This is a genomic window from Corallococcus sp. CA041A, from assembly GCF_003612075.1.
GTDB classification, from domain to species: domain Bacteria; phylum Myxococcota; class Myxococcia; order Myxococcales; family Myxococcaceae; genus Corallococcus; species Corallococcus exiguus.
The window spans coordinates 1-57279 of record NZ_RAWF01000002.1; the positions used below are offsets into that span (position 1 = coordinate 1).

Below are 57279 nucleotides of genomic sequence, written 5' to 3' on the forward strand. Positions count from 1 at the left end.
GCCCACGCCTCCAGCGCCGCCTCCGCCCCCGGCGGTGCAGCTCTCCGGCACCGACGCTCGCGTGAGGGAGCAGTTGAAGGGACTCTCCAGCGACGCGGACTACGCGCGCTGGCTGTCCTCCGAGGACCTGGCCCGCCGCTTCGCCGCGTCCGTGAACCTGGTCGCCGAAGGCCAGAGCCCGCGCATGCCGCTGTCCTTCATGGCGCCCACCGGGACCTTCCTCGTGACAAAGCGTCATGGCCACACGGTGGCGGCGCCGGAAAGCCATACCCGTTACGACGGCGTGGCCCGCGTCATCACCTCGCTGGACGCGAAGAAGGCGGGACAGGTGTATCAGGAGCTCAAGCCGCTGCTGGACGCCGCCCACGCGGAGCTGGCCCCGCCGGGCCGGAGCCTGGATGCGACCCTGTCGCAGGCCATCGGGCGTCTCACCCGGGTCTCCGTCCCCAAGACGCCTCCGGAGCTCACGCCGAAGGGCGCGCTCTACGTCTACGCGGATCCGAACCTGGAAGCGCTGGGTGCGGCGGAGAAGCACCTGCTGCGCATGGGCCCGGAGAACATGCGCAAGGTGCAGGCGAAGCTCACCGAACTGGCGACCGCCCTGGGCCTGCCGTCGCAAGAGCAGGCCCGCAGGCCGTAGCCGTCGCCGGACAAAGGCGAAGGCGGCCTGGCCAGGACGGAAACGGATGAACGGCTGCATGCCCGCGTCAGCGAGGCGGGTGACCTGCCTTCGCACGGCCTGGTTGCTTCGCCGACTGGCAGGAGACGCACCCACGGCACAGCTTTTGGATTGCCATGGACGTCCCCGCCTCGCTGCTCGACTTCTCGCTGGTCCAGGGAACATCACTCGACCGGCGGCACCGCTTCCCCCGTCTCGACCGGGTCTCGATGCCCGTGCGCGTCGCCAGCCTGATGCTGGTGAGCTGGCTGCCGCTCCTCGTCCTGTCTCTCCTGGAGGGCGGGCCGCTGGCACACGCCTTCCTGCGCAACGTGGCGACCCATGTCGAGTTCCTGGTGTCCCTGCCGCTGCTCATCGCGGCCGATGGATACATCGACAGGCGCCTCGCGGCGGCCGTGCGCCATTTCGTCATCGCGGAGCTGATTGATGCGAAGCACCTGCCCCGCTACGAGGCCATTGCTCGCGACGCGGCGCGGGGGCGGCGAAGCGGCGTCATCGAGGCCGGGTTGCTGGTCGTCTCCTTCGCCCCGTCCTTCTTGCACGTGCCCTACCTGCCGAACCGTCCGGACTGGCTCCATGCGGAGCCCGGGGGCCCGCTCACCCCGGCCGGGTGGTGGTACCTCGCGGTGAGCATGCCGATCATCCGGTTCGTGCTCCTTCGCTGGCTGTGGCGGGGGATCCTGTGGGCGATCTTCCTGTTCAAGGTCTCCAGGCTGCCGCTCTCTCTCGTGCCCACCCATCCGGACTCGGCGGGCGGAATGGGCTTCCTGGGCACCTGCCAGGCAAGCTTCTCGGTCATCGTCCTCGCGTTGTCCGCCACGCTCACCGCGCAGCGTCTGGCGCACGCCTCCACCGCGAACTTCACCGGCTACGCCATTCACCTGGCCGCCTTCTCGATCATCTGCCTTACCGTCGTCTTCTCGCCGCTGATGTTCTTCTTCCGTCAGCTCCTGCTGGCGAAGCGAAGGGGGGACCATGCCTACTCGGGCGTGGCGGCCTGGCACTCGCGGCGTTTCGAGCAGCGGTGGTTCCACCGCGAGCTACCGGAGGGGCTGAACCCGCTGGGCGCGCCCGAGTTCTCCTCACAAACAGACCTGAATACGTCCTTCACCACGGCGCGCGGCATGCGCTGGTTCCCGGTGGACATCCGCGCCGCGCTGGCCGTCGTCGCCGCGGCCATGGCCCCCATGGTGCCCCTGCTCCTCGCCGACCGGCGCTTCATCGAGGTGATGCTGGAGCTCGGTAAGAGCATTCTCTGACGCCGCGACGCACCGTCGTCAGAGCAGGATGTCGGTGCCCACCGAGAGGGTCGGCCCCGTCTGCCCAGCGGTATAGAAGCCGAAGCTGGACCCGGTGGGGCTGCGCTGGACGTAGATGAAGTGCAGGTTCAACCGCCAACTGCGCGCGGCCATGGGAAACACGCTGACGCCGCCCGACAGCTCCCAGGGCCTGCGGTCGAACTCATCGAACACCAGCGAGCCGGAGGAGTACACGCCCACGTATTTCGGGACGACCATGTACATGGCCTGGGCGAAGAAGCCCTGGTCGAAGATGGAGTCCTGCGGCAATGGCCCGGTGGCCAGGAAGTTCGAGAGCCGCCGGAAGAAGTACTCCCCCTGGAACGTGAAGCCCCGGTACTTCGCCCCGACGTCGAAAGCCAGCACCTGGTAGTTGAGCTTCTGGACCGTCACGCCATCCGCGAGCGCGCCCTCCTCGAAAGCCAGCAGCCCATCGGAGAGGCGGATCTGCGTCTCGTTGGGAGGTGAGCCCAGCTGGTTCGCCCGGTCCTCCCGCGCATGCGCGGCGGAGATTCCGAAGCGCGTCGCCACCCGCGGGTGCTCCTCGAAGTCCGCCAGGCCCCCCCGCAGGCCATACTCGCCGGTGGTGGGCATCCACGAAATGGAAGCGCTGTAGGCCAGGTCGCGCGAGTCATTGGTGGCGGTGATGCCCAGCTGGCTCAGGTTCGTGTTCAAGGAGACCGTGTAGAAGAACCGTGAGAGGGGCTCGCCCTTCAGCCACACCGCGGAGGAGAACCCGCCGCGAAAGAACTCCTCGCCCATCTGCCGGTCGCTGGAAGCCCAGAACGGATGGGAGCCCTGCATCGAACGCGAGGTGAGCGTGGGGCCGATTCCGGCGCCCAGCGTGAGGGCCTTGTTGAACTTGAACTGCAGGTTGCCGAAGGCCAGCGTCTGCTGCGTGGTGGGCAGCGACCAGACGGTCACCGTGTAGCTCAGGCGCGGATGCAGCGCGAAGCCCGAGAACCAGATCATCGTGCGGTGCCAGTTGATGTCGTTGCGGGTCTTGACCTCGTGCTCGCGTCCCAGATGGTCGATGAAGATCTGATTCCCCGGGAGTTGATTCACATAGCGCACCAACCCATAGAGGCTGATGTTCAGGCTGCCCCAGTCGGTCTTCAGCAGTTGAAAGCCCCGGGCCGGCGTGAACTCGCCAGCGACGGTGTTCTCCGCGGGCTCCAGGTCCTGGTCATCCACGGGGGTCGTGTCCGCCGGAGGAGTGACCGCGGCATCATCCTGGGCCATGGCGCGCAAGGGAAGGAGTGCCAGCGCACCGGCGAGCAGCGCCAGCAGGGTCGCGAGACAGCGTCGACGGAAGTGCGGGGACATGGCGCGCTCAGGGAGAAGCAGCGGGGGGTCGTTGAGAGCGCTCCCACGCGCGGACCTTGAGCCGGGCCGCGTCGAAGAGCCGCGCGAAGTTGCCCTGGAGCAGCTTCGCGCGGGCCTCCGGGGTCAGCATCTCCAGCATGGGCGCATACTGCGTGTAGACGCGCAGGTACTTGGACTGGGTCCCGGGCGAGACCTCATCGGTGCCGAAGAGGAAGCGCTCCGGATACCGGTTGATCGTCTCCGCCACCCTTCGTGCGGTCTCCGGAGTGGCCACCGCGTACTTGGCGACCTCGGACCAGGAGATGTCCATGGACACGTGCCGAAGGTCCGGGTCCGCCAGGATCCCCTCTATCAACTCGATGTGGTGTTCCACCGGACGCACCACCCGGCCGACACCGACGTGCGCCCAGATGATGGTCGTCTTCGGATGCCGCTTGAACAGGGCCTTGATCTGCTCCAGGTGGACCGGCGTCGACCCCTCTTCCGCGAAGGGAGCGTCCAGGTCGTTGTGCAGGAGCACCACCAGGCCCACCTCACCGGCGAAGTCCAGGAGGCGGTCGAGAGCAGGGTCGGTCAGGCTGGCGACCTCGCCCGCGACCTTCGAGGAGACGAACTCCTTGTGGATGGTGAACTCGCCAATGCCGCTGAACACGCCGGGATAGACCGTGAGCACCCGCCGGATGTGATCCGCCGCGTACATGTCCGTCGGGTTGAAGCCGGTGATCATCGGCTCGAAGCGCGCGCGCTGTTCCTTCGGCAGGGACAGGTACGCGTTCGCGATGAACGCATCCGTGAAGGAGTAGTAGTAGAGCGGCGCATCGGTCTGCAGGTAGTAGGTGGGCGCGGCGCTCCCTGACACGCGGTAGGACCACTGCTGCTGCAAGGGGATGCCGAACAGCGTGGCCCGTCCGACCTTGTCTCCCATCACGCGCAGCATGTGGCGGATGTCGCAGCCCTCCTGGACATAGTTGGTCAGGTGCACGTGGGAGTCATTGAAGAGGAAGGACCGCTTGGGGGTCTGCGCCACGGCGTCCGAAGCCAGGAGCAGGCCGAGCGCGAACCACGGACACCATCGAGCCATCGCCAGCCTCCGGGCAGGGAGCCGCACGCTATGCATGCCCATCCCTCCAGGGAGAGCCGCCCCCGGGTGCATGAGCGATGTCTGACGGGCGGAGGGGCGCCCGTGAAGCCCCCTCCCCCAAGGCTGTCCTACCGTCGATGGAGAACTACGTTCCGCCGTGAAAGGCATTCACAACGGGAGGAGCCCCCATGCTCGCAGGCAACCAGGGTCGCTGGAGTGTTCTCCTGGCGGCGATCGCCGCCATCACGATCACGACGAGCGCTTCGGCACAAAAGGCCGCGACCGGGCTCCCCACCGACGCGGAGTTCCAGTCCGCCATGCAGCGGGCCTATTCAGCGAACAAGGCAGTCACCGAAGGCAAGAACGCCGACTACATCCCGGCGCTCGCCAAGGTCGATCCGAAGCTGTTCGGCATCGCCATCCTCACCGTGGACGGGAAGGTCTACTCCGTTGGAGACACCGACCACGCGTTCTCCATCCAATCCATCTCCAAGCCCTTCACGGCGGCCAGGCTGATGTCGGAGATGGGAGTCCAGAAGATGGAGGACAAGCTGGGGGTGAACGCCACCGGCCTCCCCTTCAACTCCATCGAGGCGATTGAGCGGAACAAGCAGCAGGAGGAACCTCCCACCGGCAATCCCCTGGTGAACGCGGGCGCCATCGCCACGGTGGGGAACCTGAAGGCCGCCAACGCGGACGCGCGCTGGAACAGCGTCATCAACAACCTCAGCGCGTTCGCGGGACGCAACCTCTCCGTGGACCAGCAGATCTACAAGTCCGAGGCGGAGACCAACACCCGCAACCGCTCCATCGCGGACCTGCTCAAGGCGTATGAAGTGATTCCCGGCAGTCCGGCGGAGGCGCTCGACGTCTACACGCGGCAGTGCTCGGTGGCGGTGAACGTGAAGGACCTGGCCGCGATGGGCGCCACGCTCGCCACGGGCGGCACCAATCCGCTCACCGGCAAGGCGGTGGTGAGTCCGGACGTCGCCGCGCACACGCTCGCGGTGATGATGACCGCCGGCCTCTACGAGGACTCCGGCACGTGGGCCTACGACGTGGGCGTGCCCGCCAAGAGCGGCGTGGGAGGCGGCATCGTCGCGGTGGTACCCGGCAAGTACGCGGTGGCCGCGTTCGCTCCTCCCCTGGACGAGGCGGGCAACAGCGTGCGCTCGCAGCGGGCCATCGAGTCCATCGTGAAGGACCTGGGCGGCAACGTCTTCCACGTCGCGAAGCGGCCCGCGGCCCGGCCCTCCCCGCGGTAGGCGTCACTTCTCCTTCTTGAACGTGTGGTCGAACGAGTACTGCATCGAGAACTGCAGCCGGAAGTCATCGTAGATGTAGCCGCCCCGGAAGTTGCGGCGTTGTCCCCACGAGAACTCCGGACCGAAGAAGAGGTCCTCCGTCGGATGGACCAGCACGTTCGCCAGGGCGTAATTGCCAGCGCTGAACGCAGTGTCGCCCTGGCCATTCGAGTTCACGACGTTGACGAACGAATGGCCAATCGTGCTGGTGAACAGCTCGCTCCAGGTCAAATCCAGGAAGGCGACCGTGCTCAACATCTTCAGGCCCACGCCCTCGACCGGCTTCGCGGAGCCGGCCGGGTTCAGCTGGACGGCGACGTCCGCGCCGGCGTCGTTCATGTAGTTCTCAATGGCCTTGCCATAGACGACCTGGAGCCGGAGCACGGCCTTCTTCCAGGGGAGCTTCAGGTTCGAGCTCAAGGCGACGCCCGCCCCCACGGTGTCCCCGGCCAGGTCGATGGCATCGCCGTTCAGGTCATCCCACCGGAGGTACCGCACGATGCCCGCGAGTTGCACGTGACCGAAGCCGCCGCTGTACCGGTAGTGGGCCACCACGTCGGGCGCGGGGAAGCGTGAGGTGACGCCCTCCAGTTCGATGCGCTGGGAGTAGTTGTCGACGTCCGCCGAGCCGCCCGGACTTTCGAGGGACAGGTGCAACTCGTGCGCGGGCCCCTGGAGCGGGCGCCAGCGGATCTGGGCGTTGCGGAAGAACACCATGCCGTTGGGTCCCCAGTACTCGATGGAGTTGGGGAAGACGTCCGGGTCCATGAACCCGCTCCACGTCTGGCCGGCGCCGAACTGGCCGAGCTCACCGAAAGCGTGTCTCAACCGGAACGTCGTCTGGCCCGCTTCGTCACCGACCCCGAACAACTCCGCTTCCAGGTGGACCTTCAGGTCGCCCAGTTTGGTGGGAAGGAAGCTCTTGATGCCGAGCCGGCTCTGCCGGACGCCGAAGAACACGCGTCCCTCGCCGCCGAACTCACCGTCGAACGAGGGCAGCTTCGTGGGCCGCAAGACGTCAAACCAATCCTGGTTGATGGTCCCGAAGTTGTAGCCCGAGTCGGTCATCGCGAAGCCGAAGACCTCCAGCTGCGGACCGGTGGGCTTCTCCTCCTCTTGAGCCATGGCTGGGAGCGCGCAGAAGCAAGACGCCCACAGCCCTCCCACCATCCATCTTCCCAGCCGCATGAGAGCCCCCTCCCCCGGAGGCTCGAAGCTGGAAGCAGGCGCATGCCGATTCAACCGTGCGCGCGGACAGCAGGAATGGGGCCGCGTTCACAGCCCGGTCGTACGGAGGGGCGTTAGCGGGCCACCGGGCGCGAGGGGGATTCCTCCCGGACGATGAGCAGCCCATCCATGACCGTTGCCCAGGGGGCCTTCATCCAGGCGTAGTTCAGGGGACGCGCCACCCTGGGCCCGAACTCACGGAGCTGGCGCCCATCCAGATATCGGGTGTCCCCGGTGTGGTTCGCGAACGCCTCGGCCTCCAGCGAATCGGGGGTCGCGGGGGCGAGGACAAACGTTCGGGCACTCGCGCCGAGGGAATGGCTCCCGGAGCTCGCGGAGAACCCCAGCACGAAGGACTGCTCCCCGAACCGCTCACGGACAAAGGACCCGAAGGGAATCCTCTGCCGGTCGTCCGTCTCCAGGCTCGACATGTCCTTCGCGGCATGAACGGTGGCAGTCCAGACAATGGCTTTCCGGGGCTGGGGGGACTGGGACAGGAGCCATTCCAGGTTCATGAACATGGAGCGATCTCGCGCGATGTCATGACCCCAGTCCCAGGGCCCATCAGGCTGAGCCTGCTTCCGGGCCCGCGCGGCGGCCTCACGGGTGAAGTTCCTCACCAGATTGCGGGCGATCTGCGACTGCGCGGGTGTCGCTGGCGCTTCGGGCCTGGAGAGCGCCGACTCCAGCTCCTTCGCGCAGCCCAGGAGGTCCTTCGCGGTCTCCGCCGTGTACGGGTGGGTTTCGTCATACCGCCAGGCCAGGTGCCGATCGAGCGCCGCTCCGCACTCCGCCTGCCGCGGGCCGGTGAACAAGGGGCTGAGCTCACGCGCCATCTCTTTCGTCGCCCAGGTGCCCCGGTTGATCTGATCATCAATCCCACCGACCGCGAGGGTTCCCGCCCGGAGCCGCTCGGCTAGAAAAGGAATCAGGGGCGCCATCTCCGGACTGGCCCACATCCCGCCAATGGCAGCCGCGAGCGTGTCATCGCTGACGGGCTGGCCCGCTTTCAGCAGCGTCTGGATGCGGAGGAAGTCATAGGTGCCCGTCTCGATGAAGAAGGCGTCGTACTGGCATTCCTCCACCAGCCTGCGGGTCAACTCCACCTTGAAGGCCACGGTCCTGGCGCTGCCGTGGTGGGATTCCTCCCCCAGCAGCGCCATCTGTTTGCCGCAAAGCTCCCGGACGATCCGGTCGGCGTCTGAAACCCGAGGGGCTTCACTTCGGGGTGACGAGGCACAGCTCGAAAGCAAGGGAATCAGGAGCAGCAGGTATCTCATTCGGGGTCTCCAGGAAGGAGCATGCTCCGAGGCGCTCTCCCAGTGAAACAGTGGGCAAGCCGCCGGCCTTGTGGGTCTACCCAGCCCCTGTCTGCCCGGCCGCCCATCTCCTCTATACTTTCGCCATGCACGCAGGGCAGCGACGTCAGGCGACAGGCGTCACCAAGACGGACCCCATCACGAACGGTGGAGGCGAGGAGCGGGTCGCGGGGTACGCGCAGCGGATCGCCGTGGTCGTCCACCACGAGCATGGCGCCGAGCTGGGGTTGCTGACGCCCGACGTTCCCTTGACCCTCGGCCGTGACGAGCCCTCCGGCCTGCGCATCCACGACCGGCGGCTCTCGCGCGTCCATGCGCGCCTGCTGCTCTCCGACCAGCGCATCACCGTGGAGGATCTCGACTCGACCAATGGCACCTGGGTCGCCGGCAGGCGCATCCAGACGGCCTCGCTCGAAGTCGGTGATGAGTTCCGGCTCGGCGGGCTGCCCGCGCGGATCCACGCGCTGGGCCGTTCGGGGCAGTCGCTCCGACTGGAGGGAGATGCGCTCTTCCGGCAGGCCGTGGACGACGAGGCGGCACGGGCGCGGCAGTTCCACCGCCCCTTCGCCCTGCTCGTGGTGCGCGCCGCGCGGGCCCGGGGCCAGGGTGCGCCGCCTTCGATTGATGAGCACGTCCACCGTTGGTTGGAGCACGTGCACGGCCTGCTGCGCCCGGTGGACCGGATGGCGCCCTACGGCAGCGACGCCGTGCAGTTCCTGCTCCCGGAGACCGGCCCCGAGGACGCGACGCGCCTCGCGCACGCCATCGCCGCCCTTCCGCGCGACTCCAGCCCCCAGCTCGTGGTGGGCGTAGCGCTCTTCCCGGGAGCGGCCGGCACGGTGGAGGAGCTCATCGAGCTGGCGCGCGCGGCCGCCAACCGGGCCGGGCCTGAGAAGCCCGTGGAGCTGACCTCGACGGCGCCGTGGTTCGACAGCGGCACCGTGGCCCAGGGCGACCTCGTCGCGGGCGCTGCCATGCACGGGCTGCTGGAGACCGCGCGCCAGGTCTCGGCCTCTCGCGTCCCGGTCATCCTCCATGGGGAAACAGGCACGGGGAAGGAGGTGCTGGCGCGCTTGCTTCACGAGCAGGGCCCCCGGCGCTCCCAGCGGATGGTGCGCGTCAACTGCGGCGCCATTCCCAAGGAGCTCGTCGAAAGCACGCTCTTCGGTCACGAGCGCGGGGCCTTCACCGGCGCGGGGACCTTGAAGCAAGGCGTCTTCGAGGAGGCCCACGGCGGCACGGTCTTCCTCGATGAGATTGGCGAGATGCCGCTCGCGGCGCAGGTGGCGCTGCTGCGCGTGCTGGAGACCGGCGCCTTCTCACGGGTGGGGGCCAGCAAGGAGCTCACCGTCGACGTCCGCGTCGTCGCGGCGACGCACCGGGACCTCGAGAGCATGGTGGCCGCCGGGAGCTTCCGGGAGGACCTCTACTACCGGCTCAACGCCATCATCCTGGCCATTCCCCCGCTGCGAGAGCGGCAGGATGAAATCGAACCGCTCGTGCACCGCTTCCTGCGGCTCGCCAACGAGAGCAACGGCCGCGCGGTCCAGGGCTTCGAGCCCGCGACGCTGGAGCTGCTGCGGGCCTACTCCTGGCCCGGGAACGTGCGCGAGCTGAAGAACGCCATCGAACGCGCCGTCGTGGTCGCACGGGGTGCGCTGCTCACCCCCAGCGACCTGCCAGCGCGAGTGCAGGCAGCGGGCGCACCGCGGCCTCCCGCCGCGCCACCCGTGCCCGGGCCCGGGCAAGAAGCCCCGGACCCGGCTCGCGAGCGGGTGCGGGACTACGAGGCGCGGCTCGTCCAGGAGGCACTCATCGCGACGGGCTGGAACCGGACCGAGGCGGCGAAGCGTCTGGGCATCCCGGTGCGGACGCTGTCCTATCGGATGAAGGTCCTGGGTCTCAAGAAGCCGTAGCGCGCTCCCAATGACTCTCATCTCAAGGCCGGGTGAGCCGGTCATGCTCGGGGACTATCGCGTCACCCGCATCCTGGGCCAGGGCGGGATGGGGGTCGTGTACCGGGCCGAGCACCGCGAGCACGCGGTGCCGGTGGCCCTCAAGACGGTCCGCGCGTCCTCGGAAGCCTTGCTCGCGGGCATCCGCCGGGAGATCCACGCGCTCCGGCGTCTGGCTCATCCGGGCATCGCGCGCATCCTCGACGAAGGTTTCTCGGAGGGCCTGCCCTACTACGTGATGGAGCTCTTCGAGGGGGGAACCCTGCGAAGCCACCTCGGGTCCGCCGCTGGGGACATGTCCGGGGCGGGGCTGCCCACGTCCACGGAAACCGCCGTGACGGGCGAGCTGGCGGAAACCCTCCCCGCGCAAGCGACGCCCATCGAACGCGCCAGAGTGGACCTGCCCGCGCTCCGTGCGCGGCTGTCCGTGATTCGAAGGCTCTGCGCGCCACTCGCGCACCTGCACGGTGAGGGCTTCGTCCACCGGGACCTCAAGCCGGAGAACATCTTCATCCGGGAGGACGGACGGCCCGTGCTCGTGGACCTGGGCATCGCCGCGTCGTTCAGCGGCGCCGCGAGCCGCGAGGAGCTGGCCGCCGAAGGGCGCGTCGTGGGCAGCGTGGCCTACATGGCGCCCGAGCAACTGCGGGGCGAACTGGTGGATGCGCGCGCGGACCTCTACGCGCTGGGCTGCATCCTCTATGAGTGCCTCGTGGGCCGCCCGCCGTTCACCGGCTCGTGGGCCGGATCCATCGTGTTCCAGCACCTGAACGAGCCGCCCGCGCCCCCCTCGCGCTACATCGAAGGCCTCCCGGAAGAGCTCGAATGGCTCGTGCTGCGGCTCCTCGAGAAGCGCCCCGAGGCCCGGCTCGGCTACGCCGAGGACGTGGCCCACGTGCTCGACACGTTGGGTGTCGAAGGCGACGAGCGCGAGGGCACGCCACGGCCCAGGAGCTATCTGTATCGCCCCGGGCTCGAAGGCCGCGCGGGCCCGCTGGCGGACCTGGGAAGCGCGTTGGATCAACTGCGCCAGGAGCGGCGCGGACAGCTCATCCTCCTGGAGGGTGAGAGCGGCGTGGGCAAGACGCGGCTCGCCATGGAGGTGGCCCTGCTCGCCTCCCAGCGTCAGGTGAGGACGCTGACCGGGCAGTGCGCCCTGTTGGACATGTCATCCCTGGAGCAGGGACGGATCGCCGTGGCGCTCCATCCCTTCCGCCCGTTCCTGCAATGGGCCGCGGACCGCTGCCGCGAGCGGGGCGACACGGAGGCGGAGCGGTTGCTGGGCACCGGCGCCAGGTGGCTCGCGCTCTATGAGCCCGCGCTGGCGGAGCTTCCCTGGGTGCGGCGCCTGCCGGAGCTCCCGGTGCTGCCGCCGGCCGCGGCGCAGCCACGCATCCTGGAGGCGTTGCGCAAGGCGTTCGCGGCGCTCACGGAGGAGCAGCCCGTGCTGCTCGTCCTCGACGACCTGCAATGGGCCGACGAGCTCTCCCTCGCGTTCCTGAAGACGCTGGCCGACCGGGGCGGGGAACCCGGGCTGCTCATCCTGGGCACCTGCCGCCTGGGGGAGACCGGCGCCGAGCTCACCGCGCTCCTGGGTTCGCCGGGGATCCGGCGGATTGCGCTCGGCCGGCTCGACACGGTGAGCGTGGGGACGCTGGTGGCCGGGATGCTGGCCTTGCGCGAGTCACCGGCGGAGCTGGTGGACTTCCTGGCGGACAGCGCCTCCGGCAATCCCTTCTTCGTCGCGGAGTACCTGCGCGCGGCCATCGACGAAGGACTGCTGGTGCGGGACAGGAACGGAGCCTGGAAGCTCCGCTGGCCTGGAGCCGCGACGGACAGACTGGCCCGCCACCTGCTCCTGCCGCACACGCTGTCCGCGCTCATCGAGCGCCGCCTGTCCCTCGTGGGCGACGCCGAGCGGGCGCTGGTGGAGCACGCCTCGGTCCTGGGGCGCGAGTTCGACAGCGCGCTGCTGCCCACCCTGGCCGGGCTCGCGGAGGCGGAGGTGCTCGACGGGCTCGGGGAGCTGCGCAGGCGCCAGCTCATCGAGGAGACCGCCTCCGGACGGCTGCGCTTCGTCCACGACAGGTTCCGGGAGATCGCCTACGGGCGCATGGCGCTGGAGCGGCGGCGCGAGCTCCACCTGGGCGCGGCGCACCTGCTGGAGTCGCGCTTCCGCGACGTCCCCGACCTCTTCCCGGAGCTCGGGCACCACTTCTCGCAGGCGGGCCTCCACGACAAGGCGATCCTCTACCTGGGCCACGCGGCGGAGCGGGCGCGGGCCACGTACGCCAACGGGGAGGCCATCCGCCTCTACCAGGCCGTGCTCCACGAGATGCATCAGGCCGGAGAGCAGCTCCGGGCCGTGCTGCTCCACGAGGCGCTCGGGGACGTGCTCGCCCTCGTGGGACGGCACGGCGAGGCGCGGGCTTCCTATGCCCAGGCCCTGGAGGGCACCGAGCCCGGGCACCTCCTGGACCTTGCGCGCCTGCATCGCAAGACGGGCAAGGCCTGGGAGACGGAGCACGCGCATGAAGCGGCGCTCTCCGCCTACCTCACCGCGGAGCAGGTCCTGGGTGAAACCCCTTCCGAAGCCGCGGAGGCGTGGTGGAGCGAGTGGCTTCAGGCGCGGCTGGATCAGCTCGCGGTGCACTACTGGACGGCGCGGCTGGACGTGATGGAGGAGCTGTCCCAGCGCATCCAGCCCGCCGTCGAGCGCCACGGCACCCCCCTTCAGCGAGCCCGCTTCTTCCAGGTGCGCGTCCAGCGCAACCTCCGCGCGGAGCGCTACCTGGTCTCCGAGGAGACCGTGCGCTTCGCCCGGGACTACCTGCGGGCCAGCGAGGCCGCGAACAGCCTCGCGGAGCGAGCCGAGGCGGAGTGCGTGCTCGCATGCGTGCTGCTGTGGCACGGCGCACTGGAGGAGGCCGCGACCCGCATGGCCCTGACGGTGGAACAGGCCCGGCGCACGGGGGACGTGGCCATGGAGGCGTATGGGCTCGCCTACCTGCCGCAGATCCACCGGCGGCGGGGCGCCATCGAAGCGACGAGGGAAGCCGCGACGCGGAGTCTGCGGGCCGCCGAGGCCGGGAACATGACGAGCTATGTCGGCGCGGCCCGGGCCAACCTTGGTTGGGTGGCATTGCGCGAGGGCAGAACCGATGAGGCAAGGAGGGAGTGCGAGGCGGCACTCCAGCTCTGGGCCACGACCTCCCGCGTCTACCCTTTCGAATGGATGGCCCTGCTTCCCCTGCTCCAGCTGAACGTGAGCGAGGCACGCATGGCGGAGGCCGCGCGGCAGATGGAACGGCTGCTGCAAACGACTCAGCAGCGCCTGCCCGAACCGCTCACCTCCGCCATCCGCGAAGCCCAGGAGGAGCGGATGGATCTCCAACACGTTCTCAAGGCAGCACAGCGCGCTGGCTATCTGTAGCCCCCTCACAACCCCAGACACAAGGAAGCATGCCCCCGATGCCACATCACGGAAAATTGGCCATTCAGTTCAAGGTGCTCACCTCGCCTGATCACGACCCGCTCGGCAACCCCCGGAGGAAGACCGCTGGCGGCAGGCATCACGTGGAGGTGGGCAGCACCGCGCAACTGAAGGTGCTCCATGCCGATCCCGAGGCGAAGATCCAGTGGTCCTACTCACCGCCCAAGCTCGTGAACAGCCGCACTCCTCCGACCAAGCTCGTGAACAGCCGCACTCCGCCGAAAGAATCGTCCAACAACCAGATTATCGAAGTTGACGGCGTGGCCTTCGGTCAAATCGATGTCACGGCGCAGGACATGAAGTCGGGCCAGACCGCGCATCTGACCTTCTTCTGTGGCTCGGTGGTCATCGTCGGCGCGGATAACAGGTATTGGCATATGTTCGCGGATGGAAGCGGCGGCAGCGTGAACCCCAATCACCTCCTCCAGCCCATGATTGAAAACAATGTCATCGTGGCGGACATGACGGGCGCGAAGGAAGCCCAGCAAAAGCTCAAGCAGGTGGCCGAACCGGAGCCGTACGTCACCTGCTACCTGTTGAATCTCGCGAGCTTCAAGCTCGACCGTTGATGACGACTCCCAAGGGCTTCCACGCGGGCACGCACCGGCTCCACGCACCGGAGGCGACGGTCGAACGCGTGCGGAGCCTGCTGCCCGTGATGGGCATCACCCGTGTCGCCAACGTCACGGGCCTGGACACCATCGGCATCCCGGTGGTGATGGTCATCCGTCCCAATGCGCGCTCGCTGTCCGTCTCCCAGGGCAAGGGCGCCACGCTCGCCGCAGCCCGGGCATCCGGGCTGATGGAGGCCATCGAGCTGTATCACGCCGAGCACCTCACCCTGCCCCTCAAGCTCGCCAGCTTCAACGAGCTGCGGTTCACCCACCGGATGGTGGACGTCATGGGGCTGCCAGCGCTGTCCGTGAGCCGGTTCGACGGTCACTTCCGCACGCTCTGGACGGAGGGCCGGAACCTCTTCGACGGGGCCCCCACCTGGGTGCCCTACGAGATGGTCCATATGGACTTCACGCTCCCGCTGCCCTCGGGGAGCGGCTCGTTCCTGATGAGCTCCAGCGGCCTGGCCTCGGGCAATCACCCGCTCGAGGCGATGAACCATGCGCTCTGCGAGCTCATCGAGCGGGACGCGGCCACCCTCTTCCGCTGCGCCAGCCAGGAGGCCCGGGACCGCCGCCGGGTGGACTTGAGCACCGTGGATGACCCGGGCTGCCAGGCCCTGCTCGGGCAATACGCACGGGCCGGGGTGGAGGTCGGCGTCTGGGACATCACCTCCGACGTCGGCGTGGCGGCGTTCTCCTGCACCATCGTGGATGCGGATCCCTCTCCCCAGCGGCCCATTGGGCCCATGGGGGGCATGGGCTGCCATCCCTGCCGGGGCGTGGCCCTCTCCCGCGCGCTCACCGAGGCGGCCCAGAGCCGCCTCACCCTCATCACGGGCTCGCGCGAGGACGTGCGCCACCTGACGCCCTACGGGCCGGACGCGGAGTTCGAGGCCGCCCTGCGGATGCGGGACCGGCTTCGCGCCGAACCGGCGGGCCAGGGCTTTCACGCTGCCCCCGACGTGCTGACCGACACGCTGGAGGAGGACCTGGCCTTCCTGCTCGAACGCCTGCGGGCGGCGGGGCTCCGGGAGGCCATCGCGGTGGACCTGACCCGGCCGCCCTTCGGCATCCCGGTGGTGCGGGTCATCGTGCCGGGGCTCGAACCGCTCAATGACATCCCCGGCTACGTGCCAGGGGCCCGGGCCCGGCGCCGCCTGTCGGAGGACACGCCATGAACGTCGTCATCTTCGCGGGACCCACGCTCTCCGCCGTTGAAGGCGCCCGCGTGCTCGACGCCACCTATCTCCCGCCAGCGGCGCAGGGGGACCTCTACCGGGCGGCGCTCGGCAAGCCCGTGGCCATCGGGCTCATCGACGGCTACTTCGAGCGGGTGCCCTCGGTGTCCCACAAGGAGATCCTCTGGGCCATGAAGCAGGGAGTGCACGTCTTCGGTGCCGCGAGCATGGGCGCGCTGCGTGCCGCGGAGCTGTCTGCCTTTGGCATGGAGGGCGTGGGGGAGGTCTTCAAGGCCTTCGCGAGCGGAGCGCTGGATGACGATGACGAGGTCGCGGTGGTGCACGCCGCCGCCGAGGACGGCTACCGGCCGTTCTCCGAGGCCATGGTCAACCTCCGCGCGACGCTTCAGGCCGCACGGGCCGCAGGCGTGCTGGACGAGGACACACAGCGCACGCTGGAGTCCTTCGCCAAGGGCCTCTTCCACGCGGACCGGAGCTGGCCCGCGCTCTTCCAGAAGGCCCGGGAGACAGGGCTCGATGGGGCCGGGATCGAGGCCTTCCTCCGCTTCGTGGCGGAGCGTCGCGTCGACCAGAAGCGGCTCGACGCGCTCGCGCTGCTCAACATCCTGCGCGCACGGCTGGAGGCGGGCCTTCCTCCGAAGGAGACCCGCTACGCCTTTTCCCATACGGACGCGTGGGAGCACGTTCGCCAGAAGGTGGAGCGCTAACGGGTCACCGGGCGCGGAGGCGCTTCCTTCCGGAAGTTCAGCAGCCCATCCACGACCGTTGCCCAGGGGGCTGCGTGTTCCGGGGCACACCCACGCTGCGCTTCTCGCGCAGTCCTTTGAGCTGCGCCGCGGGGCCAATGCGGGCTCCGCGCATCCAGTCCAGCAACTGCCGTTCGGTCGGCCCCGATGTGCCCTGGATGTCAATCACCCACTCACGGTCCAGCCAGTCCGCGTCCACCAGGCGCGAGAAGTGGTCCTGGGTCTGCTTTAGGGGAATGGGCCAGCGTGACAGGCGAGAAGGAACCTGCCCTTTCCGGGGAGGGCACCTCCACGGGACGGCAAGAAGTTGCCGGAGAGGGCTTGCCCGCCAAGGTCCGTCGACAAGAAGTTGTCGGCGGACCTCGAACCCGAGTCGTCCTCAAGTCATCGAGGCGAATGGGTGGCGGCGTACCTGACGTGGCCATGCGGATGCGTCAAGCGGCCGCACGGCCTCTCTACCGGTCCGGTGCACAGCCCGAGCGGCATCCCTCCGCGACCACTCTGCATCAGCCCACCAGCCTCAACAGCGCCCCTATCCGTCCTATGTCCTCAGAGGGATAGAGGAGACGCAGACTCCGGCAAGAAGTTGCAGGGCGGAGTTGCCCGACAAGTCTTCCTCGCAAGAGCTTGTCGCTGCGCAAGACTCCTCGCTCGTCCCCATCTCTGACAGTGATTGACATGCCACGTGCTAGTCCCTCTCGCGGGGCCCATTGGCAGAAGAGGGCAGCCCCAAACCAGATACGTACCCGTGAATGGGTATGCGTCCCGTTGTCTGCGCTGGTACTCCGGGTGTCCCCGGCATTCATCACCTTCTCTCTGCATCATTCAAAAGGAGCCACTCTTGTCTGCCCCCGCTGCTCACCTGATTTCCGCAGAGAATCTCTACGCGATGGTCATCAGAGACTTCGGCGACCGCGCAAAGGGCTCCGGAACCAACACCACCGCATATGGCTACTTGAAGCAGGAGGACAAGTTCTTCGTGGCTAAGCAGGGCGGCCCGGTGAACTACCCAATACTCGTACCGGGCCCGGATCCCATGAAGCTGCGCGTCATCAAAAAACCGAAGGATGCACGAGTCTACTGCAAAACCTACCGGAACATGGGCGAGTGGACGGGCTATCACGCCGAGATGATTATTGTCTCGGGGATGCTGGGATTCCTCTCGACTGACGCGAGAACATGCGAAATCGACCAGGCGAAGAGACTGCTCACAGGGAGCATCATCTGCGCCAACGCGTCATGCTGTATGCACTGCGGCAACATGCTCGACGAGCTCGGAATCGCGTACCACGAACCGAAGGGCGCCGCCGGCCTGACGGCCTGGTGGAATCCGCTCACCGATAAGCGCGTCGAGAATGGGACCCCCGAATTCAAAGTTCCCATTCCCGGGAACAGGCCGCTCTAGGGACCGGGCAGCTCGCGCATGGAAGGGCTCGGCATCATCCGCCTCGGGGAGGCGCACCGGAGTGCGGTGCGGGCGCGGCTGCTGCGCGCCCCCCTCCTCCACCTGCACCTGCTGCGGTTGCTGGAGGCCCACCCACTTGAGCTCCTGGGGTGGTACGGCCTCGCGGAGGGAGCCGACGTCGAGGCGCTCGTGCTGGTGGCGCCAGCGCTCTTCGCCGTCCCCGGCGGGGCTCCTATCCCGGCCGCGGAGCGGCTCGGCGCCCACCTGCGCGCGCTGTACCGGCGCTGCAGGATCTCCGGGCCCCGGGACGCTTGCGATGCGCTGTGGCGGGAATGGGCCCCGGGCGTGGCTCCCGCGCACGCGGTCCGCCAGCAGATGATGGTGCTGCGCGAGCCCCCGGCAGAGTTCCCTTGCATGGGACTGCGGCGGGCGCGGCGCTCCGAGTGGCGTGCGGTGGGGGAGAACCTGTCGCGGATGTGGCGGGAAGAGCACGGCCAGTCCCTGGACGTGGCCCAGGTCTGGGTGGAGGAGAAGCTGCGGCTCGGACACACGTGGGTGCTCGAGCGCGAGGGGCAGCTCGTCTTCCAGGCGGATGTGAGCCTCCGCACCCGCTGGGGTTGCCAAGTGGAGGGCGTGTATACCTCGCCCGAGCACCGCAGCCGGGGCTACGCGACCGCAGGGGTGAGCGCGCTGGCAAGGCGGCTGCTACGCAAGTCCTCGGCAGTGACGCTCGTGGTGAATGAGGACAATGCCGCGGCGCTGCGCCTCTACGCGCGGTGCGGCTTCACGCCGCTGGCGGCCTGGCGGAACATCACTCCATAGGCGCTGCGGAACGCATAGCGCATTGGAGGGACGAGAGCCCTGTTAAGGAAGAGGGCTGAAGCCGAGGAGCCGAAGAAGGCGGCTGACGGGGCCCGCAGACTGGGCGCCAAGCCTGTGAGGAGGCCGTGCAGGCGCCTCTGGGCACACGCCGGCCCAGGCGACGTCCAAAACGAACGTCCGGCGCAGCAGCCGGCCCAATCCAGTCGCGACATGCGCTCATTCTTCGGTTCCGCCTTCGCCGCTGTCTCAGTTCGAGGTCCGTCGGCAACTTCTTGCCGGCAGACCTTGCCGGGCAACCCATCCCCGGCAACTTCTTGCCGACGCGTGAGTGCCTCTCCCCTGCGGTGACGCTGGCCCGCGCCTTGCTCCTGCCAGGAAGTGTCCGGGACCGCACTCACCTCCCCGGCCCCTGAGAAAAGACAGACACCATGAACCGCCGGCTTCAGCGCCGGCCGCTGGCCATCTGCGTCCTGGCCCTCTCCCTGACGAGCTGTGTCTCGTCTGGCACCGGGCTGAAGGTCCAGATCCGCCTGCGGCCGGACGCCAATGACAACAGTCCCGTCCCGCTCTCCCTGCTCCTCGTCTACGACCCCGCCGTGCTGGAACAATTGCTCGCCGTCGGCGCGACGCAGTGGTTCGTCGGGCGCGAGCAGTTCCTGCGCGACCACGCCGCGGACGTCCACGAGGAGTTCTACGAGCTGGTCCCCGACCAGTCGCTCCCGGAGTTCCGGCGCTACGTCCCCGCCCACACCGCCGGCGGCCTCGTCTTCGTCGGCTACAGCGCGGAGGGCGAGCACCGCTACCGGTTCGACCCCAAGCGGGCCCTCCAGCTGGAAGTCCGCGCGAACCACCTCTGCCTGACCCAGCCCGAGCTCCAGGGGGACTGCCATGAGCCATGACGACACGATTCCGCCGCCCATCCACTGGTCGGACGGAATGCTGCTCATGCCGCAGCACTTCCAGCAGCAGGCCCACCATCACGAGGAATCCCTCCGCTACCACCTGCGCCTGCTCAATCCCTTCCACTGGGGCGTGCGGCGTCTGTCCTTCGATGCGCAGGCCCTCGCGGAGGGCGCCTTTCGCGTCCAGGAGCTGGAGGCCGTTTTCGAGGACGGCCTCACGGTGCGCTACCCGCCGCCCAAGACGGACGCCGGAAGGAAATCCGCGGGCCTGACGCTGGACCTCGGCGCGCTCCGGGAGCGCGCCAGCCAACAGCCCGTGACCCTCTTCCTGGCGGTCAGCGCCGACAAGCGCTCGGGGACGAGCGGCCTCTACGCCCGCTTCGAAGCCCAGCCCACCGGCCAGGTGCGCGATGAGCACACGGGCGATGGGGATGCCCACCTCACCGTGCTCCATCCCCGCCTCCTGCTCCAGGCCGGCGAGGCCACCCCGGGCTACAGCCGGCTGCCGCTGGTCGCCATCGAGTGCGTCCAGAACAAGTTCCGCGTGGTGAACGGCGACGTAGCCCCTCGCCTCTCCACGGACGCGAGCACGCTCCTTGGGATGAGGTGCGCACAGCTGGCGAAGGACCTCCACGGCCGCGCCGCCAGTTTGGACGACAGCATCCGCACCGCCAGCGCCGACACCGAGCGCGCCCTCGTCCACGAGCGCGAGCGGCTGCTCCACCACCTGGTGGCGGGACTCCCCGCCTTCGAGGTGCTGCTCGCCACCGAGCCCCATCCCTTCACGCTCTACCTCGGGCTCTGTTCGCTCGCCGGGCAGCTGGCCGCCATCGGCCACAGCCGGATTCCTCCTCGCTTCGAGCGGTACGAGCACGCGTCGCCAGGTGCCGCCTTCGACGCGGTCATCGACTTCATCCGCGTGAGCCTCGATCAGGGCGTCTCCGACCTCTTCACCGCCATCCCCCTGCGGCAATCGCAGGACCGCTTCTCCACGCAGGTGGAAGCGGACTGGTTGGACCGCGAGTGGGTGATTGGCATCCAGGGCACGCCGGGGACGACCGAGCGGCAGCTGCTGGACTGGATGCGCGGCGCGCGCATCGGCCCTGAAACCCAGCTCAAGGGCCTGCGCGAGAAGCGCAGCGTGGGCGTGCCCCGCGTGCAGGTGAACCAGTGCCGGGGATTGCTCGCGCCGCGCGGCACGCTCCTGTTCTCGCTCACCCCCGAGCCCGGCCTGCTCGAGTCCCGGCAACCGCTGGCGGTGGAGAACCCGCGCGATCCCGAGCACCCGCGTCCGCTCGCGCCTCCCGCCCAGCTCACCCTCTTCGTCGGTCCCCGCACCAAGCCCTCCTGACGTCACCGCCCAGGCCATGTCCTCCTCCCTTCCCACCGAGTACCAGCCGCACCGCGCGCCCCTGCTCGAGCAGGCCCGGGAGTTCCTCAGCGAGCTGCTGCGGCTCAAGCAGACACTCGTGGAGGCCCCGGAGCCCGACCCCGACAACGACGAGCCCGCGCCCGAGGACGACACCTTCGCGAGGCTTCGCACGGCGCTGGTGGAGAAGCTGGAGCGCCTGGGCTCCCACCGCTCCCGTGGGAAGGAGGACGCCCAGGAGATCCGACCGGAGGAGGTCCGCTACGTCCTGGCCGCCTTCACCGACGAGGTGCTGATCCAACACGCCTGGCCGGGGCGGGACGCGTGGAGCAGCGCCCTGCTGGAAGAGGAGCTCTTCGGCACCCACGTCGCGGGGGACCAGCTCTTCACCGACATCGAAGTCCTGCTCCGGGAGGCAGACGCGGCCCGGGTGGAGATGGCCGCGGTGTACCTGCTGGTGCTGTCGCTCGGCTTCCAGGGACGCTTCCGGGACAGGGACGTGAGCACCCAGCTCCGCAAGGTGCGGCGGCGGCTCTTCGCGTTCGTCTTCCGGCGGGAGCCGGGCTCGCGCGAACCCGCCCACCGGCTGCTGCCCCAGGCCTACGCGCACACGTTGGACGGCAAGCACGAGCGGCGCCTTGCGTCCCTGCGGCCCTGGGCGTGCGCGCTGGCCGCGGTCGTGGGGCTCGGCGTCGTGGCCGGGAACGTCATCGTGCGGCGCGAGACGCGCGGCCTGCGGGCCTCCCTGGACCGCATCCTCGCGCACGGCGAGGTGCCGCGATGAGCGCGCTCGAATCCTTCCTCGCGGGCTGCGTCCCGGTCGTGCTCGCCGCGCTCGGTCAGGGCGTGCGGCTCTGGATGAAGAGCCAGGCGGAGCAGGCGGCGGCGCGGCTCATGACGGCCGCCCCCACCCCGCTCCCACCGCGGACGCCCGCGCCCGTCGCCGAGCCCGCTCCGGAAGTCCCCACGACTCCCGAGGACACCGGGAAGCCGGCACCGGGCCTGCTGGAGCGGTGGTCGCGGCTCCTCGCGCCCAAGAAGGGCGGCGCCACCTACGCGGTGCCCCACTGCGTGCTGGTGGGCACGCCCGACGCGGACAGCGCCACGCTCCTCAAGAGCGTCGAACTCCCCCTGCCCTTCGGCAAGCCTGAGCGTCCCCAGGACCCCACCCGCCCCACCGCGTGGATCTTCAACGAGGGTCAGGTCATCGACCTGCCGGGGCTGACGAAGTCCGCCGAGCCGTCCTTCCGCTCCGCGCTGAAGTCGCTTCGCGGCGCCCGGCCCCTGCGCCCCATCGACGCGGCGGTGCTCGCCCTCCCGGCCGCGTTGCTGCTGGGGACGGACCGCGCCTCCCGCGAGAAGGCCCGCGCGCAGGCGGACGCGGTGGCGAAGGGCCTGCGCACGCTCCAGGACGAGCTGGGCGTCTGCTTCCCCATCTACGTGCTGTTCACGCAGGCCGAGGTCCTCCCCGGGTTCGCCAGCTTCTGCCGCGCGCTGCCCTCGGACATGTGGAACGAGATGTTCGGCTGGTCCAACCCGCATCCGTTCGAAGCGGCGTGGCGCGCCGAATGGATCCCCGAGGCCTTCGAGCGCCTCCACGGGACGCTCACCCGCGTGCAGCTCGAGCTGCTCGCCAGCGAGGAAGGACAGAACGCGCAGGAGCGCGACGCGGCCTTCACCTTCCCCTCCGCGCTGCGGGGGCTGACCGAGCCGGCGCGCGCCCTGCTGGATCCCATCTTCCGGGCCAGCGTCCACCACGAGGCCCTGCCGTTGCGCGGCGTGTACTTCAACGGGGACCTCAGCGCGAACGAGCGGCTCACGGAGCGAACCCTCGGAGCGCCCGCGCCCGGGCCGCACCCCATCTTCCTCACGCATCTGCTCGACCAGAAGGTCTTCCCTGAAAGCAGCCTGGCCCGTCCGTCCGCTTCGGAGAAGCGCCGCAACCAGCGGGCGCTGATGGCGCTGCGGTGGTCGCTGGCCGTGAGCGTGGTGCTGATGCCCGTCGGCCTGTGGACGCTCGAACAGCGCCTGCGCGGTGACACGCGGCCCGTGGCCGAGGGCATGGCCGGTCTGGCCCGCCTGAGCACGGAGCGAGCCCAGGGAGCGCCGGACGCGGAGGCTGAACGCCGCCGCGCGGCGACGGTCCTCCAGGAGCTGGCGAAGCTGCCCGGCACGCCCGCGTCGACCCTGGCCGGACAGCTCCAGGACGCGCTCCGCGTCAGCTTCGAGGACCTGGTGCTGCCCACCCTCCACCGGGAGCTCGGAACAAGGCTCCGGCAGATCCTCGATGGTGAGGTCCAGCACCCCGCGCTTCCTGACGGCCTGCTCGCTCCCGAGGAGACCCCCGAGTTCCAGGCGCTGCGCTCGCTGGATCAGGAGCTGGCCACCTTCACCGCGCAGGTGGATGCGTTCAATGCCCTGCAAGGCCAGTCCGGGCGCAAGCGGCTGGAGGCGGTGGACGGGCTCGCGCGGTACCTGCTGCATGCCGACCCTGGCACCGCGCTCCTCCAGAACGGCGCGCGCTACGAAGAAGCGCTCGCGCAGGCCTCCGCGCCCCGCTTCGAGGCGTCGTTGCAAGAGGCGGCGCCCCGCCGGGCCACCGCGCTCGCCGGAAAGCTCTCGCGCCGCCTGTTCGTGGAGAACCCGCTGGAGGCGCGGCTGGCGGCGTGCGTCGCCCTGGCCACCCGACTGGAGGGACGTGGCGGCGAAGGGCCGTCCGTGGCGCGGACGGCCCGTGAGCTCGCGCAGGCATTGGAGCGTCTGAGGACGGAGCTGGCCCGGCCCGGGGCCGTCTGGCTTGGCCCGCTTGGCCTGGGGAAGTCCCTCACCGGGCTGCTGGACTCCGTGCGCAAGTCGCGCGCGCTGGGTGAACCGGCGGCGGCGGACATGGAGCGCCAGTGGACAGGAGAGCTGGACGCGCTGAAGGAGCGGCTGTGCGCGCTCTCCACGCGGGCCACGGGGCCCCTGCTGGCGCGGGACGACCAGGGCTGCAAGCTGGAGCTGTCCGCGGGCGCGCTCGCCCTGGAGAAGGCGCTGAAGGAGCTGCTCGCCCAGGGCTTCATGGCCGAACCCGACGCGCCCCCGCCCGCTTCGTCCAAGGGACCCGTCCGCGTCTTCTGGTCCGAGCCCGCGCTGGACGAAGCCCTCCGCCTCACGAAGCTCTACGAAGGCTTCCTCACCGAGGGGCTGGCGGCGTTCCCCGGCGAGCTGCACGAGGTGGTGGCGGAGGTGGCCCGCCAGCAGTTGGAGCGCCGGCTGAGCGTCCAACTGCTCCGCGCCCGGAAGCTGGAGGCGATGCCCGCCGGCGAGGCCGCCACCCACGCGCCCCAGGCCGAGTCCCAGCTCGCCGCCGAGCTGGCCAATCTCAAGCAGGTGGATGGCAAGTTGCGGCAACTGCGCGACCTCGGAGACCAGCTCCTCCTGATCAGCACACGTCAGGAGTTGGGAGAGCTGCTGGCATCCCAGGCAGGAAGCCTGCTGGAGCGCGTGGACGCCCTCTTCGAGCGGGACACGCTCTACGCGCCGGATCCGCGCTTCTCGCGGTGGCAGGGCAAGTCCCCGGCGGCGCTGGAGGCCTTCGGGGTGTCGGACGCCGTGGCCCTGGGGCAGTACCTCAAGACGCAGCGCACCCGCGCCGCCACGCTGGCCCGGGACTACGCCACCCTGCCCGTGTCGCTCCTGTGGGAGGTGTCCGCCACCAGCGAGCGTCCGCCGCTGCTCCTCAAGTGGCGCCGCATCGGGGACGAGCTGCGCGACTGGGAACAGCAGGTGCCCGGCAACTCCGTCCAGGCGCTGGAGTCGTTCGTCCAGCAGGGCCTGATGGACGTCACCCGCGAGCACTGCCTCCAGGGCCTCCCGCCCGCCGGAGACGCAGGCAAGGACTTCTTCCTCGCCCGCCGCGCCAGCCTGCAAGGCCTGGTGGCTCGCCGCTGCGACCAGCTCGTCAGTGATCAACTGGGAGAGTCCTACGCCCGGCTCGCGCGCCGCTTCAACACCACCCTGGCCGGCCGCTTCCCGTTCACCACCGACATGGTGGAGGCCCCGGACGCGGCCCTCCCGGAGGTCCGCGCCTTCTTCCTCGCACTGGACGAGGTGCTGCCCCTGGTGGACGCCCCGGAGCGCCGGTCGCTGCCGGCCGAGGCCCTTGCCTTTATCGAGCAGGTCCGCGCCACCCGCGCCTTCCTCGCGCCGTTGCTCCTCGACGAGGACGAGGGGCTGGCCGGCTACGGCCTCAAGCTGGAGCCCCGGGTCAACGCGGGCGAGGAGCGGCTCGCCAACCAGATCATCACCTGGAGCCTGGTGACGGGCGGACGACGGCTGGCCGCGGGCAAGCCGGGCGCGTGGCATCCGGGCGAGCCCCTCCAGGTGGCGCTGCGCTGGGCGAAGGACGCCCCTTCCGCGCCCCTTGCTCGCGGAGAGGCCTGCGGCGGCCCGCGAGCCCCGGACGCGACCGCGCGCTTCGAGTACGGCGGCACCTGGGCGCTGCTGCGCCTCCTGCGTGCCCAGCAGGGCCGGCCCGTGGACTTCGGCGGCGGCGCGGATCCGCGGCCGCACACCCTGCGCTTCGCCATCCGTGTCGAGGAGAAGCGGAGCCGCCTCTGCGAGCAGGCGGTGGCCTTCCTCCGCGTTCCCCTCACCGGCCTGGAGGGCAAGACCCGCTTCACCTCGCCCCGTCTCTGGCCCACGCGCGCGCCGTCGGGTGCACCCGCCACCTCACTGACCCGGAACTCCACGCCATGAGCGCCCCCCTGCTCGACCTCGAGAAGCTGCTCGCGCCCGTCTCCGAAGACGCTCCAGCGGGCCCCCACCTGCGTCACGATCTGACGTACGACGCCATCCGTGAGGCCCGGCGCGAAGACGATCCCGCGCTGCTGAAGGACATCGGGCGGGACCAGTTCAAGCACGCCCACTGGCGGCAGGTGGCCCAGCTCTGCCAGGAGGCGCTGCCGCGATCCAAGGACCTGCAGCTCGCGGCCTGGCTCACCGAAGCGCTGCTCGAACTGCATGGCCTCCAGGGACTCGCGGAGGGACTGCGCCTGCTGGCCGCGCTGGCTGACAGGTATTGGGACACCGCCTGGCCCGCGCTGGAGGGCGGCGATGTCAGCCCTCGCGTCTCGGTGCTCGAATGGCTCGACCGGAACGCGACCCCGAGGCTCAAGCGCATCCCGCTCTCCCAGCCCACGGGAGGCAGCGGCACGGCCTGCTGCTACGCGGACTGGGAGCGCATCCTCCACCGCGAGAAGCATGAAGCGCGGTCGCGCGACGACGAGCCGGCGCGGGACGGCTCCCAGCCCCTGGACGCCCAGGGCTTCCTGAGCGCCCTGCGGTCCACGCCCGCGGCCTTCTACCCTCCCCTGGGCCAGGCCCTGCGCGAAGTGAACGACGCGGCGCTGGAGGTGGAGAGCGTCTTCTCACCGCACCTGGACGAGGAGCGCCCCCTGCTCGGCCAGCTCCGGCGCGCGCTGGAGGACCTGCGGACGGTGCTGGCGCCGGTCAGTGACCTGATGGAGCCCCCGGCCCGGAGCGACCCTGCGTCCCCGCCGGATCCATCCGCGCCCATCCCGCCCGTGGCCCCCCGGAGCTCCATCCAGAGCCGGACTGAAGCCTATCAATGGCTGACAGAGGCCTCCGACTACCTGCTCCGCACGGAGCCCCACAGCCCCACGCCCTATCTGGTGAAGCGGGCCGTGCAGTGGGGAGCGATGCCGCTCGGGAGACTCCTTGAGGAGCTGGTCCCAGGCACGGACGACCTCAAATCCATCTTCGCGTTGCTCGCCATCCGGGACGCGAAGTGAAGCGCGCAACCCACGAACAGGAGAAGCAAGACCATGAGCAGTGAAAGCAAGCAGCACTGGCTGGACCGGAACAGGCCGCCGCGGGTGCAGATCACCTACGACGTGGAGACGCTCGGCTCCGCCAAGAAGATGGAGCTCCCGTTGGTGGTGGGCATCCTCGCGGACCTGCTGGGCAATACCGATCCGGGCGACCTGCTCAAGCAGCGCAAGTTCGTCCAGATCGACCGCGACACCTTCGACGAGTTCATGGGCAAGCTCGCGCCCACGCTCAAGCTTGGCGGGAAGGCGGGGCCGGCCGGGCTCACCTTCAAGAAGATGGAGGACTTCGAGCCGCTCCAGATCGTGAAGCAGGCCCCCCAGATGAACAAGCTGCTGCGCGAGCGCCAGCGTCTGGTGGACGTGGTGGCGAAGCTGAGCGGCAATGACAACCTGAACGCCGATTTCAAGAAGGTGTTCGATGCCAAGGCCACGGCCAAGGCCAAGGCGGATCAAGTCGATCGGCGCCGCGAGCCCTTCACCAAGGCTGTCAACGCCGCCAGGACGCTCAGCACGCAGGCCCAGGCGTTCCTGGACCGCGTGGGGGCCGTGGTCGGCGTCATCCAGGCGGCCAAGGCGGTCCACCGGATGGAGGGAGCCTGCGACCACCTGAAGCAGTTGCTTCCGGGAGCGGACCCCGCGGCGCTCAAACAACCCGGTGTCGCCTCCAGGCTCCGCGAGAAGATCGACGAGCTCCTGGCAAACGGCGAGGGCAAGGCGCTGATCGGCCAGCTCGACACGCTGAGCGGCGCGGTCAAGGCCGCCGACGCCGACGCCGTCGCGAAGGCCCTGGCCGCGCTCAAGGCGGGCCCGGCGAACGACCTCCAGTCAGTCATCGGGCTGGAGGCCCTGGCCAGTGACCAGGCCAAGGCGGCTGAACTCACCAAGGCGGTGGAGGCGCTCCGCCACATCGCCGAGGGTAAAAGCGGGATTGGCGTCCCCCTGCGGGACCTGGAGAGGGCGCTGGGCGCCGACAAGGACGAGCAGACCAGCGACGGAGAGAGGCTCACCACTGCCAAAAAGGTGCTCCTCCAGAAGCTGCCGCAGGCCAACGCCGGCGCCATCACCACCGCGGCGGAGGCCTACGCCACGACACCGAGCGTTCCGGCCGCGCTCGATACGGCGCTCCAGGCCGCCTTCCCCGCCTCGCTCCCGGCGGAGCTGGAGCTCTCGCAGGCCGGGGTCCTCATCAAGAAGCACCAGCAGGCCATCACGTCCGCCGCCGACGCCCGGGTCATCCAGGCCCGCCGGTTCATGGACCCCAAGACCGGGGAGAAGGCCATCGCGGCCCGTCGCGACGCCCGCCAGGCCCTGGAGACCGTGAAGAAGATCGAAGCCCGCATCAATGACATCCACACGGTCCTGCAGGCCCCCGTCGCCGTCGGAAACCTCGACACGCTCCACGCGAGCCTGGAGGAGCTCCACGGTGCCGCCGAGGCCGCCAGTGCGGAAACCCAGCAGCAGCTCGATGCGTTCAACGCCACCCACCCGTAATCCCAGCCCAGGAACCCAGCCATGTCCACGGAAGCAACCGCAATCGACGCGAAGTTGGTGAACAGCCTCGTCAGGCAGATCAAGGGTGACCTGAAGGACGAGCAGCTGCCGGACGAAGCGCAGGCGCTGACCGCGATCCTCGTCGACCTCATCGAGACCGAGGAGGTCGTCGTCGGTCCCAACACGGTGACGATGCTCCAGGTCCAGATCGCCCACGTCGACGAGGAACTCTCCAGGCTCCTCAACGACATCCTCCACGACGAAAGCTTCCAGAAGCTGGAGGCCACCTGGCGCGGCCTGCACTCCCTGGTCAAGAACACGGAGACCGGCACCGGCCTCAAGCTGCGCGTGATGCACGCCACGAAGGAGGAGCTGCGGGTGGACCTGGAGAGCGCCATCGACTTCGACCAGAGCGCGCTCTTCAAGAAGGTCTACGAGGAGGAGTACGGCACCTTCGGCGGGCATCCGTTCAGCCTGCTCATCGGCGACTACGAGTTCACCCACTTGCCGCAGGACGTGGCGCTGCTGACGAACCTCTCCAACGTGGCCGCCGCCGCCCACGCGCCCTTCATCGCCGCCGCGAGTCCCAAATTGTTCGGCCTCAAGGACGACGACTTCACCGGGCTCGACGTGCCGCGCGACCTGGCCATGCGCTTCGAGGCGTCGGACATGATCAAGTGGCGCAGCTTCCGGGAGACGGAGGACTCGCGCTACGCCACCCTGGTGCTGCCGCGCGTGCTGATGCGGCTGCCCTACGGCAAGGCCACGGTCCCCGTGGATGGCTTCATCTTCGAGGAGGACCTCAGCGTCGAAGGCAAGGGCGGCGAGGGCGCCAAGGCCCACGGCAAGTACCTGTGGGGCAACGCCGCCTGGAAGCTGGGCGAGCGCATCACCCACGCCTTCTCGCTGTACGGCTGGTGCGCGGCCATCCGCGGCTTCGAGGGCGGAGGCACCGTCTCCGACCTGCCCCTGCACACCTTCACCACGGACAGCGGGGAGGACGTCGTGAAGATCCCCACGGAGCTGGCCATCACCGACCGCCGGGAGAAGGAGCTCAACGACCTGGGCTTCCTCGCGCTCGTCTACCGCAAGGGGGACGACAAGGCCGTCTTCTTCGGCTCGCAGAGCACCAACAAGCCCACGAAATACTCCAGCCTGGACGCCACCGCCAACGCGCAGGTGTCGTCGATGATGCCCTACCTGCTCGCGGCCTCGCGCTTCGCCCACTACATCAAGGCGATGATGCGCGACAAGGTCGGCAGCTTCATGACGCGCGGGAACGTCGCCTCGTTCCTCAACAACTGGATCAGCGACTACGTCCAGCTCAACGACGAGGCCTCCCAGGACATCAAGGCCCGGCAGCCGCTGCGTGAGGCCCGGATCGACGTCACCGAGGTGCCCGGCAAGGTGGGCTCCTACAAGGCCATCGTCTACCTCAAGCCCCATTTCCAGCTCAACGAGCTGAACGCCTCCATCCGGCTCGTCGCCAGCCTGCCGCCGCCCGCGGCCTGAACCCTTTCACGCCTCGAATAACCCACCATGCAAAACATCTACATCAGCTTCCCTGACGTCAAGACGCTCGCCGGCCAGTCCACCACCACGGAGGGCAAGGATCAGATCGAGCTGCTCTCCTTCAGCCATGGCGTGTCCATGCCGCTCTCCGCGGGCTCCGCCTCCAACACCAGCCGCAGGCACGGCCGGTGTTCCCACCAGGACTTCACCATCACCAAGTACGTCGACAAGACGTCACCGTCGCTCAATCACTACTGCAGCGGTGGCAACAACCTGAAGAAGGCCGTCATCACCATCTACCAGGCGAGCGAAGAGGACTCCAAGAGCGCGCCGGTGGCCTTCTTCACCTACGAACTGGACAACGTGATCATCGGCTCGGTGTCGGTGGGCGCGGGTGGTGGGGACCTGCCCATCGAAACCCTCTCGCTCAACTACACGGCGATCAAGTGGGCCTACAAGCAGCAGAAGCAGGACAGCCCGGGCACCGCCAGCGGTGATGTCTCGGCGTCCTGGGACCTGGAGAAGAACGCGTAGGTCCCCACGACAGGGGCACCGGAGCCACGAGATGAAACAGCGCAATGACAATCATGTGGCCCCGATGCCCCTGTTCGATCGGCTCATTGACGATGAGCCGCGGCGGCGGAGAGCCCACCTGCCGAAGACCCTGAGCGAGGAGCAGCTGCGGGAGTCGGTGCACCGGGAGCTGACCCGGCTGCTCAACACCCGGAGCCGCCTCACGCTCCAGCAGGCGGAGACACTCGCGCCGGACGCGTGGACCGTCCTCGACTACGGCCTGCCCGACATGGCGACGCTCCGCTCCGCGTCGTCCACGGACCGCGCCCGGCTGGCCCAGGTGCTGGCACACACCATCACCGCCTTCGAGCCCCGGCTGGGCGAGGTGCGGGTCGCGGTGGAGCCGCACGCCACCCGGGAGGACGTGCTGCGCGTGCTCGTGTCCGGCCTGCTGTGGATGGAGAAGCGGGCCGAGCCCCTCACCTTCGCCCTGGAACTGCGCAACCGCGCGGGAGGTCCCACGTGAAACCCAGAGATGCCCTGCTGCGGGTGTATCAACAGGAGCTGGCTCAACTTCGGGAGTCGACCGGGCGCTTCGCCATGAAGCACCCCAAGGTCTCCCAGCGGCTGGGCCTGGTGGACAAGGCCTGGGACGATCCGCACACCGCGCTCTTGATGGAGTCCTTCGCGTTCCTCACCGCGCGGGTGCAGCACGGCTTCCAGCAACAGCTCCCGGAGATCAGCACCGCCCTGCTGGGCCTCATCGCCCCCCATCTGGTGGAGCCGATGCCCTCCATGGCCATCGCCCGCCTGGTGCCGGAGCCTGGCGCCGTTCCTCCCGGCGGCCTGACGCTCCCTCAGGACACCCCGCTGTTCACGAAGGAGACACCGGGCAAGGCCAGCTGCTGGTTCCGGACCCGCTACCCCACCACGCTGTGGCCCGTGGAGGTGAAGGAGGTCCGCCTCCGCTCCATCCAGGACTTCAAGCCCCTCTCGACGGACCGGGGCCCCGCCCAGGCGGTCCTGTCCATCCGGCTGGAATCACAGCGCCGTCCCTTCGCCAGCCTGGAGATGGACACACTCCGGCTGTTCCTCGGCGGAGGCGCGATGGAGGCCTGCTGGCTCTACGAGCTGCTCGCGCACCACGCGCTCGGGCTGGCCGTCCTCTCCGGCGAGCGGGATTCACAGAGGCGTGAGGAGCTGCGGCTGCTGCCAGGACAGCCCATCCGGCCGGTGGGGTTCGCCGCGGACGAAGCGATGCTCCCGGGCCACCGGCACGGGCGGACCGGCCACCGGCTCCTGCAGGAGTACTGCGTCTTCCCGGAGAAGTTCCTGTTCTTCGACCTGGAGCCCGGCAGACAGAACGTCCAGGCGGCGAAGGGCAACCTCCTGGAGCTGGCCATCCCGCTGGACGTCAAACCCGACGACCGGCCCGGCTTCTCGGACCGAAGCCTGCTCACGGGCTGCACCCCCGTCGTCAACCTCTTCCCCCGGGTCAGCGAGCCCATCCGGGTGGATCACCGGCGCACCGAGTACCGGCTGGTTCCTGACGCTCAGTGGGAGTCCACCACGGAGGTGCACTCCATCCAGGATGTGCGCGCCTCCACGAACGAAAAGGACTCGACGGGTGTGGTCTCGCCCATGTTTGCCTTCAACCACGCCGTCGGGCAGCGCAAGCCCCGGACGTTCTGGAGCGCGCGCCGCGAGCCCGCCCGTGGCGAGCAGGCGCTGGGGACGGACCTGTACCTGTCCTTCCTGGACCTGGACTTCAACCCCAGCGTCCCGGACGAGCGGACGCTCTACGCGCGCATTCTCTGCACCAACCGGCACCTCGCCTCGCGGCTGCCTTCCGGCGCCCAGCTGCAGTGGGCGGGGGGCCTCCCGCTCCAGGAGGTGCGCCTCTTGAAAGCGCCGACGCCGCAGCGGGATCCACCGCTGGGAGGGAGCACCCTCTGGCAGTTCGTCTCGCAGGTCTCCTTCGGCAACCACTCGATCACCGCGCTCCCCAATGGCGTGGAGGTGCTGCGGGAGATGATCCGGCGCCACGGGTACGAGGGCGACGAGGCACTGGAGGACCAGCTCCAGGGGCTGCTCATGCTGGGGAGCCGCGAGTTCGTGCACCCGATGACCGCGGACGGCTGGCGCGGCTTCTGCCGGGGCCTGGAGCTGGTGCTCACCGTGGATGAGTCGCGGTTCGTGGGCGGCAGCGCGCTGCTGCTGAGCGCGGTGCTCAACCATTTCTTCGGGCTCAACGCGCCGGTGAACACCCTGGTCCGGCTGACGCTCGAGGCGCACAACCCGCTCACCGGAAAGACGGAGAGGAGGAAGCAATGGCCACCCATGTCCGGCGAGATGCACGTTCTGTGAACCAGCGGCTGCGGGAGGAAGCGCACCGCTTCGACTTCTACCAGGCCGTGCGCCTGCTGAAGATAGACCTGCGAAGGGAGCAGGACCGGCGAAGGAAGAAGGCCCTGCGACACAAGGACCGCTTCGACTTCTCCCAGGCCGTGCGCCGGCTGAGGATTGACCTGCCAAGGAAGGCGGACTGGCGAAGGAAGGGTGCCCCGCGACACAAGGACCGCGTCCAGGCCGTGCGCCTGCTGAAGATGAACCTGCGAACGAAGGCGGACCCGCTCGAGAAGGTCCGCTTCCGCTCCTCGACGTCCATGGCCTTCCCCGCCACGGACGTGGACTCGCTCCGCCGGGACAAGGACGGGACGCTGGAGCTGTGGGTGAACTTCCTCGGGATGGCCGGAGCGCACGGCCCCCTGCCGGATCCGTTCACCGAGCTGCTCCACGACCGGCTCCGTGACGGGGACTCCGCGCTGCGGGACTTCCTGGACATCTTCAATCACCGCCTCGTGTCCCTGATGTACGAGGCGCGCGCCCGGCGCCGGGTGGGCATGGGGGTGAGCCATCCCCGGCACCACCCCTTCGCGCGGTACCTGAGCGCGGTCCTGGGCACGCTGGACTGGCCGGAGCGGCTCCAGCTGGGACTGATTCCCCACACCCGGGTCCTCACGTCGGGTGCGCACGACTCCATGTCGGCCCTGGAGCAACTGTTGGCGGAGCGACTGGGGACCCGAGTGGAGGGCCAGCCGCTCGTGGGCGACTGGCTTCCGCTCGCGCCCGAACAGCAGACACGCATCGGCACGGGCAGCCTGGCGCTCGGCCGGGGCGCGGTGCTCGGCACGCGCGCGTGGGATCCGCAAGCGCGCTTCACGCTGCGGATCGGCCCGCTGCCGTGGCGCGAGTTCGTCCAGCTCCTCCCGGGTCACACCGCCTTCGGCACGGCCGTCACGTACACCCGACTGGTGGCGCCGCCCCACCTCTCCTTCGACTTCGTGCTGCTGCTGGATGCGAAGGATGCCCCCGCGCTGAGGCTGCGCAGCCGCAGGAAGCTGAATCGCGGACCGAGGCTGGGACGCACCTCCTGGCTGAGTCCCATCACGCCGTCGGCCGAGCCTCTCGAAGTGCGCCTCTCCAGCCGTCACATCCGAAGCGCCTGAGCCGCCCATGGACACCCAGGACTCCATCTACCTGAGCATCGAGACGCCCCTGGGCAAGGACGTGCTGCTGGCGCGCTCCTTCCATGGCGAGGAGCGCCTCTGCGCGCCCTTCCGCTTCGACCTGGAGCTGCACTCGCGCCACGGCGACCTGGACTTCACGCAGGTGGTGGGCCAGGGCGCCACGGTGACGCTGGAGCTGCCGGACGGGACGCCGCGGTACATCCACGGTCTCGTCACGCGCTTCATCCAGGCCGGCACGCGCAAGGACTTCACCACCTACTTCGCGGAGCTGCGGCCCTGGCTGTGGCTGCTCACCCTCACGCGCGACAGCCGCATCCACCAGAACCTGAGCGTACCGGAGATCGTCGAGGCGACCTTCAAGCGCCACAACCTGGGCGACTTCCGCAAGGACTTGAAGGGCACGTATGCCCCGCGCGACTACTGCGTGCAGTACCAGGAGAGCGACTTCGACTTCGTCTCAAGGCTCCTGGAGGACGAGGGCATCTTCTATTTCTTCGAGCACGCGCAGGGAAAGCACACCCTGGTGCTCGCGGACGACGCCTCCGCGCACACGGCCTGCGCGGGACTGGAGCAGGTGCGGGTGGCCGGACAGGACACGACGCTCCGGCCCGAGGACACCCTCACCGAGTGCACGCTGGAGCAGCAGCTCGTCCCCACCGCGCACGCGATGGGCGACTTCGACTTCGAGGTCCCCACCGCCCCCCTGAGCGCGGAGGTGCCCGCGGGCGCCAGTCCCTCGCTGCGGCGCTACGAGTACCCCGGCGGCTTCCTGAAGCAGGCGGACGGAGAGGCGCGGGTGAAGCTGCGCAAGCAGGCCGCCGAGGCGCCAGCGAAGACGCTGTGCGGACGGGGACGGGTCCGGGCCTTCACCTCGGGGGGCAGGTTCACGCTCGCGGAGCACGACCGGGCCAGCATCAACGGGGACTACGTGCTGCGCCAGGTGGTCCACGCAGCGACGGACGAGGCGTACAGCAACAGCTTCGAGGCCTTCCCGGCGGATGTCCCCTTCCGGCCCGCGCCGCGGACACCCCGCCCGGTGATGGTGGGCGCGCAGACCGCCCTCGTCGTGGGCAAGAGCGGCGAGGAGATCTGGACCGACAAGTACGGGCGCGTGAAGGTGCAGTTCCACTGGGATCAGCAGGGCCAGAGCGACGAGAACAGCTCGTGCTGGATCCGCGTGGCGCAGGGTTGGGCGGGCAAGTCGTTCGGCAGCATGTTCCTGCCCCGCGTGGGCCAGGAGGTGCTGATTACCTTCCTCGAAGGGGACCCGGACCGGCCGCTCGTCACGGGCGCCATCTACAACGCGCAACAGACCGTCCCCTACGCGCTCCCGGAGAACCAGACGCGAAGCACGCTCAAGACGCAGTCCTCCAAGGAGGGCGACGGCTTCAATGAGCTGCGCTTCGAGGACAAGAAGGACGAGGAGGAGGTCTTCCTCCAGGCCCAGAAGGACCTCAACGTCACGGTCAAGAACGCCCGCACCACGACCATCGAGGAAGCGGACGACACGTTGACGGTGAAGAAGGGCAACCGCGTCATCACCGTGGAGACCGGGGATGAGACCCACGACGTCAAAGGCAAGCGGACGCTGACCATCACCGGTGATGAGTCGCACACCAGCAAGGCGAAGTTCACCCACGACGTGGACGGTGACTACGTCCTCACGGTGAAAGGAGACCTGACGCTCGACGTGACGGGCGCTGTGACAATCAAGGCCGGCAAGTCGCTGACGCTCAAGGCGGAGCAGGAGCTGACGGTCACCGCCGGCACGAGCCTCACCCAGAAGTCGGGAACGGACTTCACCAACAAGGCCGGAACGAACCTGACGAACAAGGCCAGCCAGAACCTGGTCAACGACGCGGGCATGGAGCTGACCAACAAGGCCAGCATTGCCCAGACCGTGGATGGCGGCGCGACGCTCACCGTGAAGGGCGGCCTGGTGAAGATCAATTGAGCCCGCCCGACGACAAGACCGCCACGGTGACCGAGCGCGACGAGCAGGGCCGCAAGCGCAAGCAATACACGCTCGACGCCGAAGGCAAGCCACACGGCGTGCTGAAGCTGTACGAGGAAGGCACGCTGGCCCAGCAGTTCACCTTCAACCATGGAGTGCTGCACGGCGAGGCGTCTGTCCAGGAGCACGGACAGCCAAGACTCAACCAGACGTTTTCCCGGGGCTTGCTGCACGGCCCCTTCACCGCGTTCCACGCCGAGACGGGGCAGCCCTCCCTGAAGGCCCATTACCGGGAAGGAAAGCTGGACGGCGACCACGAGAGCTTCAGCCCGCTAGGAGCGCTGCTCCGCAAGGCGCGTTACGCGAAGGGCCAGCTCACGGACGAGGCCGTTGAGTTCTACGGCAACGGCCAGGTCCGCACCCGGACGCACTACGTGAGCGGCAAGCCCCACGGCGAGGCCCTGGAGTTCTATCCCGACGGGCAGCTCGCGAAGCGAACGGTCTTCGAGCACGGAACGTCCATTGAGGAACCGGTGGAGTTCGCGCCAGCGGATTCCCGCCCGTGGCTCATCAAGGTCGTCATGGGACTGACCCAACTGAAAGGAAAACCGGCATGAGTTTACAGACCTGCATGGGAGCCACGATGCAGTGCAGCTTCGGGGTGGCGCCAAGCACGCTGGCGGTGCTGCCCACGAACAAGGTGCTCGTCGGAGGTCAGCCGGCGGCGACGATCATGGATCACGCGCCGTTCGTGAACATCCCCCCGTTCGGGATGTGCAACTCGGTGAGCAACCCCACCGTGGCCGCCGCGACGGCCGCCGCCCTGGGCGTACTGACACCCATGCCCTGCGTGCCGGTGACGCCCGCTCCCTGGCTGACGGGAGCGCCCACGGTGCTGATCGGGAACACGCCCGCGCTGAACAACACCTCGAAGCTGATGTGCACCTGGGGAGGCGTGATCCAGACGCTCTCCCCCGGCCAGGCCACGACCCAGGTGCCGTGAGCCAACACCTTTCCCGCAACACCCACCCAGAAGGAGCAGTGCATGCCCACGCCGCAGCCGAATGTCGTCGTTTCTCCCAAGCTTCCCCAGGACCTGAACCAGCAGGCCAAGGACATGGAAGACACTTTCAAGAAGCAGCAGAACGATTTCGAGAAGAACCAGCTCGCCTTGGAGACCGCGCAGGCCGAGTGGCAGATCGCCCAGATCGAGGGGGAGTTCGCGAGCGCCGAGTTGGACAGGGAGCGGGCCATTGAAAAGGCCCGCGCCCCGGTCGTCGTGGCGGAGAAGGCCCGCGACGACGAACAGAAGAACTTCCGGGCAATGAAGGGCGAGCCAGGAAAGAGCGCCCGCCTTGAGGCCGAGCGCGACAGCAAGAAGGAGGAGTTCGACCGGCAGAAGCGAGCGGCGGACGAGGCTGGCACCGAGCAGAAGAAGGCGGATGATGCCGCCAAGGTGGCGAAGGACCGGAAGGATGCCGCGGACAAGGCTGCCGCCGAGGCGCAGAAGGCGCTGGACAAGGCCGAGGCCGACCTGAAGACCGCGAAGGAGGATGAGCCCAAGCTCACCCCAGACGAGCGCTCCAAGGCCCAGGAGGCGCGGCGCGCGTTGGCGGAGGCCGAGTCCGAGCTCAAGAAGGCCCAGGCCCGCTCCAAGGCCGAGGAACTCGAGGCAGAGACGGAGTTCACGAAGGTCGCCAGCGATGCCCGCAAGCGCCAGTTCACCATCATGAAGGCGCTCTCGAGCAAGCCAGGCGCCGTCCCTGCCGGAGGCTAGGAGCGCAAGGCATAACGGACACAAAGCCAGAGTCATACCCAGGAGCGCGAGGGATCCTTCCGTCCCTCGCGCTCACCGAGGCCTGCTTTTAGCAATTACTCTCGGCGCCTTCCCCCTGAGGAACTGCGCCTACCGTCCAACGGCAATCAACAATTACCGATCAACTTCCGAAAGACCCCAGCCCAATGTCCAACTACTACAACGACGCGACCGCAGCCCTGGCAAGAATGAAAGCAGTCGCAGATGAAATCAGCACAATGATCAAAGCAATCGAGCCCCCCATACAGGCAACAATCGCTTCCAATCTGATGGCGTCCCAGAAAGGCACGACGAACTGGATCCAGTGGACCAGCTTGATTTCTTTTCGAGCAAAACACGAAGAATGGGGCCGAAAGATCCACGGCATCATCATGGGTTACTCACGTGAAATGGAGAGCGCATACAAACACATAAACAAAGCCCGCCCAATCGAATTCACCCACGCAGACGTCACAGTGGGAACCAACGAACCATTCGCCAAAGCGATCCAATTCAAGCACACAGTAAGCACCGAAAACTCAGCTGTCGACGACATGATCGCCAAGGCCGCGAATCAACTCACTGGCGAATCAGGAGAAAAGCCTCTCGCCACGCAACGAAAAATCATCGACGTAATGATCAATGACAATCGGAACTGGTGGCCATTCACCGACAAAGAACTCGCAACCATCGACCCTGAATTCAAAATAGAAGAAGGCTTCATACAATTCGAAAAACTAAAGGTACGATGCGCCGAAAGAATTCGCACACAGCTCAGCAGATACAGAAAGAATAATTCAGGCATCAACAGAGCAACGGCGAACAGTCTTTACAACCATCCCCCTTCAACTCCTCCGCTAGACATGAAAAGGTCAGCGCACGGTCAGAAAACCACCATGCTGAACAATCCACTCAATCAAAAACTTGAGCTACTCACCATCAAGATGGTCTATGGCCACCCGCGAAAATTTCGTAACGGGACCGGGGTTATTGCCATTAGCAAAATTGTCTTCGTCGCGCATCTGGAGAACGGAAAGCTTGCAGTAAAGTATCTTCAGCACTCGTGAAACATGGACCGCCAGGATGGCGCCAGCCGAAGCTCTCCGGGAAGCCCTCACGCGCCGTCCCTGTCCCGCCAGAAACGAAAAAGCCGGCGGCACCGTGGCCACCGGCCTTGCTCTTCATGGCTCTGACGTCAGACCGAAGCCGGATCTCAGAGCAGGCACTTCAGGGTCGAGGGATCGCACTCGTAACCCTGGTTGCAGTACTTCAACTCGCAACACGGCTGCTTCCAGGCGCCGCAGCCCGGCTTGTTCTGGGCGGAGACGTCGTCCGAGACCGCATCCGTCGTAGGAGCCTGGACATCGGCCGAAACGCCTTCCGTCGGGTCAACGTCCGCCGTCTCCGTTCCACCACAGGCCAGCGCAAGGGACAGCCCCATCACAACGAAAGCACTCTTCACGACACGCGTCAGCATCGGGAGCTCCTCTCGGGTGAGTACCGCGCCTGTCTAAATATCGGAAATCGGCAAGTCCTTGCAATTCAGCAAGGCAAAAACCAATCACCTGAAACATCACGTCGCATTGGGATTGAAGCCCGGGTGTAGAGCTTCACGGCGCGCTCATTATCAAACCTGGGTTCAAAGCCCGTTCACGCCTGCCTCCTGGCGGCCGGTGGAAGCTGGGCGTACCCATCCCGGCATGAGACCGTGCAACCCGCTGCGTCTGTCATGCATCCTCGCTGCCGTGGCCCTCCCCCTCGGGGCCCCGGTGGCGGCGACACCGGCCCAGGGAGGCCCGGAAATCGCCATCTCACGCGGAGGCTCGCGACCCGTGGAGTTGGCGGAGGCCGAGCACTTCACCGGCACCGTGCACCGGCAGGCCCTCTTCGGAGCGAAACCACCCGGGCGAGCGACCGGAGGCTCCGTCACCTTCGAGCCCGGCGCCCGCTCCGCGTGGCATGTCCATCCTCTGGGACAGACCCTCATCGTCACGGCCGGCACCGGGTGGGTCCAGCGCTGGGACGGCCCCGCTCAAGAGTTCCGGGAGGGCGACGTCGTGCGGATCCCCGCGGGCGTCAAGCACTGGCACGGTGCCACGGCGAACACCCGGATGAGCCACATCGCCGTCCAGGAGGAGCTCGACGGCAAGAACGTGACCTGGCTGGAGAAGGTCAGCGACGAGCAGTACGCCAAGGGGCCGTCCGCGGCCCAGGGAGCCATGAACATGAAGAAGGAACCTTCCGCGCTGAAGAAGCAGCTGGGCGACTTCGCGCCCAAGATGGTGCAGCTCACGGATGACGTGCTGTTTGGCGACGTCTGGGAGCGCACGGAGCTCGCGCCTCGCGACCGCAGCCTCGTCACCGTCGCCGCGCTCACCATGGGCGGCAACACCGAGCAGCTGCCCTTCCACCTGAAGAAGGCCCGGGAGAACGGCGTCTCGGAGCCGGAGCTCGTCGAGGCGCTCACGCACCTGGCCTTCTACTGTGGCTGGCCCAAGGCCCTGTCCGCGATGAACGTCGCGAAGGAGACGTTCAAGACGCCTGCCCCCGCGAAGGACCCGTCCCAGAAGTAGAGGATCGGCCCATGCCCCACGTCACCGTGAAGCTCTACCCCGGCAAGTCCGAGCAGCAGAAGACCCAGCTCGCCGAGCGGATCGTGAAGGACGTGATGGAGGCCCTCGGCAGCACCGAGGGCGCCATCTCCGTCGCCATCGAAGAGGTCTCCCCGACGGACTGGCCGGAGACGGTCTACCGGCCGGAGATCGCCAGCCAGTGGGACCGCCTCTACAAGAAACCCGGCTACAACCCGCTCAAGTAGGCAGCGGGGCGTGGCCGCTTCAGCGCTCGGCGAAGGCCTTCTCGGTGACGTAGTGGCCGGGCTCTCCGGGGGTACCTTCCCGGAAGCCGCGCTCCTCCAGCATCGTCGTGAGGTCCGAGAGCATGCCGGGGCTGCCACAGAGCATCACCCGGTCGACCTCCGGGTTCAGCGGAGGCAGGCCCACGTCCTTGAACAGCTTCTCGCTTTGGATGAGGTCGGTGATGCGACCCGTGTTGCGGAAGTCCTCGCGCGTGACGCTCGGGTAGTACGTGAGCTTCTGCTTCACCAGCTCCCCGAAGAACTCGTTGTGCGGCAGCTCGTGGAGGAAGAGGTCGTGGTAGGCCAGTTCCTCGGCCCGCCGGCAGGTGTGCGTGAGGATGACGCGGTCGAACTGCTCGTACATCTCCGGGTCCTTCACCAGGCTGAGGAAGGGCGCCAGGCCCGTGCCCGTGCTCAGCATGTAGAGGTTCCTGCCGGGGAGCAGGTGCTTGAGGACGAGCGTGCCGGTCGCCTTCTTGCTGACCAGGATGTTGTCGCCCTCCTTCAGGTGCTGCAGCCGGGAGGTCAGGGGCCCGCCGGGCACCTTGATGCTCAGGAACTCGAGGTGGTCGTCGTAGTGGGCGCTCACCATGCTGTAGGCGCGCAGCAGCGGGCGGGCCTCGACCTCCAGGCCGATCATCGTGAACTGGCCGCTGGCGAAGCGGAAACCCGGGTCCCGCGTGGTGACGAAGCTGAAGAGGGTGTCAGTCCAGTGGTGCACGCGCAGCACGGACTCCTTCATGAGACTGCTCACGGTTGTTGCTCCAGAAGAGGGCCGGCGGCGTTCTAGACCACCCGAACGCGCCAGTTAACGGGCGATGTTGTGCGACAGATTCCCCCCTCCGTACCAGAGGAAGCAGCCCGGCGGGCAGCCTTGCGCTTATCGGCGGGTTCAGGTCTCCAGGGGGTCCGCCGGCCAGGGCGGGCCTTCCCCTGTCCCCTTGTGAAGCCCGCCGCGCCTACAAGCGGGGGGCGCTTTCCCCGGCAGCGCCGCTACTTGAGCAACCCGAAGCTGTGCGACACGGCCACGCCCACCAGCGCATCCCTCAGGCTGGAGGCCTCGCCCGTCCAGTTGACGGACGCGCCGAGCACCGTGTTCTTGTCCAGGGCGAAGCTGGCTTGGGGGCCGAACTTCACGCTCGATGGGTTCTCCCCGCAGCTCTGGAGGCATTGGAGCACCTTCGCGCCCGCGGACAGCTCCAGCCGCTGCTTCAGGAATGCCACCCCGGGTCTCCAGGCCAGGCCCACACTTCCTCCCGCCTGCCAGGCTCGCTCCACGCGAAGGCCGCCGTCCTCCTGCGGAAGTTCCCGCAGTTGCGACTCCATGTCCGCGTTGATGATGAGCGACGTTCCGCTCCAGAGCTTCTGATCGTAGGCAACGTTCGCGGCCAGCCGCTCCAGCCGCTGGGAGCGGAACCCGTAACCCACGCTGGCCCCCAGGCTCAGACCGGGGCGGATGCGGGCAATCTCCGAGTCCTCGGCGGCGGTGCGCTTCTCCAGGCACGGAGCCAGACCCTCTTCGCTCTTGTCCTTCACCTCGGCGTCACAAGCCTCGTAGGCCTTCACGGAAGCATCCGAGACCCGCTGCCAGTCCGCGGTGGAGAAGGTGCGGACGTCCCGGAAGGGCGCGGCCCACTTGAGGGAGAAGGATCCGATGCCGTCACCAATGCTGTAGGCGCTCGCCACCTGCAGGTTCGTCAGCTTCGGATTGCCCGGAGCCCATAGCGCGCCGGGTGAGAAGCCGACCGACAGCACCGTCCCGGTACTGCTGGCTTCACTGGAGAACTTGAACGACTCCCCCACCGTCGGCCGGCCGAAGAGCGCCGTCGAGGAGGAGGCCATCCACGGGTCCACCGTGGGCTGACTGTCGCGCTTGGCCGCGGAGTCGGTGGCGTTGACCGCGGAGATCTCGGGAGGAAGGTCCTGCGCGCTGGCACTCGAGGCCAGCACTCCCGCGAGCACGATGAGCCCTCTGCTGAATTGCTCGGAGCGGATGCGCATGCTCATGACTGCCCCCCTCCGAAGCGCACGGTGCGGATGAAGCTGTCGTCGTTCGGATTGCCAGGGTCATTGTCGCGGCCCTGGTCCAGCAACTCGCGCTGGCCGCCCACGTCCACCCAGAGCTGGTACTTCCAGCCTCCGATGAGGAAGCGCATGACCGCTACCAGCTCGTTCTCCGTCCCGGAGGGCTTCAGCATCGATGCGGGGATGGGGAGGAAGAGCCGCCCGCCGGAGAAGATGCCCCTCGAGCCGGGAACGGGCACGTTGTTGCAATACAAGTAGAGACTCAGCGGGGCGTTCTCCGGGTACCACGCGAAGGCCAATTCCAGATGCGGCGCGGTCGCCGCCACCACGTTCTGCGGCAACAGCTGCGCCAAAGGCGCATCCAGCGTCCGCAGGCTGTGCAGCAGCTCTCCTGCTTGCGCATCCACGACGAGCGCGTGCTGGAGCTGACCGCGCAATGACTCGTAATGAGGCAGCAGCGAAGCATTCTTCGATGGCATGTTTCCCCCTGGGCGGAGTGGGCGACGCCGGGCCTGGCGCTCCGTCCGTCATCCAGAGGACAGCAACCGTCGTGCCGTCACCGTCACGCGCCGACCCGCGAGGGAGAACGCGGTGGCGGGAGCAATCCACCCAGTGCACATTGGCCGGCTTCAGCCAGAAGGCACGGGCACGATGGACGAAAGCGTCCGAGGCCCGCGGGCTACTCCACCTCGGGCGGCTCGTCCTTGCGCTCCAACCGTCTCTCCACTGCTTTACGCCCGATGCCAAGCAGCCGCGCCGCGCCGCTCTTGTTGCCGCCAGCGAGCGCCATGGCCTCGTTGAGCAGGGTGGACTCGATGGCCTCCAGCTTGTTCGCCACGGGCAGCTGCAGGATGGCGCGCGCCATGGCCATGAGACCGTCCTCGGCGGGAACCGGGCCCTGCGAAGGCTCCAGATAGGCAGCCACCGTCTCCGCGCCGATGGGATCCTCGTCACAAAAGACAGCAAGGCGGTCGATGAAGTTGCGAAGCTGCCGGACGTTGCCCGGCCAGGATCGCCGGGACAGGGCCTCCACTGCCTCCTGGGAAAAGCGCAGCGGGCGCGGCTGCTGGCGGCAGAAGTGGGCCATCAGCGCGGGGATGTCCTGGGTGCGCTCGTCCAGGGAGGGCACGCGCACGTTGAGGACATTGAGCCGGTGATAGAGGTCCTCCCGGAAGCGCCCCTGGCGCACGCGCTCCTCCAGCTTCGCGTGCGTGGCGGCCACGACCCGTCCCAGGAAGTGCTCTTCGGCGGTAGCCCCCACCCGGCGGAATCGCCCGGTCTCCAGCACGCGCAGCAGCTTGGCTTGAAGGGACAACGGCAGCTCGGCCAGCTCGTCCAGGAACAGCGTGCCCCGGCGCACCGCGGTGAGGTAGCCGTCCTGGCGTCGATCCGCCCCCGTGAACGCACCCCGCTCGTGGCCAAAGAGCTGGGACTCCATCAGCAGCTCCGGGATGGCGCCACAGTTGAGGTCCAGAAGCGGATCCGCTGAGTTCGGACCCAGCGCGTGGATGGCGCGCACCACCACCTCCTTGCCCGCTCCCGTGGGCCCGGTGACGAGCACCGGCCGATCCGAGAGGACGACGCGCTGGATGGCGGTGCGCAGCCGGCCAATGACTTCAGAGGTGCCCACCAGCCCCTGGATGCCCGTCTCGGGGGTGAGGCGCGCCCGGAGGCGCAGCACCTCGTGCTCCAACCGGCGCCGGCTGCCCAGCCCCTGGATGATGGGGAGCACCAACTCCTCGCACAGCTCGTCCTTGAGGATGTAGTCGTACGCCCCCGCTCGCATGGCCGCGCGGATCTCCTCCATTTCGCTGGAGGCCGTGACGACGACGGGAAGCGCCGTGAACTTCTCGCGGATCTCCGCCACCAGCACCAGCCCATCCCGATTGCGGGCGTCCGCGTCCAGCCGCACGTCGATGAGCCCGATATCGATGGCGGTGGTTGTCAGCACCCTCCGCGCTTCTTCGAGCGAGGACGCCTCATGCAGCACCAGTCCCTCCTGCGTGGACAGGATGCTCGCGAGGATGCGACGCGCACTGCGCTGGTCGTCAACGATGAGGATGTTCATGGGCCAGTCGGGTTCGTACTCCTGCGGTCCAAGACACCGCAAGCCATGTGCCACCGCCACGGAATACCCTCGCATGTGGCCCCGGCCCCAACGCCCGGAGTCGTGGACGGAACCGACCAACCATCGCGCGACACTGGTCGGAAACGTCCACCCGCACGACGGAAGCCCGCGGCGCCCCCGTGGGACAAGGCATTGGTTCAATCCTTGCCATGGCAGGCCTTCGCGCAGTGCCAAGGGAGGGGAATCGCCATGACGGACGAGAAGAAGACGAACGAGGCCACCGCGGAGGAGACACAGAGGACCCCCACGACCGTTCCCAACAGGGTCGCCGACGATCAGCGAAAGACGGTGCGCCGGGTGCTCAGGGCGCTCTTCAACGAGAGCGACGGCGGCCAGAACGTGAAGGCGCTGCGCGATGCCTTGTTCATCAACTCGCCCGTTCAAGCCAAAGAGGAAGCCAACGCGATCCTGGCCTCATTGAACGCTGTCGACGGCACGCCCACGGATGCTCGCTTCAACGACAAACAACGCGATGGGCTCAAGGCCCTGCTGTCCGAGCTGAAGTACGCGCCCATCTCGCCCATCGGGCCCTACGCCCAGCCCGACTTCCGCAACCGCATCTCACAGGACGCGCTGCACTTCTGGCGCGAACTGCTCTCCAAGGAGCCGGGAGAGGTGGAGGACTTCCACCTCCGGATCAGCGACTACGCGGCGGATCCGGGCAACCCGACCCGGCTCCAGCGCGTGCTCGAGACGATGCGCGCGTATGCCCCCGAGGGGACTTGGGGCCAGAAGCACGCGAACGCGCTCGCGGCGGTCAACACCCGGAGCAGCGAGTTCCGAGGGTTGGCCTGGTACCACTTCGTCTCGGACATCTGGTGAGGGGGGCCGCCATGAGCATGGACGCGACCTTCCAGGAAGTCCTCCGCCGCCTTCCGACTCCGCTCCAGGACTACGGACAAACCCTGCCCCACCGTCTGGGCATCACCCAGGAGCCCACCGGCGCCTGGGAGGAGTTCTGGGTGCTCGACATCAACCGCGATCTCCCCGGGTATGTGGCGGAGGATCCGGAGCACCCCGGCACCCGCCTCGTCTCCGACGCCGCGCTCGCGCACTACCGCGCCGCGCACCACTGCGCAGCTATTCATGGGCTCATCGCTGACCGGCTCGTGGATTGTCAGGTCGCTCCCGACATGGGGCTGCTGCTGTTTCGCGGCATCTTCCTGCGTCAGTGGGAGCGCGAGCTGACGGCGGCCACGGGCGACCGACGGGTGGCGCGCGAGGCCCTCGCGCGGGCCCTCACCTCGCTCCGTCGCGGCACCGCGCTGGAGCTGCGGACGATGGCGCGGCGTGAGCTGGACCCGCGCACGTACGCCATCCAGACGCGAGAGAAGCTGCGCTGGGGAGGAACGGCGGCGAGGTGCCTGCTGCGGCAGACCGGACAGGCGCGGCGGGCCGAACTGCTGGAGCGCAGCTACGACCTGTTCTGCTTCGCCTTGCAGTGCATGGACGACGCGCTGGACTGCGCCGAGGACGAGCGGACGCGCGGGGTGAGCGTCCCGTCGGTGTTGGGCCTTCCCTCCGGGAGCCTCGTCCGGGCCATGCCGGCGCTGCTTGACTCCGCGATCACGCTTGCGAGGGAGGCCCGGCTGGAGCGACTGGCCTTGTGGCTGGGGAGCTTCGCCAGGCTCGCGCACGGGATCCGCCCCGAGGGCGATGCCGACAGGAATGAAGAGCTCGGGCGGCGGCTCGCCGTCGTCGCGGAGGGGGCGCTATGGGCCTGAAGCACCTCGGATACGCGCGAAGGGTCATTCTGGACGAAGAGCTCGATGAAGAGCTGATGGCCATGTATGGCGACAAGACGCTCGTCGTCTGGTCTGGCCCGGGGCTCGACGGTCACACCCCGCGGGCCGTCATCGGAGACCTCCAGCTCTACCTCATGGGGAAGCATGAGGTTCCTCCACCCGGCCCCCAGCTCGTCACCGCGCAGCCCGTCCTGTGCGCCCGCCGGGGAGGCCTGATGGTCTCCACCGAGGACAGGGTGGATGGCTTCGTCGGCATCGATGACGAGGTGTGCACCGAACTCCCCCTGCTCGACCTGTGGCAGGGCGCGGGAGGAATACCCAAGCACGGCGAGATCCCCGAGCCCCAGGTCGTCGCCCACGAGGAGTCACTGCTCGTATCCGCGCTCGACCTCATCGGGCTGACGCAGGCGAATGCCCTCCTCGGACCGGAGCACCCCACGCCCCGCATCGCCATCATCGATGAGTCTTTCTCGGGACTCCCCGATGAGCTCCCGGAGGGCTTCGAGCCTCCGGTCTTCCATGGGCTGCCGCGCCCGCCGTCCAGGTACAGGGGCCCCACCGAGGTGGGCCATGGCACTCGCATGGCGGCCACGCTTCAGGAAGCCCTGGGCCCCACCGTCCAGCTGGGGCTGTTCCGCCTCGTTCCCACCGAAGCAGATGTGCACAGCTCGTGGCTCGCGCCCACGGATCTCGCGCTCATCCTGGCGCACGCCATCCAGGCGTGGAAGGCGGACCTCGTCCTCATTCCAATGGGCGACGCACTGTGGGGCACCCCGCGCCATCTCCGGGCCGTGCTCCGCGAGGCGCAGCGGGTGGGGCGCGGGGGAAGGGGTGTCCCCATCCTCTGTGCCGTGGGCGACTCGACCAAGAACCACTGCCGGGACGGACCCGTCTCATATGCCCTGGGCGCCGACGAGCTGGCCAGCCAGCCGCAGGTGCTCGCGGTCTCCTCCACGGATACCGCGGGCCGGTGGTACCGCCGGTACAACGAGACGTTCTGCGCCCCCATCAACCGGTTCGGCCCCGCGGTCGCATTCAGCGCTCCGGGTGAGATGTACCGGGTGACGAGCATCGAAGAGAGACTCGTGGATGACTCCAGCGTGGCCTCCGCGCTGGCCACCGCCGCCACCGCCGTCGTGCTGCGCCAGGCGCCACACCTGCACGTGCACGAGCTGCGGGAAATCCTTCAGCGGACCGCGGATGTTCCTCCTCTCGTGGATGACGGCCCCGGCACCGCGCACGAGCACTTCAACGCGTGGGACCGGGAGGGCCACAACCCCAAGCTCGGCGCAGGCAGGGTCAACGCCCTCGCGGCCATGCTCGCGGCGGCGGACCCCGTCTGCTTCGCCCTGCTGCTCACCCGCTCTTGCCCGAGCCGGCTCCCCGCGCGCGGCGTGGCGGAGTCCGAGCCGGCCATCATTCGCGCACTGGCCTGGTACAACTGGGTCCAGGTCCATGCGGTGACACCGGGAGACGACCTGGACGCCGAGGGTCAGCGCCTGCTTTCGGGCTACCTCCGGGTGCGCGGAGTGATGGCGCGCAGGCTGCTGTCCTCCTCCCGGTGGAGGGAGTCCCTGATGTGGCTGGCGCGCCACCTGATGGCGCTCTGGGATGGGGACGACACCCTGCTGGATCCCGAGGGGAATCGCGACCACGGCGCCCTGGCGCTCCGGCTGGAGCATGCGCTCGAGACGCTCCGCGACGAGCTGGTCACCCCCGCATTCCCCGCGGACGCGGGGGAGCTCCTGTCGTGGCTCGATGCGCTGCGGGCGGAGCTGGGACGCAAGGGAGGACGCTGGCTCCAGCGGTTCATATTCGGAGGAGGCAGTGCGTTCGACCCGGTATGGCGGCCCGGGACGCCCATTGGAATCCTCCTCCGCGCCATCCTGACCACGCGCAAGCCACGGGTCGAGGTGGGATAGGCTTGCGCGAATGCCCTCCTCCGGCAACGTCCCCTGGCGCCAATCCAGGTCCGTGACGTGGCTCGCCGTGACCGCGGTGGCCCTGCTGCTGGCAGTGGCCGCCGCGGCCGCGGTGAACGCCTGGCGCGGTTTCGGAGCGCCCTTCCCCGGGCTCTTCGTGGATCCGTACGCGGACTTCTCCAACGTCTCCATGCCGGCCTGGGCGCAGGAGGGGCTCCCGCTCAAGTATCCCGACCGGCTCGTCGCCATCGAAGGACAGGCATTGCCGCGCGAGCTCCCCTTCCCGTCCCAGGCCGCCGCCGCGCGCATCGCCGCGCTGGCGCGAGACGGGGCCACGGAAGCACGGCTCACCTTCTCCACGTCCGAAGGCCCGCGCGAGGTGCGGCGCCCCCTGCTGGCGCTGGGCACCAACGAGGTGGGCTTCTTCTTCGGCTTCTACGCCGTGGTGGCGCTCTTCCTCCTCTGGACGGGAGGCGTGGTGCTGGTGATGGCGGGACACCGCCCGGGCGCACGCGCCTACGCCGCGTGGACGGTGGGCGCGTACCTGCTCTTCCTGAGCTTCTACGACTACCACACGACGGCGGGGCTCCCGGCGGCCTTCTCCCTGGGCGGCGTGGGCTTCGACCTGGGTTTCCTGTGGCTGGCCTATGCCTTCCCCGAGCCCCCGAAGCGTGGGCGCGCGCTGCTGCGCACGGTGCTGCTGGCGGTGACGGCCTGGGGCGTGGGCGCCGCGGCGTGGATGGTAGTCGCGCCATGGCTGGGGCATGACGCGTCCACCACGCGCCAGGTGGTGGGACAGGGCGTCCCGGCCAGCATGGCCGTACTGCTGCTGTCCATCGTGCTGCGCCTGGGCCGGGGCAGCGGGCGGGAGCGGGCCGAGTTGCTGTCCGCCGCGTGGGGACTGGCCGCCGCGCCCGCGACGCTGGCCGTGGGCTTCTTCGTGGCGCTCGCGTCCGGCAGCGGCGTGGTGCACCTGTTCGTTCCCTTCGTCATCCCGCTGCTGCCGCTGTCCATCGGCTTCGCGCTGGTGCGCCACAACATCCTGGAGACGGACGTGGTGCTGTCGCGGCGACTGCTCGCGGGGCCCATCGTCCTGGCTTCGCTGGGCGGCGCGCTCCTGACCTGGCTCGCCCTGCGGCTGCTGGTGCGCGAGGGCGTGGAGACGTGGCTCCCCACGCTGCTCTCCGTCCCCGTGCTGGTGGGCGGGCTCATGGCCTGCAACCGCCTGACGCTGTGGCTGTTCTTCCCAGCCGCGTCGCAATTCCGCCCCAGCATCGAACAGCTCAGCGACCAGCTCTCCAGCCTCCACGAGATGCCCGCCATCCGTCAGGCCGTGGAGGCGGTCGTGTCCCGATGGCTGCCCACCAGCGGCCCCGTGCGCGTGCTGGAGGCGCGAGAGCTGACGGCGGTCCCCAACCTCCCCGAGGACGCGCGGGAGCGGCTCAACACAGGCCAGCACGTGTGGACGCTGGAGACGCCGTGGCAGCGCCTGCTCGTGGTGCCCATGCGTTCCCTGGGGCGGCTGCGCGGAGTGCTGCTGTTGCCCCCCAAGCACCAGGCCGCCCTCTACACCAGCGAGGACCTCACGCTGCTGGCCACCATCGCGAGCCTGGGCGCGGTGTCCCTGCACCACGCCGAGGCGCTGAAGGAACTGGAGGCCCTGCGGCGCAGTGACGTGGAGGCCACGCGCGACGAGAAGCGGTTCACGCTCGGGCTGCTGGGCGCAGAGCTGTCGCACGAAATCGCCTACCCGCTGAACTTCTTCCGCTACCTGCTCAGGCGCAGCGGCAAAGGCCACACGTTGGAGCCGCAGGACGTGGAGATTGGCAGCGAGGAGGTGGCGCGGTTGGAGCGGATGCTCGCTACGCTGCGCAAGCTGAAGTCTCCCGCGCCTCAGCTCGCGCCAGTGGCGCTGGTGGGTCCGCTCAAGCGCGCGCTGGAGCTGATCCGCGAGCCCGTGGAGGAGAAGCGGCTCTCCGTCTCCGTGGAGGTGCCGGAGGACCTGGTGGTGCTGGCGGATCCGGACATGGTGCTTCAGGTCTTCGCCAACCTGCTGCGCAACGGAGCGCAGGCGGTGGAGTCCGGGGGACGTCTCGGCGTGAGCGCCTCACTGGCGGAGGGGGGCGTCCGGGTGGAGTGCTGGGACTCCGGGCCCGGAGTCCCCGAGGCGCTGCGCGACAGCATCTGGAACCCGTGGGTGACGACCAAGGAGGGCGGATCCGGGTTGGGGCTGGCCATCACCCAACGGCTGGTGAGCAGCCTGGAGTGGCGCATCAGCCTGGAGCGGAAGGAGGGGCGCACGTGCTTCTGCCTCCACGTGCCGGACCGTGTGCTCCTCACGCCGTCCGCGGCGCCGAGGTCCGCCGCGGCAAGCGCCTGACGGCACGAAGGTCTCGCCAGCGATGACACGCCGCCGGATCTCCAGCCGGTCCTCACCCGTCAGTCTTGCTGTTTTCCCTCGGCCTCGCACCCAGCGCCTCCCGTCGAGCAGGGTGCCATGTTGAGCACCCGAGTGGTGCGTTCACCGCGTGAGACCGCCAACGAGAGACGCAAGTATCATCGCCACATCCCAGCCTCGATGTTCTCAAGCCATCACCTGGGCGTGTAGGTTCCGTCTTTCCACGCATCCAGTAGCATTGCCGCACTGAGGCCAATCTGGCTCAGCGGGGGCCTCGCGAGTTCTGCAAGGACTCGCTCCGCCTCCGCAGAGGAGAACCTCAGCGCGGACGTCGCTGCCCAGAACCGTGTCCCCGGCTCTGCGTCGCCCAGCAGCGTCAGGATTCCCCCCTGCGCTTTCTCACCGCGCCCCTTCAGCTCCGCATCGATGGCAATGACTCGGTCATACTCCTTGTTCGCGGCCCGCGTCTTCAGCGCATCCAGGAGGTGTCCGTGTTTCGCGGAGGCCTCTCGATACTTCTCCACCAACGCCTCAGTGGAGAGTTTCTTCCAAGCATCTGCCTTCATGGAATCGCTCCATATTTCCTGAGCATCTGGAGGCCAAACTCCCGCTGTTGCGCATAGGACTGCCCACGAAGCCATTCACGAACGGTCACTCGTCCAGCAAAAGGCTGCTTGGAAGAGTAATACGCGCTGAGCCGCTCGTGGACTCTCACGTCAACGGCAATGACATTCTCCGTATTGTGTATGGGCTCGGGCCCAAAACGCTTCACGTTCCCGGGCGTCTGCTCGACGATGTGGTGCCACTGCATGCCAGGCCCCGCGGGGCCCATCGCATGCTTGAAACCACTGAAGGACTTCCATGCCTTCACACCCGACGCCCCAGTGCTTGATCCCGTGCCGCGCGCGGACATCGCCACTGCACCAGGCGCGAGGCCGAACGTGAAGCCGTCCGCGGCGATGGCGACCGTCTCGACCTGCCCCACGGCCGCGTAGACCACACCGGCTTCCGCCTCGGTCCGGACAGCGGCCCCAGCCGCTCCTGGCAAGCCCGGAAGCTTCGCGCTCAAGGTCGCGCCTGTACTCCCAATCGCAGCCGTCGCCAGCATCACGAACGCCCGCGCCGCCTGCCGGCCCATCACCTTGCCGAACCGCTCCCCCGCCCCGCGCAGCTCATCGAACGTCAGCGCCGCGTCCGCCTCGGCCATCAGGTGCCGGAAGCCCTGGATGAGTGCCCAGAACGTATCGATGCCCACGTAGCCAATGAGCGCTGCCGTAAGAACCGCCGCCACGCCCTTCGTCGCGGGCTCAGGCACGGTCCAGAGCAACGCATACGTGGCCGCCGTCCAGAACGCCGCCTGCACCAGCGCCTCGGGATTCGCCATGTCCTTCACGGCGTCCCACAGCTCGTCCAGCACCGCCCCCTTCGCCAGCGCGAGCGCCAGGGCGAAGCGAGCATCCTCCGTGACGACCGGGCTCTCCTTCAGTAGCCCCAGACAGTCACCCGTCCGCCCGGTCCGGCCACACCAACGCAAGTACGCGCGAGTCAGCTCCACATCCGGCTGCGACAGTTCCGCGTCCAGTGACTCCCCGGGCCCGAGTGGCGTAATGCGACGGCGCTGCACATCCACCAGGTACGAACCGCTCCGGGACTCCACCTCGAAGAGGCGTCGAGCCGCGTCCTGAGCCCGAGGCGACAACCGAAGCCCCGGAGCCAGCCGAGCCACCGCCTCCTTCAGAGCCTCACCACCAAGCGCGACCGGCCGGCCCACTCCTTCCGCACGAGGAACATGGACAACCGGTGAACCGCGCCCCGTGTCGAGCCGGACGACCCGCGTCCCGCCGCCGCACCCGACCAGCGCCCACCACAGGCACAACACCAGCCACGGCAGCCGCATGCGAATCTCCGGAGCGCGAAAACGAAAAAGGCCGGCTGCCACAGGGGCAACCGGCCTTTCTCTTCTTGGAGCCGACATCCGGATTTGAACCGGAGACCTACTGATTACGAATCAGTTGCTCTACCAACTGAGCTATGTCGGCGCACCGAAAGCGGCGCGTAAGTACCATCCGCATCCGGACCCGGCAAGGAGTTTCTCCGGGGATTTTCGAGCCCCCGTCCCCACGCCCGCTTCTATCCCCCAGAAGCCCTGACATTGATGACACGGTGCATCTGTTGGGGTGACACACCGCGTCGGCTAAGCCCGCGACTTTTCTCCATAATTTGGAGAAATGGCCTGCCGCCAGACTGGTTGAATCCCCGTGGCGGCTGTGCTCATAAGGGCGCCGCTTTCCCCAGTGGCCCCCATCCGGGTGGGCCCTCAAGGAGCACGTTCCATCATGGCCAGCGAAGAGACTTTCATGCGCGCCCCGGCCCCTACGCCCAAGCGCACCATCTACACGGAGGCGATGGAGATCTTCAATTACGCGGCGGATCTCATCGGCCTGGACAAGCGGGTGCGTCTGGAGCTCGAAGAGCCCGACTACGAGCACATCTTCTACGTCACCGCGAAGCTCAAGGACCGGCTCGTGCCGCTGTCCGCCGAGGCGGCGAAGTCCTTCGCCGACCTGTCCGTCACCCAGGTGCGCAACCCCGAAGGCCTGGAGCGCCTGGCCAACGGCAACCTCATCCTGAACGGCCGCGCCCTGCTGGGCTCCGACGTCGCCATCCGCCACGGCCACCTGCGCCTGCCGGACGGTCTGGTGTACCAGCTGGTCCCCGGTGAGTCGCAGCGCTTCAAGGCCTACCGCGTCCAGCACAACCAGGCCCGTGGCCCCTACAAGGGCGGCCTGCGCTACCACCGCGAGGTGTCCCTGGATCTCTTCAAGGCGCTCGCTGCGGAGATGACCTGGAAGACCGCCATCGCGGAGGTCCCGTTCGGCGGCGGCAAGGGCGGCATCCAGCTGGATCCGCGCGAGTACGGCCGCGAGGAGATCGAGGCCATCACCCTGCGCTTCATGTACCGGCTCAAGAGCCTCATCGGGCCGAACATCGACATCCCGGCGCCGGACGTGGGCACCAACCCGGAGATCATGGCGCTGCTCTACCGCCAGTTCTCCGACGGTGAGCGCGAGCGCCACAACCTGCGCGGCATCGTCACCGGCAAGGACGTGCGCATCGGTGGTTCGGAAGGCCGCGGCAAGGCCACCGGCCAGGGCGTCGCGTTCTGCATCGAGGACTACTACGCCGACCGCGGCGAGAGCGTGAAGGGCAAGACCTTCGTCATCCAGGGCTTTGGCAACGTGGGCAGCCACGCCGCCATGATCCTGGGGAACATGGGCGCGCGCCTGCTCGCGGTGAACGACGCTGACGGCTCCATCTTCAACGGCGACGGCATCGACGTGAACGCGCTGGCCGCCTATGTGGCGGACCCCAAGAACCTCAAGCGCTCCGTCGTGGGCTTCCCCGGCGCCCAGCGCATCGAGAAGAAGGACCTCTGGGACGTGCAGGCGGACATCCTCGTCCCCGCCGCCCTCGGTGGCGAGATCACCGCGGACGTCGCGGAGCGCCTCAAGGTCAAGCTCATCGCGGAGGGCGCCAACGGCCCCACCACCCCGGAGGCCGACCGCGTCCTGCAGAAGCGCGGCATCGAGCTCATCCCGGACATCATCGCCAACGCCGGCGGCGTGACGGTGTCCTACTACGAGTGGATCCAGAACAAGCGCATGGAGCGCTGGAGCGAGGCGGAAGTCGATCAGCGCCTCGAGCGCGCCATGAAGCGCAACTACCGCATCATCCGGGACATCTCGCGCAACCAGCCGCGCAAGACGGAGATGCACGACAGCCGCCCGTACTGCATCGGGAAGGCCGTGGACAGCCGCTGCGCCGCCATGATCCTGGCGCTCAAGCGCATCGAGGCCCACTACCTGCTGGAAGGCTTCTCGCAGTAACCGGCCTCAAGCCAGCGCCCTGCGTTTGCCCCCCGGGGCACGGTGTCTTCCCGCTTCAGCCGGGAAGGGCCGTGCCCCGTGGTGTTTCAGTGCATCACCCGCTCGCGGTCCACCAGGAGCAGCGGCGCGTCGTCCATGGTCTCGTAGGCCACGATGCGCAGCCCCACCCCGCGGCTGTTGCCGGGACGCCCGTCCTTGCGGCCAAAGGCCAGCGCCACCTGGTAGCGGACCTCGCACAGGCACGTCATCTCCGTGCCGTCCTCGCCCGCGAACGTCACCTTCAGCTTCTCGCCCAGCCCCAGCGAGTCGCGCACCTCGATGAACATGCCCCGCGCGCTGATGTTGCGGCCGATGCCCCGCATCATTCCGTCCTGGGTGGACAAGTACACGGTAAAAATCTTGTCGAAGCGAAGATTGGAGCGGCGTTCCTGGGGCTGCGTGATCATTCGGGGAGGGCTCCGAAACAGGTGGGGACAGGGGCAAACTACACGGTAGCCAGATGTAGGCAAATAATCACCTACATCCACCCTGGAGCACCCTGACTCACCATGACGCACCACGTCCCGTTTCACGGGAAAGCGCTGCCCCCGGCGTGGCGGGAGTGGCACCATCCCCGGGCTGTCCTTCCCCCCTTTTTCCGGAGTTTCCCGCCGTGAATCGCATCCTGGCCGCCGCCTTCGCCCTCCTTGTGCCCACGCTCGCCCTGGCCGACGTCGACTCGCGCTTCGCGAAGCTGCGTGACGAGTCCGAGCCCCTGGGCGGGCTGGGGGCCTTCCTGGAGAAGTACGTGGGCGAGTGTGACGGGGCGCTCGTGGATCCGCAGTGCAAGCAGCAGGCGGAGGCCTTCCGCAAGAAGTACACGGGCAAGCGCCTGTACATGATCGTCACCGAGGACGACGCGGGCATGCTGTCCCCCGGTGACTTCAACCCCGGCACCAACGAGTTCACCATCAACATCACGCCCTTCTTCTCGGGCGGGAAGTACGGCCTGTGCCACGGCGCTCCGAAGAAGACGGACGCGCAGGGCAACCCGGTGATGAACTACCTCACGGTGAGCGGCACGGCGCCGGACATGTGGAACGGCGGCACCTTCAACCGCATGTTCACGGCGCGGGGCGTGCGCGCGCAGGTCGTCTTCACCCCGCAGTCGGTGTGGACGCTGCCCAAGAAGGGCGGCGGGAAGAACTACGGCGTCAACGCCCGCATCGAGGCCGTCCTCGTCACCGAGGGCCGCACCGGCAACCAGCTGGGGCTGTGGCTCAACGGCAAGGACGCGGGCGGCAAGTAGCGCGGCCGGCGTCGGAGCCTGATCAGCGGGCGATGGCGATGTACTGGAGCGCGTCGCCCCGCTGGACGCGCAGGAGGATGCTGGCCCCGGCGCTGCCCCGCTCCAGGGCGGCCTTCACGCCGGAGGCATCCTTCACGCGGCGGCGGTTCACCTCCATGACGACGTCGCCCGCGCGCAGTCCGGCCTGCTCCGCCGGGCTGCGCGGCACCACGCCGGACACGAGCGCGCCCAGGAAGGCCTCGTAGCCCAGGGGCGCGGCCACCTCCGGCGTCAAATCCCGCAGCACCAGCCCCAGGTCGTTCGCGCTGCTGCCGCCCCGGTTGGAGAGCCCTTCCGTGGCCTCCTGCGCGGGCCGGGCGACGAGCCGCACCGCCACCTCCTGGGTGCCCCCGTCACGAAGCAGCGTCAGCTTCGCCTCCGTGCCCGGGGCCAGCAGCGCCACCTTGCGCAGGAGCTGGAGGTAGCTGCCAATGGGCCGGCCGTTCACCGCCACCAGCCGATCCCCGGGGCGGATGTGCGCCTGGGCGGCGGGGCTGCCCCGGTAGACGTCCTTCACCACCGGCGCCGTGGCGGTGGGGTCCGCGCCGTCCTCGTTGATGACGACGCCCAGCCAGCCGCGCTCCAGCTTCCCGTTCTCCCGCAGGTTGGGCAGCAGGTCCTTCACCAGGTTGATGGGCACCGCGAAGCCGATGCCCTGCCCTTCGCTGATGATGGCGGTGTTCACGCCAATCACCTCGCCCTTCATGTTGAAGAGCGGGCCGCCGGAGTTGCCGGGGTTGATCAGCGCGTCCGTCTGGATGAAGTCGTCGAACTGGCCTACGCCCAGCACGCGCTCCTTGGCCGAAATCATGCCGTGCGCCACCGAGTGGTCCAGGCCGAACGGGTTGCCGATGGCCACCACCCAGTCCCCCACCTCCAGCGCGTCGGAGTCGCCCAGGAACACGGCGGGCAGCGTCCCCAGCCCGGCGCCGTTCAGCCGCAGGAGCGCCACGTCCGTGGACGCGTCCCGGCCCACCACGTCCGCGGGGAACTCGCGGCCGTCCGCCAACCGCACGGACACCTGCTGCACCGGCACCTCGCGAGGGCCGTCCTTGCCCGGCGTGACGCCGGAGCCGGTGGGGTTCACCGCCGGGCCCTGCGCGTTGGCGACCACGTGGTTGTTGGTGACGACGAGCCCGTCGGGCGTCAGCACGAAGCCGGAGCCGGTGGAGCGCTTCACCGCGCCCACCACCGCGCCGGGCCCCACCGTGGTGATGTTCACCACGCCCGCCTCCACCGCGCGGATCAGCGGCGCCAGCGACGTGGGAGGCGTGAAGTGGGGCAGGCCCGCGTAGCCCGCGGGGCGCTCGCGCCACAGCGAGGACACGCCCGCGGTAGCCGGGGCGTCCACGGTCGCGGGCGAAGGGGAAGCGAAGTAGGCCAGATGCTCGCGCACCCGGGCCTGGAGCCAGGGCTTGAGCGGATCCTCGGCGGCGCCAGCCACCGGGGCGAGCGCCACCGCGAAAAGGACGCTGAACAGTCGGACGGACACGGGGTGGCAGCTTACACGGCGGGCCATGGCGTCAGGGCCCAACAGTCCGGTGGCCGCCACCCTTCCCGGCCCGCGACACCCGTGGGGTCGCGGGCCCTAGGAACTTCAGGCCTGGACTTTCAAGCCT

At 68.4% G+C, this 57279-nt stretch carries 49 protein-coding genes and 1 tRNA gene (1 of these 50 only partly in view); 34 read left to right on the forward strand and 16 right to left on the reverse strand.

From position 1 onward, the window contains the following. Positions 1-640: DUF3014 domain-containing protein (locus D7V77_RS00440; protein WP_120574366.1), on the forward strand; the 640-nt coding region annotated here is incomplete at its 5' end. 155 nt (positions 641-795) lie between these two features. After that, on the forward strand, positions 796-1938 hold the full coding sequence (locus tag D7V77_RS00445) for a hypothetical protein (protein ID WP_120574281.1): 1143 nt from the start codon (positions 796-798) through the stop codon (positions 1936-1938). A gap of 18 nt (positions 1939-1956) precedes the next feature. Here the strand turns inward: D7V77_RS00445 and D7V77_RS00450 are convergent, their stop codons facing one another. Next, positions 1957-3303: a hypothetical protein gene (locus tag D7V77_RS00450; protein ID WP_120574282.1), complete on the reverse strand. Its 1347-nt coding sequence runs from the start codon at positions 3301-3303 to the stop codon at positions 1957-1959. A 7-nt stretch (positions 3304-3310) separates the two neighbouring features. Further along, positions 3311-4384, reverse strand: a complete 1074-nt coding sequence (locus D7V77_RS00455; RefSeq protein ID WP_120574283.1) for an amidohydrolase family protein — start codon at positions 4382-4384, stop codon at positions 3311-3313. A gap of 188 nt (positions 4385-4572) precedes the next feature. On the opposite strand from D7V77_RS00455, the gene glsA reads away from it, so the two are divergent. Further along, positions 4573-5649: a glutaminase A gene (gene glsA, locus D7V77_RS00460; RefSeq protein WP_120574284.1), complete on the forward strand. Its 1077-nt coding sequence runs from the start codon at positions 4573-4575 to the stop codon at positions 5647-5649. Positions 5650-5652: 3 nt separating this feature from the next. Here glsA and D7V77_RS00465 read toward each other — a convergent pair whose 3' ends face one another. Then, the gene (locus D7V77_RS00465) at positions 5653-6876 is read right to left on the reverse strand and encodes a DcaP family trimeric outer membrane transporter (RefSeq protein ID WP_199733712.1); all 1224 of its coding nucleotides are present in this window, start codon (positions 6874-6876) and stop codon (positions 5653-5655) included. 113 nt (positions 6877-6989) lie between these two features. Beyond that, a complete protein-coding gene (locus tag D7V77_RS00470) occupies positions 6990-8078 on the reverse strand; it encodes an erythromycin esterase family protein (RefSeq protein WP_233596544.1) in 1089 nt (362 codons plus the stop codon). Between the two features lie 242 nt (positions 8079-8320). On the opposite strand from D7V77_RS00470, the gene D7V77_RS00475 reads away from it, so the two are divergent. Genes D7V77_RS00475 through D7V77_RS00495 form a run of 5 tightly spaced genes read left to right on the forward strand, consistent with a single transcriptional unit; the run spans position 8321 to position 16205 of the window. After that, positions 8321-10150, forward strand: coding sequence for a sigma 54-interacting transcriptional regulator (locus D7V77_RS00475; protein WP_120574287.1), 1830 nt, complete (start codon positions 8321-8323; stop codon positions 10148-10150). A gap of 43 nt (positions 10151-10193) precedes the next feature. After that, positions 10194-13622 carry a serine/threonine-protein kinase PknK gene (locus D7V77_RS00480; protein WP_158624239.1) on the forward strand — a complete coding sequence of 1143 codons (3429 nt, stop codon included), beginning with the start codon at positions 10194-10196 and terminating at the stop codon, positions 13620-13622. A 38-nt stretch (positions 13623-13660) separates the two neighbouring features. Beyond that, positions 13661-14251, forward strand: coding sequence for a hypothetical protein (locus D7V77_RS00485; protein WP_147451936.1), 591 nt, complete (start codon positions 13661-13663; stop codon positions 14249-14251). Further along, positions 14251-15477: a YcaO-like family protein gene (locus D7V77_RS00490; RefSeq protein WP_120574290.1), complete on the forward strand. Its 1227-nt coding sequence runs from the start codon at positions 14251-14253 to the stop codon at positions 15475-15477. The genes D7V77_RS00485 and D7V77_RS00490 overlap by 1 nt, the downstream gene beginning before the upstream one ends. After that, entirely contained in the window at positions 15474-16205 is a 732-nt protein-coding gene (locus tag D7V77_RS00495) for a TfuA-like protein (protein ID WP_120574291.1), read from the forward strand. Before D7V77_RS00490 ends, D7V77_RS00495 begins: the two co-directional genes overlap by 4 nt. Before the next feature lie 37 nt (positions 16206-16242). Here D7V77_RS00495 and D7V77_RS00500 read toward each other — a convergent pair whose 3' ends face one another. Further along, positions 16243-16443, reverse strand: coding sequence for a hypothetical protein (locus tag D7V77_RS00500; protein ID WP_120574292.1), 201 nt, complete (start codon positions 16441-16443; stop codon positions 16243-16245). Positions 16444-17085: 642 nt separating this feature from the next. Here D7V77_RS00500 and D7V77_RS00505 point away from each other — a divergent pair. From D7V77_RS00505 to D7V77_RS43115, 18 genes are all read left to right on the forward strand, one after another. Beyond that, entirely contained in the window at positions 17086-17649 is a 564-nt protein-coding gene (locus D7V77_RS00505) for a hypothetical protein (RefSeq protein ID WP_147451937.1), read from the forward strand. A gap of 18 nt (positions 17650-17667) precedes the next feature. Beyond that, positions 17668-18471, forward strand: coding sequence for a GNAT family N-acetyltransferase (locus D7V77_RS00510; RefSeq protein WP_120574294.1), 804 nt, complete (start codon positions 17668-17670; stop codon positions 18469-18471). A 428-nt stretch (positions 18472-18899) separates the two neighbouring features. After that, a complete protein-coding gene (locus tag D7V77_RS00515; RefSeq protein ID WP_120574295.1) occupies positions 18900-19370 on the forward strand; it encodes a hypothetical protein in 471 nt (156 codons plus the stop codon). Further along, positions 19360-20724, forward strand: a complete 1365-nt coding sequence (gene tssK / locus D7V77_RS00520; RefSeq protein ID WP_120574296.1) for a type VI secretion system baseplate subunit TssK — start codon at positions 19360-19362, stop codon at positions 20722-20724. Before D7V77_RS00515 ends, tssK begins: the two co-directional genes overlap by 11 nt. Positions 20725-20740: 16 nt before the next feature. Further along, positions 20741-21526, forward strand: a complete 786-nt coding sequence (locus D7V77_RS00525) for a DotU family type IV/VI secretion system protein (protein WP_120574297.1) — start codon at positions 20741-20743, stop codon at positions 21524-21526. Further along, complete coding sequence (locus tag D7V77_RS00530; protein ID WP_120574298.1) at positions 21523-25482, forward strand: type VI secretion system protein; 3960 nt, start codon at positions 21523-21525, stop codon at positions 25480-25482. The genes D7V77_RS00525 and D7V77_RS00530 overlap by 4 nt, the downstream gene beginning before the upstream one ends. After that, on the forward strand, positions 25479-26537 hold the full coding sequence (gene tssA, locus D7V77_RS00535; RefSeq protein ID WP_120574299.1) for a type VI secretion system protein TssA: 1059 nt from the start codon (positions 25479-25481) through the stop codon (positions 26535-26537). The genes D7V77_RS00530 and tssA overlap by 4 nt, the downstream gene beginning before the upstream one ends. 33 nt (positions 26538-26570) lie before the next feature. Further along, positions 26571-28067, forward strand: a complete 1497-nt coding sequence (gene tssB / locus D7V77_RS44490) for a type VI secretion system contractile sheath small subunit (protein ID WP_120574300.1) — start codon at positions 26571-26573, stop codon at positions 28065-28067. Positions 28068-28088: 21 nt separating this feature from the next. Continuing rightward, positions 28089-29579: a type VI secretion system contractile sheath large subunit gene (gene tssC, locus D7V77_RS00545; RefSeq protein WP_120574301.1), complete on the forward strand. Its 1491-nt coding sequence runs from the start codon at positions 28089-28091 to the stop codon at positions 29577-29579. 27 nt (positions 29580-29606) lie between these two features. After that, positions 29607-30113 carry a type VI secretion system tube protein Hcp gene (locus tag D7V77_RS00550; RefSeq protein WP_120574302.1) on the forward strand — a complete coding sequence of 169 codons (507 nt, stop codon included), beginning with the start codon at positions 29607-29609 and terminating at the stop codon, positions 30111-30113. Positions 30114-30177: 64 nt separating this feature from the next. Further along, a complete protein-coding gene (gene tssE, locus D7V77_RS00555) occupies positions 30178-30618 on the forward strand; it encodes a type VI secretion system baseplate subunit TssE (protein WP_158624241.1) in 441 nt (146 codons plus the stop codon). Further along, positions 30615-32459 (forward strand): type VI secretion system baseplate subunit TssF, encoded by a 1845-nt coding sequence (gene tssF, locus D7V77_RS00560; RefSeq protein WP_158624243.1) that lies wholly within the window; start codon positions 30615-30617, stop codon positions 32457-32459. Before tssE ends, tssF begins: the two co-directional genes overlap by 4 nt. Further along, positions 32423-33601 carry a type VI secretion system baseplate subunit TssG gene (tssG, locus tag D7V77_RS00565; protein WP_120574305.1) on the forward strand — a complete coding sequence of 393 codons (1179 nt, stop codon included), beginning with the start codon at positions 32423-32425 and terminating at the stop codon, positions 33599-33601. Before tssF ends, tssG begins: the two co-directional genes overlap by 37 nt. Before the next feature lie 7 nt (positions 33602-33608). After that, positions 33609-35576 carry a type VI secretion system Vgr family protein gene (locus D7V77_RS00570; protein ID WP_120574306.1) on the forward strand — a complete coding sequence of 656 codons (1968 nt, stop codon included), beginning with the start codon at positions 33609-33611 and terminating at the stop codon, positions 35574-35576. Continuing rightward, positions 35573-36193 carry a toxin-antitoxin system YwqK family antitoxin gene (locus D7V77_RS00575; RefSeq protein ID WP_120574307.1) on the forward strand — a complete coding sequence of 207 codons (621 nt, stop codon included), beginning with the start codon at positions 35573-35575 and terminating at the stop codon, positions 36191-36193. Before D7V77_RS00570 ends, D7V77_RS00575 begins: the two co-directional genes overlap by 4 nt. Then, positions 36190-36579 (forward strand): DUF4280 domain-containing protein, encoded by a 390-nt coding sequence (locus tag D7V77_RS00580; RefSeq protein WP_120574308.1) that lies wholly within the window; start codon positions 36190-36192, stop codon positions 36577-36579. Before D7V77_RS00575 ends, D7V77_RS00580 begins: the two co-directional genes overlap by 4 nt. 42 nt (positions 36580-36621) lie before the next feature. Beyond that, positions 36622-37353 carry a hypothetical protein gene (locus D7V77_RS00585; RefSeq protein ID WP_120574309.1) on the forward strand — a complete coding sequence of 244 codons (732 nt, stop codon included), beginning with the start codon at positions 36622-36624 and terminating at the stop codon, positions 37351-37353. A 185-nt stretch (positions 37354-37538) separates the two neighbouring features. Continuing rightward, positions 37539-38438 carry a hypothetical protein gene (locus tag D7V77_RS43115; RefSeq protein WP_147451938.1) on the forward strand — a complete coding sequence of 300 codons (900 nt, stop codon included), beginning with the start codon at positions 37539-37541 and terminating at the stop codon, positions 38436-38438. Between the two features lie 146 nt (positions 38439-38584). Here D7V77_RS43115 and D7V77_RS00595 read toward each other — a convergent pair whose 3' ends face one another. Then, positions 38585-38848 (reverse strand): hypothetical protein, encoded by a 264-nt coding sequence (locus D7V77_RS00595; RefSeq protein ID WP_120574311.1) that lies wholly within the window; start codon positions 38846-38848, stop codon positions 38585-38587. Positions 38849-39116: 268 nt separating this feature from the next. Here D7V77_RS00595 and D7V77_RS00600 point away from each other — a divergent pair, with 268 nt between their 5' ends. Both D7V77_RS00600 and D7V77_RS00605 read left to right on the forward strand, forming a co-directional pair. After that, positions 39117-39944 carry a carboxymuconolactone decarboxylase family protein gene (locus tag D7V77_RS00600; RefSeq protein ID WP_233596550.1) on the forward strand — a complete coding sequence of 276 codons (828 nt, stop codon included), beginning with the start codon at positions 39117-39119 and terminating at the stop codon, positions 39942-39944. 11 nt (positions 39945-39955) lie between these two features. Then, on the forward strand, positions 39956-40189 hold the full coding sequence (locus D7V77_RS00605) for a tautomerase family protein (protein WP_120574313.1): 234 nt from the start codon (positions 39956-39958) through the stop codon (positions 40187-40189). Positions 40190-40208: 19 nt separating this feature from the next. Here the strand turns inward: D7V77_RS00605 and D7V77_RS00610 are convergent, their stop codons facing one another. The 4 genes from D7V77_RS00610 to D7V77_RS00625 all read right to left on the reverse strand — a co-directional run bounded on the left by D7V77_RS00610 (position 40209) and on the right by D7V77_RS00625 (position 44321). Next, entirely contained in the window at positions 40209-40970 is a 762-nt protein-coding gene (locus tag D7V77_RS00610; RefSeq protein ID WP_120574314.1) for a ferredoxin--NADP reductase, read from the reverse strand. 251 nt (positions 40971-41221) lie between these two features. Beyond that, on the reverse strand, positions 41222-42235 hold the full coding sequence (locus D7V77_RS00615; RefSeq protein WP_120574315.1) for a hypothetical protein: 1014 nt from the start codon (positions 42233-42235) through the stop codon (positions 41222-41224). Beyond that, complete coding sequence (locus tag D7V77_RS00620) at positions 42232-42732, reverse strand: hypothetical protein (protein WP_147451939.1); 501 nt, start codon at positions 42730-42732, stop codon at positions 42232-42234. Before D7V77_RS00620 ends, D7V77_RS00615 begins: the two co-directional genes overlap by 4 nt. A 200-nt stretch (positions 42733-42932) precedes the next feature. Then, complete coding sequence (locus D7V77_RS00625; protein ID WP_158624245.1) at positions 42933-44321, reverse strand: sigma-54 dependent transcriptional regulator; 1389 nt, start codon at positions 44319-44321, stop codon at positions 42933-42935. A 249-nt stretch (positions 44322-44570) separates the two neighbouring features. On the opposite strand from D7V77_RS00625, the gene D7V77_RS00630 reads away from it, so the two are divergent. The 4 genes from D7V77_RS00630 to D7V77_RS00645 are packed head-to-tail and all read left to right on the forward strand — an operon-like array spanning position 44571 to position 50428. Further along, entirely contained in the window at positions 44571-45203 is a 633-nt protein-coding gene (locus D7V77_RS00630; protein ID WP_120574318.1) for a hypothetical protein, read from the forward strand. An 11-nt stretch (positions 45204-45214) separates the two neighbouring features. Further along, positions 45215-46105: a hypothetical protein gene (locus tag D7V77_RS00635; RefSeq protein ID WP_120574319.1), complete on the forward strand. Its 891-nt coding sequence runs from the start codon at positions 45215-45217 to the stop codon at positions 46103-46105. Continuing rightward, a complete protein-coding gene (locus D7V77_RS00640; protein ID WP_120574320.1) occupies positions 46096-48048 on the forward strand; it encodes a S8 family serine peptidase in 1953 nt (650 codons plus the stop codon). Before D7V77_RS00635 ends, D7V77_RS00640 begins: the two co-directional genes overlap by 10 nt. A gap of 10 nt (positions 48049-48058) precedes the next feature. Next, complete coding sequence (locus D7V77_RS00645) at positions 48059-50428, forward strand: PAS domain-containing sensor histidine kinase (RefSeq protein WP_120574321.1); 2370 nt, start codon at positions 48059-48061, stop codon at positions 50426-50428. Positions 50429-50640: 212 nt separating this feature from the next. Here D7V77_RS00645 and D7V77_RS00650 read toward each other — a convergent pair whose 3' ends face one another. From D7V77_RS00650 to D7V77_RS00660, 3 genes are all read right to left on the reverse strand, one after another. Beyond that, positions 50641-51012, reverse strand: a complete 372-nt coding sequence (locus D7V77_RS00650; protein ID WP_158624247.1) for a DUF2019 domain-containing protein — start codon at positions 51010-51012, stop codon at positions 50641-50643. Beyond that, positions 51009-52343 (reverse strand): hypothetical protein, encoded by a 1335-nt coding sequence (locus D7V77_RS00655; RefSeq protein ID WP_120574323.1) that lies wholly within the window; start codon positions 52341-52343, stop codon positions 51009-51011. Before D7V77_RS00655 ends, D7V77_RS00650 begins: the two co-directional genes overlap by 4 nt. 66 nt (positions 52344-52409) lie before the next feature. Then, positions 52410-52485: transfer RNA gene (locus tag D7V77_RS00660), tRNA-Thr, on the reverse strand. A 297-nt stretch (positions 52486-52782) separates the two neighbouring features. On the opposite strand from D7V77_RS00660, the gene D7V77_RS00665 reads away from it, so the two are divergent. After that, a complete protein-coding gene (locus D7V77_RS00665; protein ID WP_120574324.1) occupies positions 52783-54333 on the forward strand; it encodes a Glu/Leu/Phe/Val dehydrogenase in 1551 nt (516 codons plus the stop codon). Positions 54334-54419: 86 nt separating this feature from the next. Here D7V77_RS00665 and D7V77_RS00670 read toward each other — a convergent pair whose 3' ends face one another. After that, entirely contained in the window at positions 54420-54779 is a 360-nt protein-coding gene (locus tag D7V77_RS00670; protein WP_120574325.1) for a PilZ domain-containing protein, read from the reverse strand. Positions 54780-54985: 206 nt separating this feature from the next. Between D7V77_RS00670 and D7V77_RS00675 the strand changes: the two genes are divergently transcribed. After that, positions 54986-55621 carry a DUF6066 family protein gene (locus D7V77_RS00675; RefSeq protein ID WP_120574326.1) on the forward strand — a complete coding sequence of 212 codons (636 nt, stop codon included), beginning with the start codon at positions 54986-54988 and terminating at the stop codon, positions 55619-55621. 22 nt (positions 55622-55643) lie between these two features. Here D7V77_RS00675 and D7V77_RS00680 read toward each other — a convergent pair whose 3' ends face one another. Beyond that, positions 55644-57179, reverse strand: coding sequence for a trypsin-like peptidase domain-containing protein (locus D7V77_RS00680; protein WP_199733714.1), 1536 nt, complete (start codon positions 57177-57179; stop codon positions 55644-55646). 92 nt (positions 57180-57271) lie between these two features. Then, positions 57272-57279: the final stretch of a nucleotide exchange factor GrpE gene (locus D7V77_RS00685; protein WP_120574328.1), read on the reverse strand. The gene runs 583 nt beyond the window's last position; the window shows 8 of its 591 coding nt (coding positions 584-591); the start codon falls outside the window, past its right edge; it ends in the stop codon at positions 57272-57274.

Excerpts from the sequence above, each read along its gene's own strand:
- D7V77_RS00445 (WP_120574281.1), top strand. The coding sequence starts at position 796 with ATGGACGTCCCCGCCTCGCTGCTCGACTTCTCGCTGGTCCAGGGAACA.
- D7V77_RS00450 (WP_120574282.1), bottom strand. The coding sequence starts at position 3,303 with ATGTCCCCGCACTTCCGTCGACGCTGTCTCGCGACCCTGCTGGCGCTG.
- D7V77_RS00455 (WP_120574283.1), bottom strand. The coding sequence starts at position 4,384 with ATGGCTCGATGGTGTCCGTGGTTCGCGCTCGGCCTGCTCCTGGCTTCG.
- glsA (WP_120574284.1), top strand. The coding sequence starts at position 4,573 with ATGCTCGCAGGCAACCAGGGTCGCTGGAGTGTTCTCCTGGCGGCGATC.
- D7V77_RS00465 (WP_199733712.1), bottom strand. The coding sequence starts at position 6,876 with ATGCGGCTGGGAAGATGGATGGTGGGAGGGCTGTGGGCGTCTTGCTTC.
- D7V77_RS00470 (WP_233596544.1), bottom strand. The coding sequence starts at position 8,078 with ATGGCGCTGCTGGGGGAGGAATCCCACCACGGCAGCGCCAGGACCGTG.
- D7V77_RS00475 (WP_120574287.1), top strand. The coding sequence starts at position 8,321 with ATGCACGCAGGGCAGCGACGTCAGGCGACAGGCGTCACCAAGACGGAC.
- D7V77_RS00480 (WP_158624239.1), top strand. The coding sequence starts at position 10,194 with ATGCTCGGGGACTATCGCGTCACCCGCATCCTGGGCCAGGGCGGGATG.
- D7V77_RS00485 (WP_147451936.1), top strand. The coding sequence starts at position 13,661 with ATGCCACATCACGGAAAATTGGCCATTCAGTTCAAGGTGCTCACCTCG.
- D7V77_RS00490 (WP_120574290.1), top strand. The coding sequence starts at position 14,251 with ATGACGACTCCCAAGGGCTTCCACGCGGGCACGCACCGGCTCCACGCA.
- D7V77_RS00495 (WP_120574291.1), top strand. The coding sequence starts at position 15,474 with ATGAACGTCGTCATCTTCGCGGGACCCACGCTCTCCGCCGTTGAAGGC.
- D7V77_RS00510 (WP_120574294.1), top strand. The coding sequence starts at position 17,668 with ATGGAAGGGCTCGGCATCATCCGCCTCGGGGAGGCGCACCGGAGTGCG.
- D7V77_RS00515 (WP_120574295.1), top strand. The coding sequence starts at position 18,900 with ATGAACCGCCGGCTTCAGCGCCGGCCGCTGGCCATCTGCGTCCTGGCC.
- tssK (WP_120574296.1), top strand. The coding sequence starts at position 19,360 with ATGAGCCATGACGACACGATTCCGCCGCCCATCCACTGGTCGGACGGA.
- D7V77_RS00525 (WP_120574297.1), top strand. The coding sequence starts at position 20,741 with ATGTCCTCCTCCCTTCCCACCGAGTACCAGCCGCACCGCGCGCCCCTG.
- D7V77_RS00530 (WP_120574298.1), top strand. The coding sequence starts at position 21,523 with ATGAGCGCGCTCGAATCCTTCCTCGCGGGCTGCGTCCCGGTCGTGCTC.
- tssA (WP_120574299.1), top strand. The coding sequence starts at position 25,479 with ATGAGCGCCCCCCTGCTCGACCTCGAGAAGCTGCTCGCGCCCGTCTCC.
- tssB (WP_120574300.1), top strand. The coding sequence starts at position 26,571 with ATGAGCAGTGAAAGCAAGCAGCACTGGCTGGACCGGAACAGGCCGCCG.
- tssC (WP_120574301.1), top strand. The coding sequence starts at position 28,089 with ATGTCCACGGAAGCAACCGCAATCGACGCGAAGTTGGTGAACAGCCTC.
- D7V77_RS00550 (WP_120574302.1), top strand. The coding sequence starts at position 29,607 with ATGCAAAACATCTACATCAGCTTCCCTGACGTCAAGACGCTCGCCGGC.
- tssE (WP_158624241.1), top strand. The coding sequence starts at position 30,178 with ATGCCCCTGTTCGATCGGCTCATTGACGATGAGCCGCGGCGGCGGAGA.
- tssG (WP_120574305.1), top strand. The coding sequence starts at position 32,423 with ATGGCCACCCATGTCCGGCGAGATGCACGTTCTGTGAACCAGCGGCTG.
- D7V77_RS00570 (WP_120574306.1), top strand. The coding sequence starts at position 33,609 with ATGGACACCCAGGACTCCATCTACCTGAGCATCGAGACGCCCCTGGGC.
- D7V77_RS00580 (WP_120574308.1), top strand. The coding sequence starts at position 36,190 with ATGAGTTTACAGACCTGCATGGGAGCCACGATGCAGTGCAGCTTCGGG.
- D7V77_RS00585 (WP_120574309.1), top strand. The coding sequence starts at position 36,622 with ATGCCCACGCCGCAGCCGAATGTCGTCGTTTCTCCCAAGCTTCCCCAG.
- D7V77_RS43115 (WP_147451938.1), top strand. The coding sequence starts at position 37,539 with ATGTCCAACTACTACAACGACGCGACCGCAGCCCTGGCAAGAATGAAA.
- D7V77_RS00595 (WP_120574311.1), bottom strand. The coding sequence starts at position 38,848 with ATGCTGACGCGTGTCGTGAAGAGTGCTTTCGTTGTGATGGGGCTGTCC.
- D7V77_RS00605 (WP_120574313.1), top strand. The coding sequence starts at position 39,956 with ATGCCCCACGTCACCGTGAAGCTCTACCCCGGCAAGTCCGAGCAGCAG.
- D7V77_RS00610 (WP_120574314.1), bottom strand. The coding sequence starts at position 40,970 with ATGAAGGAGTCCGTGCTGCGCGTGCACCACTGGACTGACACCCTCTTC.
- D7V77_RS00615 (WP_120574315.1), bottom strand. The coding sequence starts at position 42,235 with ATGAGCATGCGCATCCGCTCCGAGCAATTCAGCAGAGGGCTCATCGTG.
- D7V77_RS00620 (WP_147451939.1), bottom strand. The coding sequence starts at position 42,732 with ATGCCATCGAAGAATGCTTCGCTGCTGCCTCATTACGAGTCATTGCGC.
- D7V77_RS00625 (WP_158624245.1), bottom strand. The coding sequence starts at position 44,321 with ATGAACATCCTCATCGTTGACGACCAGCGCAGTGCGCGTCGCATCCTC.
- D7V77_RS00630 (WP_120574318.1), top strand. The coding sequence starts at position 44,571 with ATGACGGACGAGAAGAAGACGAACGAGGCCACCGCGGAGGAGACACAG.
- D7V77_RS00635 (WP_120574319.1), top strand. The coding sequence starts at position 45,215 with ATGAGCATGGACGCGACCTTCCAGGAAGTCCTCCGCCGCCTTCCGACT.
- D7V77_RS00640 (WP_120574320.1), top strand. The coding sequence starts at position 46,096 with ATGGGCCTGAAGCACCTCGGATACGCGCGAAGGGTCATTCTGGACGAA.
- D7V77_RS00645 (WP_120574321.1), top strand. The coding sequence starts at position 48,059 with ATGCCCTCCTCCGGCAACGTCCCCTGGCGCCAATCCAGGTCCGTGACG.
- D7V77_RS00650 (WP_158624247.1), bottom strand. The coding sequence starts at position 51,012 with ATGAAGGCAGATGCTTGGAAGAAACTCTCCACTGAGGCGTTGGTGGAG.
- D7V77_RS00655 (WP_120574323.1), bottom strand. The coding sequence starts at position 52,343 with ATGCGGCTGCCGTGGCTGGTGTTGTGCCTGTGGTGGGCGCTGGTCGGG.
- D7V77_RS00665 (WP_120574324.1), top strand. The coding sequence starts at position 52,783 with ATGGCCAGCGAAGAGACTTTCATGCGCGCCCCGGCCCCTACGCCCAAG.
- D7V77_RS00670 (WP_120574325.1), bottom strand. The coding sequence starts at position 54,779 with ATGATCACGCAGCCCCAGGAACGCCGCTCCAATCTTCGCTTCGACAAG.
- D7V77_RS00680 (WP_199733714.1), bottom strand. The coding sequence starts at position 57,179 with ATGGCCCGCCGTGTAAGCTGCCACCCCGTGTCCGTCCGACTGTTCAGC.